General features: G+C 60.8%; 57 protein-coding genes, 1 tRNA gene and 1 other RNA gene (1 of these 59 only partly in view). 19 read left to right on the forward strand and 40 right to left on the reverse strand.

What is annotated here, in order from left to right:
• The 4 genes from QB905_RS00005 to QB905_RS00020 all read left to right on the forward strand — a co-directional run.
• On the forward strand, nt 1–1,199 hold a 1,199-nt coding region (locus tag QB905_RS00005; protein ID WP_282972523.1), incomplete at its 5' end, for a transglutaminase family protein.
• A gap of 319 nt (nt 1,200–1,518) precedes the next feature.
• Complete coding sequence (locus tag QB905_RS00010; RefSeq protein WP_282972524.1) at nt 1,519–2,700, forward strand: patatin-like phospholipase family protein; 1,182 nt, start codon at nt 1,519–1,521, stop codon at nt 2,698–2,700.
• A 146-nt stretch (nt 2,701–2,846) separates the two neighbouring features.
• Nucleotides 2,847–3,779 carry a tetratricopeptide repeat protein gene (locus tag QB905_RS00015; protein ID WP_282972525.1) on the forward strand — a complete coding sequence of 311 codons (933 nt, stop codon included), beginning with the start codon at nt 2,847–2,849 and terminating at the stop codon, nt 3,777–3,779.
• A gap of 154 nt (nt 3,780–3,933) precedes the next feature.
• A tRNA-Val gene (locus QB905_RS00020) sits at nt 3,934–4,008 on the forward strand.
• A 130-nt stretch (nt 4,009–4,138) separates the two neighbouring features.
• Here the strand turns inward: QB905_RS00020 and QB905_RS00025 are convergent.
• Nucleotides 4,139–4,495: a response regulator gene (locus tag QB905_RS00025; RefSeq protein WP_282975533.1), complete on the reverse strand. Its 357-nt coding sequence runs from the start codon at nt 4,493–4,495 to the stop codon at nt 4,139–4,141.
• 147 nt (nt 4,496–4,642) lie between these two features.
• Between QB905_RS00025 and QB905_RS00030 the strand changes: the two genes are divergently transcribed.
• Nucleotides 4,643–5,512, forward strand: coding sequence for an N-formylglutamate amidohydrolase (locus QB905_RS00030; protein ID WP_282972526.1), 870 nt, complete (start codon nt 4,643–4,645; stop codon nt 5,510–5,512).
• A 225-nt stretch (nt 5,513–5,737) separates the two neighbouring features.
• Here QB905_RS00030 and QB905_RS00035 read toward each other — a convergent pair whose 3' ends face one another.
• Nucleotides 5,738–6,550, reverse strand: a complete 813-nt coding sequence (locus QB905_RS00035) for a DUF599 domain-containing protein (RefSeq protein ID WP_282972527.1) — start codon at nt 6,548–6,550, stop codon at nt 5,738–5,740.
• Nucleotides 6,551–6,721: 171 nt separating this feature from the next.
• On the opposite strand from QB905_RS00035, the gene ppa reads away from it, so the two are divergent.
• The gene (ppa, locus tag QB905_RS00040) at nt 6,722–7,258 is read left to right on the forward strand and encodes an inorganic diphosphatase (RefSeq protein WP_282972528.1); all 537 of its coding nucleotides are present in this window, start codon (nt 6,722–6,724) and stop codon (nt 7,256–7,258) included.
• Nucleotides 7,259–7,336: 78 nt separating this feature from the next.
• Here ppa and QB905_RS00045 read toward each other — a convergent pair whose 3' ends face one another.
• The 3 genes from QB905_RS00045 to QB905_RS00055 form a co-directional block, all read right to left on the reverse strand.
• Nucleotides 7,337–8,242 carry a response regulator gene (locus QB905_RS00045; protein WP_282972529.1) on the reverse strand — a complete coding sequence of 302 codons (906 nt, stop codon included), beginning with the start codon at nt 8,240–8,242 and terminating at the stop codon, nt 7,337–7,339.
• A 273-nt stretch (nt 8,243–8,515) separates the two neighbouring features.
• Complete coding sequence (locus QB905_RS00050) at nt 8,516–9,805, reverse strand: adenylosuccinate synthase (RefSeq protein ID WP_282972530.1); 1,290 nt, start codon at nt 9,803–9,805, stop codon at nt 8,516–8,518.
• Between the two features lie 282 nt (nt 9,806–10,087).
• Nucleotides 10,088–11,284 carry a phosphoserine transaminase gene (locus QB905_RS00055; RefSeq protein ID WP_282972531.1) on the reverse strand — a complete coding sequence of 399 codons (1,197 nt, stop codon included), beginning with the start codon at nt 11,282–11,284 and terminating at the stop codon, nt 10,088–10,090.
• A 356-nt stretch (nt 11,285–11,640) separates the two neighbouring features.
• On the opposite strand from QB905_RS00055, the gene QB905_RS00060 reads away from it, so the two are divergent.
• Nucleotides 11,641–12,036, forward strand: coding sequence for a hypothetical protein (locus QB905_RS00060; RefSeq protein WP_282972532.1), 396 nt, complete (start codon nt 11,641–11,643; stop codon nt 12,034–12,036).
• Between the two features lie 199 nt (nt 12,037–12,235).
• Here QB905_RS00060 and thiD read toward each other — a convergent pair whose 3' ends face one another.
• On the reverse strand, nt 12,236–13,015 hold the full coding sequence (gene thiD, locus QB905_RS00065; protein WP_282972533.1) for a bifunctional hydroxymethylpyrimidine kinase/phosphomethylpyrimidine kinase: 780 nt from the start codon (nt 13,013–13,015) through the stop codon (nt 12,236–12,238).
• 66 nt (nt 13,016–13,081) lie between these two features.
• Between thiD and QB905_RS00070 the strand changes: the two genes are divergently transcribed.
• Both QB905_RS00070 and QB905_RS00075 read left to right on the forward strand, forming a co-directional pair.
• Nucleotides 13,082–13,342, forward strand: a complete 261-nt coding sequence (locus QB905_RS00070) for a DUF1653 domain-containing protein (protein WP_282972534.1) — start codon at nt 13,082–13,084, stop codon at nt 13,340–13,342.
• A complete protein-coding gene (locus QB905_RS00075; protein WP_282972535.1) occupies nt 13,339–13,689 on the forward strand; it encodes a hypothetical protein in 351 nt (116 codons plus the stop codon). The genes QB905_RS00070 and QB905_RS00075 overlap by 4 nt, the downstream gene beginning before the upstream one ends.
• A gap of 112 nt (nt 13,690–13,801) precedes the next feature.
• Here the strand turns inward: QB905_RS00075 and folP are convergent, their stop codons facing one another.
• The 16 genes from folP to QB905_RS00155 form a co-directional block, all read right to left on the reverse strand.
• Nucleotides 13,802–14,638 (reverse strand): dihydropteroate synthase, encoded by an 837-nt coding sequence (gene folP / locus QB905_RS00080; protein WP_282972536.1) that lies wholly within the window; start codon nt 14,636–14,638, stop codon nt 13,802–13,804.
• A complete protein-coding gene (locus QB905_RS00085; RefSeq protein ID WP_282972537.1) occupies nt 14,635–15,498 on the reverse strand; it encodes an NAD(P)-dependent oxidoreductase in 864 nt (287 codons plus the stop codon). Before QB905_RS00085 ends, folP begins: the two co-directional genes overlap by 4 nt.
• Before the next feature lie 193 nt (nt 15,499–15,691).
• Nucleotides 15,692–16,606: a UDP-N-acetylmuramate dehydrogenase gene (murB, locus tag QB905_RS00090; RefSeq protein ID WP_282972538.1), complete on the reverse strand. Its 915-nt coding sequence runs from the start codon at nt 16,604–16,606 to the stop codon at nt 15,692–15,694.
• Nucleotides 16,603–18,042, reverse strand: a complete 1,440-nt coding sequence (gene murC / locus QB905_RS00095; protein WP_282972539.1) for a UDP-N-acetylmuramate--L-alanine ligase — start codon at nt 18,040–18,042, stop codon at nt 16,603–16,605. The genes murB and murC overlap by 4 nt, the downstream gene beginning before the upstream one ends.
• 45 nt (nt 18,043–18,087) lie before the next feature.
• Nucleotides 18,088–19,197, reverse strand: a complete 1,110-nt coding sequence (locus QB905_RS00100; RefSeq protein WP_282972540.1) for an AI-2E family transporter — start codon at nt 19,195–19,197, stop codon at nt 18,088–18,090.
• A 3-nt stretch (nt 19,198–19,200) separates the two neighbouring features.
• Entirely contained in the window at nt 19,201–20,340 is a 1,140-nt protein-coding gene (murG, locus tag QB905_RS00105; RefSeq protein ID WP_282972541.1) for an undecaprenyldiphospho-muramoylpentapeptide beta-N-acetylglucosaminyltransferase, read from the reverse strand.
• 83 nt (nt 20,341–20,423) lie between these two features.
• A complete protein-coding gene (locus QB905_RS00110; protein WP_282972542.1) occupies nt 20,424–21,584 on the reverse strand; it encodes an FtsW/RodA/SpoVE family cell cycle protein in 1,161 nt (386 codons plus the stop codon).
• A gap of 169 nt (nt 21,585–21,753) precedes the next feature.
• Complete coding sequence (gene murD / locus QB905_RS00115; protein ID WP_282972543.1) at nt 21,754–23,181, reverse strand: UDP-N-acetylmuramoyl-L-alanine--D-glutamate ligase; 1,428 nt, start codon at nt 23,179–23,181, stop codon at nt 21,754–21,756.
• Between the two features lie 12 nt (nt 23,182–23,193).
• Complete coding sequence (gene mraY / locus QB905_RS00120) at nt 23,194–24,306, reverse strand: phospho-N-acetylmuramoyl-pentapeptide-transferase (protein ID WP_282972544.1); 1,113 nt, start codon at nt 24,304–24,306, stop codon at nt 23,194–23,196.
• Nucleotides 24,307–24,317: 11 nt separating this feature from the next.
• Nucleotides 24,318–25,727 carry a UDP-N-acetylmuramoyl-tripeptide--D-alanyl-D-alanine ligase gene (locus QB905_RS00125; RefSeq protein ID WP_282972545.1) on the reverse strand — a complete coding sequence of 470 codons (1,410 nt, stop codon included), beginning with the start codon at nt 25,725–25,727 and terminating at the stop codon, nt 24,318–24,320.
• A gap of 65 nt (nt 25,728–25,792) precedes the next feature.
• Nucleotides 25,793–27,259: a UDP-N-acetylmuramoyl-L-alanyl-D-glutamate--2,6-diaminopimelate ligase gene (locus tag QB905_RS00130; RefSeq protein WP_282972546.1), complete on the reverse strand. Its 1,467-nt coding sequence runs from the start codon at nt 27,257–27,259 to the stop codon at nt 25,793–25,795.
• Nucleotides 27,259–29,016: a peptidoglycan D,D-transpeptidase FtsI family protein gene (locus tag QB905_RS00135; protein ID WP_282972547.1), complete on the reverse strand. Its 1,758-nt coding sequence runs from the start codon at nt 29,014–29,016 to the stop codon at nt 27,259–27,261. Before QB905_RS00135 ends, QB905_RS00130 begins: the two co-directional genes overlap by 1 nt.
• Nucleotides 29,013–29,492, reverse strand: coding sequence for a cell division protein FtsL (gene ftsL / locus QB905_RS00140; protein ID WP_282972548.1), 480 nt, complete (start codon nt 29,490–29,492; stop codon nt 29,013–29,015). The genes QB905_RS00135 and ftsL overlap by 4 nt, the downstream gene beginning before the upstream one ends.
• Nucleotides 29,493–29,500: 8 nt before the next feature.
• Nucleotides 29,501–30,490, reverse strand: a complete 990-nt coding sequence (rsmH, locus tag QB905_RS00145; protein WP_282972549.1) for a 16S rRNA (cytosine(1402)-N(4))-methyltransferase RsmH — start codon at nt 30,488–30,490, stop codon at nt 29,501–29,503.
• Complete coding sequence (locus tag QB905_RS00150; RefSeq protein WP_282972550.1) at nt 30,490–30,948, reverse strand: division/cell wall cluster transcriptional repressor MraZ; 459 nt, start codon at nt 30,946–30,948, stop codon at nt 30,490–30,492. The genes rsmH and QB905_RS00150 overlap by 1 nt, the downstream gene beginning before the upstream one ends.
• A gap of 263 nt (nt 30,949–31,211) precedes the next feature.
• On the reverse strand, nt 31,212–31,646 hold the full coding sequence (locus QB905_RS00155) for a hypothetical protein (RefSeq protein ID WP_282972551.1): 435 nt from the start codon (nt 31,644–31,646) through the stop codon (nt 31,212–31,214).
• Nucleotides 31,647–31,898: 252 nt separating this feature from the next.
• On the opposite strand from QB905_RS00155, the gene QB905_RS00160 reads away from it, so the two are divergent.
• On the forward strand, nt 31,899–32,474 hold the full coding sequence (locus QB905_RS00160) for a S24 family peptidase (RefSeq protein WP_282972552.1): 576 nt from the start codon (nt 31,899–31,901) through the stop codon (nt 32,472–32,474).
• Between the two features lie 7 nt (nt 32,475–32,481).
• Here the strand turns inward: QB905_RS00160 and rnpB are convergent.
• The 5 genes from rnpB to QB905_RS00185 form a co-directional block, all read right to left on the reverse strand.
• Nucleotides 32,482–32,877: RNase P RNA component class A (gene rnpB / locus QB905_RS00165), an RNA gene on the reverse strand.
• A 34-nt stretch (nt 32,878–32,911) separates the two neighbouring features.
• Entirely contained in the window at nt 32,912–33,298 is a 387-nt protein-coding gene (locus QB905_RS00170) for a DUF423 domain-containing protein (protein WP_282972553.1), read from the reverse strand.
• Nucleotide 33,299: 1 nt separating this feature from the next.
• Nucleotides 33,300–34,079 carry an N-acetylmuramoyl-L-alanine amidase gene (locus tag QB905_RS00175; protein WP_282972554.1) on the reverse strand — a complete coding sequence of 260 codons (780 nt, stop codon included), beginning with the start codon at nt 34,077–34,079 and terminating at the stop codon, nt 33,300–33,302.
• Nucleotides 34,080–34,121: 42 nt separating this feature from the next.
• A complete protein-coding gene (locus QB905_RS00180; RefSeq protein WP_282972555.1) occupies nt 34,122–34,463 on the reverse strand; it encodes a hypothetical protein in 342 nt (113 codons plus the stop codon).
• Between the two features lie 211 nt (nt 34,464–34,674).
• Complete coding sequence (locus QB905_RS00185; protein ID WP_282972556.1) at nt 34,675–35,358, reverse strand: TerB family tellurite resistance protein; 684 nt, start codon at nt 35,356–35,358, stop codon at nt 34,675–34,677.
• Nucleotides 35,359–35,531: 173 nt separating this feature from the next.
• Between QB905_RS00185 and QB905_RS00190 the strand changes: the two genes are divergently transcribed.
• Nucleotides 35,532–36,434, forward strand: coding sequence for a hypothetical protein (locus QB905_RS00190; RefSeq protein WP_282972557.1), 903 nt, complete (start codon nt 35,532–35,534; stop codon nt 36,432–36,434).
• A 12-nt stretch (nt 36,435–36,446) separates the two neighbouring features.
• On the opposite strand, the gene QB905_RS00195 is transcribed toward QB905_RS00190, so the two are convergent.
• The 7 genes from QB905_RS00195 to QB905_RS00225 form a co-directional block, all read right to left on the reverse strand.
• Nucleotides 36,447–36,728 (reverse strand): type II toxin-antitoxin system RelE/ParE family toxin, encoded by a 282-nt coding sequence (locus tag QB905_RS00195; protein ID WP_282972558.1) that lies wholly within the window; start codon nt 36,726–36,728, stop codon nt 36,447–36,449.
• On the reverse strand, nt 36,728–36,961 hold the full coding sequence (locus QB905_RS00200) for a CopG family ribbon-helix-helix protein (protein WP_282972560.1): 234 nt from the start codon (nt 36,959–36,961) through the stop codon (nt 36,728–36,730). The genes QB905_RS00195 and QB905_RS00200 overlap by 1 nt, the downstream gene beginning before the upstream one ends.
• Before the next feature lie 78 nt (nt 36,962–37,039).
• Nucleotides 37,040–39,703, reverse strand: a complete 2,664-nt coding sequence (metH, locus tag QB905_RS00205; protein WP_282972561.1) for a methionine synthase — start codon at nt 39,701–39,703, stop codon at nt 37,040–37,042.
• Nucleotides 39,700–40,689 (reverse strand): D-alanine--D-alanine ligase family protein, encoded by a 990-nt coding sequence (locus tag QB905_RS00210; RefSeq protein WP_282972563.1) that lies wholly within the window; start codon nt 40,687–40,689, stop codon nt 39,700–39,702. Before QB905_RS00210 ends, metH begins: the two co-directional genes overlap by 4 nt.
• A 6-nt stretch (nt 40,690–40,695) precedes the next feature.
• Nucleotides 40,696–41,775: a homocysteine S-methyltransferase family protein gene (locus QB905_RS00215; RefSeq protein ID WP_282972564.1), complete on the reverse strand. Its 1,080-nt coding sequence runs from the start codon at nt 41,773–41,775 to the stop codon at nt 40,696–40,698.
• 184 nt (nt 41,776–41,959) lie between these two features.
• Nucleotides 41,960–42,892: a methylenetetrahydrofolate reductase [NAD(P)H] gene (gene metF / locus QB905_RS00220; protein ID WP_282972565.1), complete on the reverse strand. Its 933-nt coding sequence runs from the start codon at nt 42,890–42,892 to the stop codon at nt 41,960–41,962.
• Between the two features lie 29 nt (nt 42,893–42,921).
• Nucleotides 42,922–43,881, reverse strand: a complete 960-nt coding sequence (locus tag QB905_RS00225; protein ID WP_282972566.1) for an ArsR/SmtB family transcription factor — start codon at nt 43,879–43,881, stop codon at nt 42,922–42,924.
• A 159-nt stretch (nt 43,882–44,040) separates the two neighbouring features.
• Here QB905_RS00225 and QB905_RS00230 point away from each other — a divergent pair, with 159 nt between their 5' ends.
• A complete protein-coding gene (locus QB905_RS00230) occupies nt 44,041–44,406 on the forward strand; it encodes a DUF983 domain-containing protein (RefSeq protein WP_282972567.1) in 366 nt (121 codons plus the stop codon).
• Between the two features lie 66 nt (nt 44,407–44,472).
• Nucleotides 44,473–44,658, forward strand: coding sequence for a YegP family protein (locus QB905_RS00235; protein ID WP_282972568.1), 186 nt, complete (start codon nt 44,473–44,475; stop codon nt 44,656–44,658).
• Between the two features lie 8 nt (nt 44,659–44,666).
• Here the strand turns inward: QB905_RS00235 and QB905_RS00240 are convergent, their stop codons facing one another.
• The 5 genes from QB905_RS00240 to folE all read right to left on the reverse strand — a co-directional run bounded on the left by QB905_RS00240 (nt 44,667) and on the right by folE (nt 49,516).
• Nucleotides 44,667–44,876 (reverse strand): hypothetical protein, encoded by a 210-nt coding sequence (locus QB905_RS00240; RefSeq protein ID WP_282972569.1) that lies wholly within the window; start codon nt 44,874–44,876, stop codon nt 44,667–44,669.
• Between the two features lie 861 nt (nt 44,877–45,737).
• A complete protein-coding gene (gene rpoH / locus QB905_RS00245; RefSeq protein WP_282975535.1) occupies nt 45,738–46,670 on the reverse strand; it encodes an RNA polymerase sigma factor RpoH in 933 nt (310 codons plus the stop codon).
• Nucleotides 46,671–47,065: 395 nt separating this feature from the next.
• A complete protein-coding gene (locus tag QB905_RS00250) occupies nt 47,066–48,082 on the reverse strand; it encodes an RluA family pseudouridine synthase (protein WP_282972570.1) in 1,017 nt (338 codons plus the stop codon).
• Between the two features lie 94 nt (nt 48,083–48,176).
• Nucleotides 48,177–48,626, reverse strand: coding sequence for a biopolymer transporter ExbD (locus QB905_RS00255; RefSeq protein ID WP_282972571.1), 450 nt, complete (start codon nt 48,624–48,626; stop codon nt 48,177–48,179).
• A gap of 242 nt (nt 48,627–48,868) precedes the next feature.
• On the reverse strand, nt 48,869–49,516 hold the full coding sequence (gene folE / locus QB905_RS00260) for a GTP cyclohydrolase I FolE (RefSeq protein ID WP_461781755.1): 648 nt from the start codon (nt 49,514–49,516) through the stop codon (nt 48,869–48,871).
• A 281-nt stretch (nt 49,517–49,797) separates the two neighbouring features.
• On the opposite strand from folE, the gene cysS reads away from it, so the two are divergent.
• The 6 genes from cysS (at nt 49,798) to QB905_RS00290 (ending at nt 55,702) form a co-directional block, all read left to right on the forward strand.
• On the forward strand, nt 49,798–51,231 hold the full coding sequence (gene cysS / locus QB905_RS00265) for a cysteine--tRNA ligase (RefSeq protein WP_282972573.1): 1,434 nt from the start codon (nt 49,798–49,800) through the stop codon (nt 51,229–51,231).
• On the forward strand, nt 51,228–51,788 hold the full coding sequence (locus QB905_RS00270; RefSeq protein WP_282972574.1) for an SRPBCC domain-containing protein: 561 nt from the start codon (nt 51,228–51,230) through the stop codon (nt 51,786–51,788). The genes cysS and QB905_RS00270 overlap by 4 nt, the downstream gene beginning before the upstream one ends.
• A 9-nt stretch (nt 51,789–51,797) precedes the next feature.
• Nucleotides 51,798–52,226: an iron-sulfur cluster assembly scaffold protein gene (locus QB905_RS00275; protein WP_282972575.1), complete on the forward strand. Its 429-nt coding sequence runs from the start codon at nt 51,798–51,800 to the stop codon at nt 52,224–52,226.
• Nucleotides 52,227–52,369: 143 nt separating this feature from the next.
• Nucleotides 52,370–52,603: a membrane protein insertion efficiency factor YidD gene (gene yidD / locus QB905_RS00280; protein WP_282972576.1), complete on the forward strand. Its 234-nt coding sequence runs from the start codon at nt 52,370–52,372 to the stop codon at nt 52,601–52,603.
• Nucleotides 52,604–52,757: 154 nt separating this feature from the next.
• The gene (gene thrS / locus QB905_RS00285) at nt 52,758–54,695 is read left to right on the forward strand and encodes a threonine--tRNA ligase (protein ID WP_282972577.1); all 1,938 of its coding nucleotides are present in this window, start codon (nt 52,758–52,760) and stop codon (nt 54,693–54,695) included.
• Nucleotides 54,692–55,702 carry a glycosyltransferase family 2 protein gene (locus tag QB905_RS00290; protein WP_282972578.1) on the forward strand — a complete coding sequence of 337 codons (1,011 nt, stop codon included), beginning with the start codon at nt 54,692–54,694 and terminating at the stop codon, nt 55,700–55,702. The genes thrS and QB905_RS00290 overlap by 4 nt, the downstream gene beginning before the upstream one ends.
• A 28-nt stretch (nt 55,703–55,730) precedes the next feature.
• On the opposite strand, the gene QB905_RS00295 is transcribed toward QB905_RS00290, so the two are convergent.
• Nucleotides 55,731–56,583: the end of an ArnT family glycosyltransferase gene (locus tag QB905_RS00295; RefSeq protein ID WP_349252551.1), read on the reverse strand. Its footprint extends 866 nt past the window's final position; the window shows 853 of its 1,719 coding nt (coding positions 867–1,719); the start codon falls outside the window, past its right edge; the stop codon is at nt 55,731–55,733.

Here is a 56,583-nt window from a genome sequence, read left to right on the forward strand (position 1 = left end):
AATTCATGCTGGATGGCACGCGCGTCGGCACGGGCGGCGGCAATCACATCGTCATGGGGGCGGCGCAACCGTCCGACTCGCCCTTCCTGCGCAGGCCGGATGTGCTGGGCTCGATGCTGCGCTTCTGGCAGAACCATCCAAGCCTCTCCTATCTCTTTTCCGGCCTCTATATCGGCGCGACATCTCAGGCCCCACGCATCGACGAGGCGCGCCACGAAGCGCTGTATGAGCTGGAAATCGCGCTGAACAATCTGCCCGGTGGTGAGGCGGAATCGGCCCCCTGGCTGGTGGACCGGTTATTGCGCAACCTGCTGGTCGATTTGAGCGGCAATACCCACCGCGCCGAATTCTGCATCGACAAGCTGTATAGCCCCGACAGTGACCGCGGACGGCTGGGGCTTTTGGAAATGCGCGGCTATGAGATGAGCCCGCACCCGCAGATGAACCTGATTCAGGGCCTGCTGATCCGCGCCCTGGTCGCGGTCTTCTGGAAGACGCCCTATAAGGCGCCGCTGGTGCGCTGGGGCACGCAATTGCACGACCGTTTCATGCTGGGCCATTTCGTCCACGAAGATCTGGGCGAGGTGCTGGATCATCTGAAAACAAACGGGTTTGTCTTCGAGGCCGACTGGTTCATTCCCTTCTTCGATTTCCGCTTCCCTTCGGTGGGCAAGGTGCAGATCGGCGGGCTGACGCTCGAACTGAAAAGCGCGCTCGAACCGTGGCCGGTGATGGGCGAGGAGCCTTCGGGTGGCGGCACGTCGCGCGGCGTCGATTCGTCGGTTGAACGGCTGGAGGTGGTGCTGACGGGGGCGGTGCCCGATCAGCATGTCGTGACCTGCAATGGCCGCCGCCTGCCGCTGCAAGCCACGCGCGACGGCAGCACCCAGGTGGCGGGCGTGCGCTATAAGGCGTGGGCGCCGTATTCCAGCCTGCATCCCAATCTGCCGGTCAATTCGCCGCTGATTTTCGATGTGATCGACACGCGGCTGGAGCGCAGCCTTGGCGGTTGTCGCTATCACGTCATGCACCCCGGCGGGCGTAATTACGAAACCCTGCCGCTCAATGAGAACGAGGCCGAGGGCCGCCGCCTGTCGCGTTTCGAAGCCCCCACCCATACGGTGGGCCGGGTCAGGGTGCCGCCGATTGAGCACAATCCCGACTATCCGCGGACGCTCGATCTGCGCTGGAAGCCCTAAGGGCGGCTGACGTGAGCGTTTACAGCCTAAAGCAAGAACCCCCACCACCGCTTCGCTGCGCTCGCGGTCCCCCTCCCCGAATTTGAAGACAAATTCAGGGAGGTATAAGAGGTTGACGATCTATACCTCCCTGAAAACGGCTCCTATAGATGGGTCATTCCCGTCCTAGTCGCCCGCGAAAACGCATGGTAGCCTGATGTTCAACGAACAGAGGGGAGTAGCCTGAAGCCTCTGTACGGGCTGGACTGAGCAGGCATGGCTTGAAATGGCCATATTGCGGTGCAATATATGGCTGGTAATTGCATAGCGAGGGCTGCCCATGTCGTTCGACAATACCAAACCGTCGCCTAAAACCCTTCACCGCCGCCACCAGTTAAAACTGCCCTATGACCAGACCGTGCTGGTCATGCAGGGCGGCGGGGCGCTGGGCGCCTATCAGGCCGGGGCCTATGAGGTGTTGCACGAAAGCGGGGTCGAGCCCGACTGGATCGCCGGGATTTCGATCGGGGCGATCAATGCCGCCATCATCGCCGGCAATGCGCCCGAAGACCGGGTCAGGCATTTGCGCGCCTTCTGGGAAGAGATTTCCACCTCGGTGCCGGGGGAATCGCTGGCGCGCGGCCACGGCAGCGCCGAATTCGGCTTTCGTCAGTTGAGTGGCCTGCAAAGCCTGATGTCCGGCGTCAAAGGCTTTTTCCGCCCGTGGTTCTTCCTGCCGTGGTTCAACCGCGAGGGTACGCCCGAAGCGACCAGCTTTTACGATACGGCCCCTCTGCGCGAAACGCTTTTGCGCCATGTCGATTTCGACCGCATCAATAAGGGGCCGATGCGCCTCAGCCTGGGGACGGTGCATGTCAAGACCGGCAATTTCGTCTATTTCGACAGTCATGAACCGGAGCGCGTGATCGGGCCGGAACACGTCATGGCCTCGGCTGCCCTGCCGCCCGGTTTTCCGGCTGTCTATGTCGATGGCGAAGCCTATTGGGATGGCGGCCTCGTTTCCAATACGCCGCTGTCCTATGTGCTGGACGCCGGTGTGGCCAAGGATACGCTGATCTTTCAGATCGACCTGTTCAGCGCCGTGGGCCCCGTGCCGCAGAACATGGACGAGGTGCAGGAACGCATCAAGGACATCACCTATTCGAGCCGGACGCGCCTCAATACCGACGCCTTTCTCGAAAAATACCGGCTGCGTCACGCCATTCGCGCCCTGGCGCAGTATGTGCCCGAGGCCGATCTGGCACGGCTGTGCGACCAGCGCCTGCCCGCCGATGTCTTTGATGGCCGGGTCAGTCTGGTGCACATCATCAATCGCAGCAACCGCCGCGAGATTCAGGCGAAGGATTTCGAATTCTGGCGTGTGTCGATCGAAGGCCACTGGCGCGACGGGATGCGCGACGCCCGCACCGCTATGGCCGCCGAAACCTGGCGCGAATTCAGCGATCCCGATACCGGCCTTGCCGTTTACGACTACATGCGCCCCGACAGCGATGCACGATAAGCGTTGTGAACAGGCCGCAGGCTTGTGACAAATATGCTGCCATTTGAGAAAGATGACAAAATCATGGCGGGGCTACTGGCATAAATGGACGCGAACCTCATATAATCAGACTGAACAGTACGGTTTGATATGTGAGGGCTGTCGCCATGCGACGGATCATGATGTTTCTGGCGACGCTGGCGGCCCTGTCCGCCGCACCCGCCTTCGCCACTCAGGACGCCCTGGCCCTGCGCGATCAGCAGCGCCAGCCGGAGACGGCCGATATAGCGGCCTTGCAAAAGAAGGCGAGCGCTGGCGATGTGGCCTCAGAGCGCAGGCTGGCCGATGATTATTTCAGCGGTAACGGCGTGGCGCAGGATTTCGCGCAGGCCATCATCTGGTACACCAAGGCCGCCGAAACAGGCGATGCTGAGTCGCAGACCGAGCTGGGCCTGATGTATGCCAAGGGGCAGGGCGTGGCCAAAGACTATGCTCAGGCGCTGAACTGGACGCGCAAGGCCGCCGCTCAGGGCTATGCCGGGGCGCAGTATAATCTCGGCATCGCCTATGATAACGGCATCGGCGTGGCCCATGACGCGGCGCAGGCTTTCGGCTGGTACAAAGCCGCTGCCGCGCAGGGCTATGACATCGCGCAGTTCAATATCGGCAATATGTATGAGCTGGGCGACGGAGTGGCGCAGGACTATGCGCAGGCGCGGCTGTGGTATCAAAAGGCCGCCGATCAGGGTTATGCACCGGCGCAATATAATCTCGGCAATATGAATCTGAGCGGCGAGGGCGCGCTCGCCGATCCGGCAGCCGCCCTGTCGCTGATCGAAGCGTCGGCGCATCAGGGCTTTCCGCTGGCCCAGAGCCGTCTGGCGGCCCTCTATTATCAGGGCGTCGGTGTGACGGCTGACAAGGTGACGGCCTATGCCTGGGCCCTGCTGGCGGCAGAAGGCGGCGATGGCGATGCGCGCGACATGCTGACGGCGATGGATAGTGGTCACGAACTGACCAATGATGAGCTGGCGCGGGCGGCGCAGGTGGCCGATAAGCTGGCCGATCAACTGGCGAAAAGCGCGGCTGACGGGGCCTGATTGAATTTTCCGCAGAAAAACGCCATAAAACACATGGCGGCGCTTGCCACGCGACGAGGGCTTGGTTATACACCCGCTCCTCGGTCGGCCCAAGGCTTTGCCGGGAAAGCGCGCAACCTTCCCAGGAAGCGAAGCGTGAGAGCAAGATGAAGATGGGCGCTTAGCTCAGCGGGAGAGCACTTCGTTGACATCGAAGGGGTCACTGGTTCAATCCCAGTAGTGCCCACCATCTTCAAAAAAAGCGTCCGGTCGTTCCGGGCGCTTTTTTGCTGTTTGGGGTATCCTGACAAAGAAATCCCCCCTCCGCCGCCGACAAGCGGCGGCACCTCCCCCGTAAACGGGGGAGGATGAAAGATTTATCAGGCAGCGATCAAACGTTCGACCTCGGTGACGATTTCGCGCAAATGCACGGGCTTTTCGAGCACCTTGGCATTCGGCGAGGCCTTTTTAGCATTGAGTGCCACGGCGGCGAAGCCGGTGATGAACATGATCTTGAGATCAGGCTGGCGTTCGGCGGCGCGCTTGGCCACCTCGATGCCATCGGCGCCCGGCATGACGATGTCGGTCAGCAGCAGGTCATAGGGGCCATTGTCGAGCGCCAGTATGGCCGTGTCGCCATCGGCGCAGCTCACCACCTCATAACCGGCGCGTTGCAGGGCGCGCGTCAGGAAGCTGCGCACGGAATCCTCATCTTCGGCGAGCAGGATTTTTTTCATCTGGTCTGTCATGACGGCCCCGGAAACTCTGTATCTTAATCGCCTGGCGGCGCTTGTCATCAAGTTTGCCGCCGGATCGTAAATTAGGCATGAAGACGTGGCAGGAATGTCCTATTAAAATCCTAACATGCCGATTATGATCTGCCGATGAACGCGCCTTCTCCCCAGCTCTGGCAGGTTGTGCACAGGCCCGACGACGCTGTGGCCATTGCGCGACCGGAACAGCCGTGTCGCATCGTGTACAGCCTGCCGCACAGCGGACGTTATTATCCTGACAGCTTTATCGCCTCGGCGCAGGCTTCGGGGCCGGCTTTGCGCGCCAGCGAGGACGCTTTCGTCGATGCGATGGTGTCGCCGCAGGCCCTGGGCGTGCATGGCGTGACCGGTCTTTATGCCCGCGCCTTTTGCGACGTCAACCGCCATCCGCTCGAACTCGATGCACGCCTGATCCGTGGCAGGCTGCCCAGGGCCGCCCTGAGCCTGAGTGCGCGCGTCAAGGCCGGTTATGGCGTGATTGCCCGCCGCCTGAGCGCCGATCAGGAAATCTATCGCCAGCCGCTCGATATGGACGAGGTCAATCTCAGGCTCGATCTGATCCACCGGCCCTATCACGAGGCCCTGCTTGGCCGTTTGCTGGCCGCCCGCCAATCTGCCCGGGCCGTCCTTCTTATCGACTGGCATTCGATGCCGAGTGCGGCGCTCAGCTATCTGGCGGCGCATGAGGCACGGCCCGACATCGTGCTGGGCAATCGCTATGGGGAAAGCTGCGGCGAGGGGCTGGTGCGTCAGGTGCGGGGGTTTCTGGAGGGACGGGGCTTGCGCGTCGGCCTCAACAAACCGTTCGCCGGCGGCTATATTGTCGAGCATTACGGCAGGCCGTCTGCCGGGGTCGAGGCCTTGCAGATCGAGATCAACCGCGCCATCTATATGGACGAAGCCGCCTTGCAGCCTCATGCGGGCGCTGAGCGCCTCAAGGCGATTTTCGCGGAGATGACCGCCATGCTCCTGTCGTCCTGACCCGGCTGGTTGACCCGGCCCGATGGCGGCCAAAAAAAAGGCCGCGCTCAACGGCGCGGCCAAGTCTACAGGGAGGAAACGCCCAGGAAGGGCATCGACGTCGAAACGTCGAACAAGTTGAATGTAGTTTGCGGTGCAAAATAAAGCAACCCAAATCATGTGTAACAGTGATCACGTATGGTTACAAAACGCCGCTTTCCAAAGGTTTCTTTGTGATCCGGCGTTTCAGAAGTCGCCGCGCTCCGTTTGCGCCGCACCATTTTGGCTGTTGCTGTCAGCATGTGCGGGCTGGATGGGCCGGGTCGGCGTCGGATAGGGATGGGCGTCGAGCAGTTCGCGCAGGCGGCGCATCCCGTGCGATGCGCGTGAAAAAGACTGGCGCCACACCAGCAGGGCCACGGCGCCGCCGGTGGCCACGATCAGCGCCTCGGGGCCGAAAAGCCAGGCACCGGCGGCCAGCGAAAAATAATAGCCGCGCACGCCTTGCGAAAAATTGGACATGGCTGGCTCCAGAATATCGAACATGGCGTCGCCGAACTGGCTCGCCGTTTCGGCGTCCATATTGTCGGGCAGGGAGCCGATTCCGGCGGCGCAGTAATTGATCTGGCGGATCGACCAGATGAAATTGAGCAGGCCGCGCGTCAGACAGGCCAGAACGAGGGCCAGCTTGAACTGAAGCAGGTGCGGCGAGGAAATATCGATGCCGAGCGCCTGCGCCGACTGGATCGGCACCTGGCCGCCGAACAGAACCCCGGCAACGGCGGCGATCAGGATCAGATTGGCCGAGGAAAAATTGGTGGCCGAATTGACGCCGTGGGCGATCAGGTTGGAATCGAACAGCTTGAAGCTGCGGATCACCATTTCGCGCATCCAGGCATGGCGCACCACGCTGAGATCCCTGGCGATCACCCCGGCTTTTCTGGATGCGGCCCGTAAAAATGGCTCGTAGCCGAACCAGCACAGGATGAAAAAGGTCAGGGCCAGCAGATCGAGCGGGCTGTGCAGCAGGTGCAGTATGGAGGGCAGGAGGACGGACATGAAGGGCCTCAGGCGAAGGAATGGAGAATCGCGGGCCATCCTACCGCGATGAGGCCTGCGGCGCTAAGCCAATTCCATTAAAGATGCCCGATCCGCTGTTTCTCGCTTGTGCGAGAGTGGGCAAACCCCTATGACAGCCGCAAAGTTTTTGTTCAAAAGTCGAAAAAGATCATGAATATCGATAAAATCTCCGTCGGGGTCAATGCGCCCTGGGACATCAATGCCATCATCGAAATCCCGCAGGGCGGCCTGCCGGTGAAATACGAAATGGACAAGGATTCGGGCGCTCTGTTCGTGGACCGCTTCCTCTACACCTCCATGTTCTATCCCGGCAATTATGGCTTTATCCCCCATACCCTGGCCGATGATGGCGATCCGTGCGACGTGATGGTGGTAGGGCCGACGCCGGTTTATCCGGGCGTGGTGATCCGTTGCCGCCCGATCGGCGCGCTGGTGATGGAAGACGAGGCGGGCCGCGACGAGAAAATCCTCGCCGTGCCGGTCGATAAGCTGCACCCCTTCTATACGGACGTGGCCAGCTATCGCCAGATGCCGCAAATCTTCATCGACCAGATCACGCACTTTTTTGCCCACTACAAGGATCTGGAAAAGAACAAGACGACCAATGTCATCGGCTGGGTCGAACCCGAAGCCGCCGCCCAGTTGATCCGCGAAGGCCAGGAGCGCCTGGCGCAAAAGATCGGCTGATCCGATCGGCCTGAGGCTGTGAAAAGGCCGGTCATGCGTACCGGCCTTTTTATTTATGTGAGCGATTGAGTTTACGGCTTAAATCGCAATCGATTGCCGGGGATCGTGAACATCTTCGGCGATGGAGCGGGTGGATTTTCCTTCGTCCGCGCCCGCTTCTGCCGTATCCTCGCCGAACAGCTTGTTGGCGAAACGGTTGGCGGCGGCGGCCTTGTCCATGCCCAGACCTTCCATCATGGCCATGACCTGAGGCTCCAGCGTGGTGCGGGACAGGGCTTTGGCGCGCAGATCCTGCACCACGGCGGCCACTGCATGGGTGAATTTCGGATTGCGGATCATCTTGCAGGCCGGCACGATAATCTGCATCTGCTGCATGATCGATGTGGTGGCGGCGTTTACGTCTTCATCGAAAATATCGAGTGAGGCGCGCAGCAAACGCACCGCCTCCTCCACCGCTATCTTCAGCCCGCCATTATCGCCCCGGCGCTTCTTCTGACCCTTGTAATTGCCGGTATTGAAGCTGCGGCGGCACGGCCCGACATAGGCGCTGACCTCGATCCATTCACGCGGCTTGAACAGCACGTTTTGCAGGCGGGTCAGCAGGTCCTGCCAGGCGAAGGGCTTGGCCAGCACTTCGTGAATACCGGCATTGCGTGCCTCGTTGAGCTGCTCAGCCGTCACCTCCGACTTCATCATCAGCACGGGCACGGCCTTAGCGCGCACCTGGCTGCGGCGCAGATCGCGCGTAAAGGCGATGCCGTCGATTGTGGCGGTCTTGTATTCGGTCATGATCAGTTGCGGATCGAAGTCCGGCAACATGGCCATGCCTTTACGGTCATCGCTCTCTATAACGATATTATCGCAGCCCAGCACACGCAGCATGTCGGCCAGCATCCGCGCATAGGCCGGATTGCCTTCCAGTATCAGCACGCGGCTCATATGCTGGCGCAAACGGGACTGCAATTTGGGATCGAGAGCGAACATTCAGCTAAACCCGGCGAGGATCATTTCGTCGAGCTTAGCGCAGCAGCGTAAAAATTCGTTTAGGCGGTAAGGTTAATGGCGCGGAAACTTTGCCGACTAATACCAACTTGCGCGGACCTGAACCTATTTGGGTGCAAGTTGGTATTCGTTTTTTTGCAGCTCAAGCGCCGCCAATCTTCTTTGATTAAGAATGGGCTCGCCGCATACGCGGCGACGCGCAGTCGCGCTTGCCAAGCTGCGATGAGTCAAAGTCATCGCAGCTTGGTATAACCCTTAATCCTGAAACGGATCGCGCATCAGGATCGTATCCTCACGTTCAGGACTGGTGGACAGAAGCGCCACCGGCGCGCCGATCAGTTCTTCGATGCGGCGGACATATTTGACCGCATTGCCCGGTAGGTCTTTCCACGACCGCGCGCCCTGCGTGCTGTCGCTCCAGCCTTCCATCTCCTCATAGACCGGCTCGATACCGGCCTGGGCGTTAAAACCGGCAGGCAGGTAATCAAGCATCTGGCCATTGACCTTATAGCCGACGCACACCTTGATGACATCCAAGCCGTCGAGAATATCGAGCTTGGTCAGGGCAATGCCGTCAATGCCGTTGATGGCGATCGACTGGCGCGCCAGCACGGCGTCGAGCCAGCCGACGCGGCGGGCGCGGCCTGTGACGGTGCCGAACTCATGGCCGCGTGCGGCGATACCCTTGCCGACCTCATCAAACAGCTCGGTGGGGAAGGGGCCGGAACCAACGCGGGTGGTATAGGCTTTCAGGATGCCCAGCACATAGCCGACGCTTTTCGGCCCCATGCCCGAACCCGCGGCGGCCTGACCGGCCACGGTGTTGGACGAGGTGACGAACGGATAGGTGCCGTGGTCAATGTCGAGCAAAGCGCCTTGCGCGCCCTCAAACAGGATGCGCTTGCCTTCGTGTTTCGCCTTGTCGAGCACATACCAGGCGGGCTTGACGTGGCTGAGCAGGCGCGGCGCAATGTCTTTCAATTTGGCCACCAGGGCGGCGACATCGACATCGGGCAGGCCCAGCCCGCTGCGCAGAGCATTATGGTGGGCCAGCAGGCGTTCGATCTTGGCGTCGAGCCCATCGAGGTCTTCGAGATCGGCCACGCGAATGGCGCGGCGGCCCACCTTGTCTTCATAGGCCGGGCCGATGCCGCGGCCCGTCGTGCCGATCTTGCCGGCCCCGGCAGCGGCTTCGCGGGCAATATCGAGTTCGGAATGGATCGGCAAGATCAGGCAGGCATTGTCGGCGATGACCAGCAGGTCAGGCGTAATGCTCAGGCCTTGCGCCTCGACGCGGGCGATTTCATCAAACAGGGCCCACGGATCGATGACCACGCCATTGCCGATGATCGACAGCTTGCCCTGCACCACGCCCGAAGGGAGCAGGCTCAGCTTATACACCTTGCCATCCACCACCAGCGTATGACCGGCATTATGCCCGCCCTGAAAGCGCACGACGACATCGGCGCGATTGGACAGCCAGTCCACCAGCTTGCCCTTGCCTTCATCGCCCCACTGGGCACCGATTACGGTTACGTTTGCCAAGATGATTACTCCGGTCACAGAATATTGCAGCGCAGTCCTTAAGCCCTGCGCCTGTTAGCCGGTGGCACCCTATAGAGCAGGAATCGGGGATTGTAACTCTCTTTTTTTGCTCAGACGCCGCAGCCCCCGCATCTATCGCAACATAGAAGCGCTTCATATTTTTTCCTTCCCCGTTTACGGGGAAGGATAATAGAGCTGCACCCGATTTCCCCTTTACGCGGCCCGATTCCCCTTTACGCGGGACGAACCTATTGAGGCCTCAAGCCTGAATGTCGACCCGTCCTAAACCGTTTCCAGCGCCGCCAGCGCCTCGGCATAGGCCCATTCCAGCCACGGTTTGAGCGCGTCGATATCGTCGGCTTCGACCGTGCAGCCGCACCAGATGCGCAGGCCCGGCGGGGCGGCGCGATAGGCGGTGACATCAAACGCCACGCCTTCGATTTCGAGCAGCGAGCCGATCTTCCCCGCCAGCTTCGCCTGCACCTCGGCGGATTGACTGGTGATGGCCGGATCGGTGAATTTCAGGCACACCGACGTGGTGGAGCGCTGTTCGGGAACTTCGGCCACGAAATCGATCCACGGCGTCTTTTCCACCCATTCGGCCAGGGCGCGAAAATTATTGTTGCAGCGGAAGATCAGCCCTTCCAGCCCGCCCTGATAGGTCGCCCATTTCAGCGCGTCGAGAAAGTCTTCGATGATCAGGAAGGAAAAGGTGTTGATCGCGTCGCCGCCTAAAATTTTGTCGTCAGCCAAAGCGCCCTTCTTCAGGCGCATCACCTTGGGGATCGGACGGCCCGAATCGAAGCTGTTGAGCCGCTCGACCGCCTTGGGCGACAGGATCAGCACGCCGATGCCCGCCTCGCCGCCCAGCGCCTTCTGAAACGAGAAGGTGGCGACATCAATGCTGTCCCACGGCAGTTCCATGCAGAAGGCCGCCGAGGTGGCGTCGCACAAAACCAGACCGCCATTTTTATGCGTTTTGTGAGCTTTCAGGAAGTCACCATCCGGCACGCGCACGCCCGATGTGGTGCCGTTCCACGGGAAGACGAGATCGGCTTCGGGGTCGATCTTCGTCAGGTCGGGCAGGCGGCCATAGGGGGCGCTCAGAACTTCGGCGTCCAGTTTCAGGTGGTTGACCGCATCATCGCCCCAGAGCTGGCCGAAGCTTTCATAGGCCAGAAGCTGCACCTTGCGCGGGCCAAGCAGGTTCCACATGGCGGCTTCGAAGGCGCCCGTATCCGAACCGGGCATCATGAAGACCTGATAATCGGCGGGAATTTCCAGAATCGAGCGCGTCAGATCCAGCGCCTGACGGATGCGCGCCACCGTCACCTTCGAGCGGTTAGACCGGCCCACCGGCGCATTTTCGAGCGCCTTGACGCTCCAGCCCGGACGCTTCGCGGTCGGGCCGGAGGAGAACCACGGCCTCTCCGGCGCGCGGGGTGGCTTTTGGGTGGGGGTGGCGGGTGTGGAGGACATGCGAAAACCCTTTAACTGGCACCGAACGGACGCTGGATTTACCGCTGGCTATGCGCTTTCAGCGCTTTCAGGGCAAGCTTTTTGCCGCCGGCCTTCCGCAAAAAAATGCGCATGAGGCAAAAAAATATAACGCGCCCTTTTGGCTGCATTTCAAAAATGTCAAAGCTGACATGCTTCACGACGCGGCCACGGCTTATAGTTCAGGCGCTGATCGCAAGCCCCCCGCGTCTTTGCGGCCAGATTGCGTCCGCCAGATGAACCGAGACTGAAACGCGCGGTTCAGATTAGGCTCACCCGGCCCATGTAATCTGACCTCATCGCTGATCAACAGCGACATAACCAGAGGAATTAAGATCATGAAGACCCAAAAGACCACCAAGTCGCTGATCGCCACCGCCGCCCTGATCGCCGCCGTGGCCACCAGCCTGACCGTTGTGTCCATCCCGGCCACCGCTTCCGCCGCCCCGATGCACATGCACCCCGTCGCCGTCAAGATGGATATGCGCGCCTCCGCCCAGATCGATGGCCGCATCCACAATCTGCGCAACGACATCCGCGAGGGTCAGCGCACCCGCCACTTAAGCCAGCGCGAAGCCAACCGCCTGACCAGCCAGCTCAACAGCGTGGCCAGCCTGAAGCGTTCCTATGATCGCCACGGCCTGACCCGTTCGGAAATCGCCACGCTCAATGGCAAGCTCGACGTGCTGAACGGCCGTATCCACGTTCAGGCCAATGATCGCAACCGTCGTTAAACCGGGATGAGTTTGCATCGCCTGACCTTCCCTTCTCCCCTTGGCTTAAAAGGGGAGAAGGTGGCCTGAACGCAGTGAAGGCCGGATGAGGGGCTTGGTGGCGACACAAAGATTGCCCCTCACCCGGTCGCCTTCGCCTAAAGGCTTGGCTCCCGTCCTCTCCCCTTAAAAAGGGGAGAGGGGAAGGCTGCGATTACATTCAAAGCAGCCAGTTATGGCGCAGGGGCCCATGCCCTTGGCCCAGACCGGGGGCCATCAGGATCGCCCCGCCGATATAGTCCTTGGCAAGGCCGACCGCTTCATCGAGCGGTCGGCCTTCGCGCATTAGGGCGGCACACGCCGAGGCCAGGGTGCAGCCCGTGCCGTGGGTATGGCGGGTATCGATGCGCGGGCCTGCGAAGCGAAAGGTCTGTTTCGGCGTGACCAGCCAATCGACCACCTCATCACCCGGCATATGGCCGCCCTTCATCAGCACGTTTTTTGCCCCCATCTGCAACAATGCCTCACCGGCGGCGCGCATATCGTCTTCGCTGTCGATGGCAAGCCCAGTCAGGGCATGGGCTTCGGGCACATTGGGGGTTAACAGATCGGCCAGCGGCACCAGCAGGGCCTTCATGGCATCGACCGCCTGATCGGCCAGCAGGGCATGGCCGCCCTTGGCCACCATGACCGGATCGACCACGGTGAACAGGCGCGCGCCTTCGATCACCTCCGACACGACCTCCAGCGTCGCCACATCTCCGAGCATCCCCGTCTTGATCGCATCAGCGCCGATGTCATCGAGGCAGGCGCGCGCCTGCGCCCGGATGAAATCGGGCGGCACGGCCATCACGTCGGATACCCCCAGCGTATTCTGCACGGTCAGGGCGGTGATGGCGGTCATGGCATAGCCGCCGAGGCAGGTGACGGTCTTGATGTCGGCCTGAATGCCCGCCCCACCCGACGAATCCGAACCGGCAATGATAAGAACGCGGTGCATAACGGGATAATCCTGACGACTCGAAGACACATGGTATAGTAGCGAGAATCCATCTAGGAAATCGTTATGCCCCTGACAACCTCGTTTTACAAAAGCGACATCAAGCGTGGCACCTATCGGCATTATAAAGGCAAGCTTTACAAGGTGTTCGGCACGGTCAGACATTCCGAAACAGAGGAAACTCTGGTGCTGTACGCCCCGCATGGACAAGAGGCGGGCGAGGCTGTGCTGTGGGTGCGGCCATTGGCCATGTTTGGCGAAACGGTCGAAACGGAGCAGGGGCCTCAGCCGCGCTTTGCCTTTGTCGAGGACATCATCCATCCATGAAGGACGCGCGCTGGAACGAGTTGCAGCCCGAAGCCTTCGCCGAGCGCGACCATCCGGTGCTGCGCGCGGCGCGCAACACGCTGATTCTGGTGCGTCTCAACCGTATCGGCCACGCTGATGATCTGCTCAGCTTTGAAATCCTGGCCGGGCGGCTGATCCGCGCCAATCGCACCGAAGGCTTCGTGCTGGAACTGACCGGCAAGAAATCGGGCGAGGAATTTTATCTGCCGCTGGTGCCCGCCGCCTTCAAACTGCAACCGCCGGGGCGTTACCGGCTTAGTTGCGGCACGGTGGTCAGCGACCCGATGTTCCTCGCCGCCTTCGATATTTACCAACCGCTTTCATAAGGCATTTTGCCATGCTCGACAAACTGCTGCACGACTCATTTCTGATCTGGCTGGTCGTCGCCTTCGTGCTGCTCGGCGGCTTTTACCTGCTGCAAAAACCGAAGAAATAGGCCTATCCCCGCAAGGCCCGCATCAACCGCAGAGCCTGCTTCATCTCGGCCACATCGTGCACGCGCACCATGTTCGCACCCTGCTGCACGGCATGGAGATGGACGGCAATATCGGCCCCCAGCCGCGCGTCCGGCCCCGAAGGCTCGGCCCCCTCGCGTTCTTCCAGCGCCGCGATAAAACGCTTGCGCGACGCCGCCATCACCAGCGGAAAGCCATGCGAGGCCAGGCGCTTCGTGGCGCGGATCAGGGCCAGATTATGATCGAGATTTTTACCAAAGCCGATGCCGGGATCCAGCCAGAGATGCTCGCGCCTGACGCCCGCCTTTATGGCCGCCTCGGCGCGTTCCAGCAGATAGGATTCGACCTCGGCCACCACGTCTTCGTACCACGGATTGGACTGCATGGTGCGCGGTTCGCCGCGCATGTGCATCAGGATGATGTCGGAGCCAAAGCGCGCCGCCACCTCCAGACTGTCAGGGCTGTGGGTGAGGGCGGTCACGTCGTTCCACACACTGGCCCCGGCATGGCGCGCCTCTTCGGCCACTTCGGGCTTCAGCGTATCGACGCTGATCGGCGTATCGGTGAGGCGTGACAGAGCCGAAATCAGCGGCACAACGCGGTTGATCTCCTCTTCCAGCGTCACCGGATGGGCACCGGGCCGGGTCGATTCGCCGCCGATGTCGATCAGGTCGGCCCCGGCTTCGATCAGGCCCTGCGCATGGGACAGCGCCGCCTCCAGTCCGGTAAACCGCCCGCCGTCGGAAAAGCTGTCGGGCGTGACATTGACCACGCCCATGATCAGCGGCCCCCGCGCGGCATGGAGGTCGCGCAGGCTCATCCGGCGTCTCTTTGCGCCAGCAAGGACAGGGCGGTGAGATCGAGATGGCCTTCGCCACCGTCGATCAGCCGTTGCAGGCGTGCGCGCAGCAGATCGTTGAGCGGCATGACAACGCCCAGCGCACCCGCCGCTTCACCGGCCAGACGCATATCCTTGGCGGCCAGGGACGCGCCAAAACCGGCGGGCTCGAAGGTTTCTTTGACGATCATCGCGCCGTAATTCTTATAGATCGGCGCATTGAACAGGGTCGAGGTCAGGAAGTCGAGAAACTGGCCCTTATCGGCCCCGCCCTGCGTCACCAAAGCCATCGCTTCGCCAAGCGCTTCGGTCAGGGACACGATCAGGAAATTCCCGGCCAGCTTAATCAGATTGGCGGTGGAGGGCTTATCGGCGAAGACCTCGATCTTCTGGCCGATGATCTCAAGCAGCGGCATGGCCTTGGCCATATCGGCGGGCGATCCGGCGGCCGTGATGAACAGCTTGCCCTCGGCGGCGGCGGCGGGACGGCCAAACACCGGCGCGCTGACAAAGCCCTGATTCTTCGCCGTGTGCGCCTCGCTCAGCCGGTCGGCCAGCGCCACGCTGATGGTGGACAGCGAAATATGCAAGCCGCCTGCGGGCAGGTGATCGAGGATAGCGGCGCTTATGCCCTCCAGCGCTGCATCATCGGACAGCATGGTGAAAACCACCTCGCCCATCGCCGCTTCAGCGGGGATCGCCGCCAGCTTCGCGCCCGCCGCCACCAGCGCATCGGCGCGCGACGCCGTGCGGTTCCAGACGGTGAGTTCATGCCCGGCGCGCAGCAGGTTGGGCGCAATCGCCGCCCCCATATTGCCAAGGCCGATAAAACCGATTTTCATCATGTAGCTCCTTATCTTCATCCTCCCCTGTAGCGCAGCGTACGGGGGAGGTGTCAGCGTGAAGGCGCTGACGGAGGGGGGGATCTGTCATTTGAAGCGGTAACTTCAAACATGGCTCATTCTGATCGTGCTTGCCCCCTCCAGCGAGACTAGCTCGCCACCTCCCCCGTAAACAGGGGAGGATAAGGGGAGCTTACCTGTGCGTCCGGCCGATGCGCTTGATTTCCCATTGCAGCTCGATGCCGAGGCGATCTTTCACCTCGGCGCGCACCGTCTCGCCCAGACCTTCGAGGTCGGTGGCCGTGGCGTCGCCGGTATTGATCATGAAATTGGAATGCAGTTCGGAGAACTTGGCCCCGCCATACATGCGTCCGCGCCAACCCGCCTCATCGACGCATTGCCAGGCCGACTTGCTCTCAGGGTTTTTGAAGGTCGAGCCGCCGGTCTTTTCGCGGATTGGCTGGGTCTGTTCGCGGCGCGCCGTGATCGCCTCCATCCGCTCGGTCACAGCCGCCGGATCGTCCGGCGTGCCCTGATACAGAGCGCCGATATAGACCAGATTGTCCGGCTTGGAATGACGGTACGCATAGCCCATATCGGCATTGGAAAGCGTCACCCGTTCGCCAGCCCGCGTGATCGCATAGGCCTCGACCAGCACATCCTTGGTTTCCGCGCCATAGCAGCCAGCATTCATGACGATGGCGCCGCCGATGGTGCCCGGTACGCCGCGATAAAATTCGAGGCCCGCAATGCCGTTTTGCGCCGCTATCCGGGCCACCTGCGCATCCAAGGCCGCCGCCCCGGCCCAAAGCTGAGCATCCCCGCGCGGTTCGACATCGGCGAAATTGCGTCCCAGCCGGATGACCACGCCTTCGACGCCACCATCGCGCACCAAAAGGTTCGAGCCAACGCCGATGGTCAGAACCGGAATGCCGGGATCGAGCCTTTTCAGGAAATCGCTTAAGTCCGCCACATCTTCGGGCAGGAAGACCACATCCGCCGGGCCACCGACGCGAAACCAGGTAAACGGCGCCAGATCGGCGCGGTACATCATCTTGCCGCGCACCGGCGGCAGTTCGCTGATCCAGTGTTTCGATTCGTGGCTCATAATTTGAGCGCCTCAAGCTGGCCCGGCAGGGCATAGGCCCACTGCGTAATATCGCCCGCCCCCAGCAGCACAACGAGATCGCCCGACTTGGCTTCACTGGCCACCAGAGAGGCCAGATGGGCGGGTGTGTCGAGCGCCATCACATTGCGGTGGCCGAAGCGATGCAGGGCTTCCACCAGAGCCGCCTTATCGACGCCTTCGATGGGCGCTTCGCCCGCCGTATAGACATCGGCGACGATCACCGTGTCGGCGTCGTTGAAACAGGTGGCGAACTCGGTCATCAGGTCGCGCAGCCGCGTATAGCGGTGCGGCTGGACGACGGCGATCACCCGGCCCCCATTCTTGCCCTGACCTGTGACCTGACGGGCGGCGCGTAACACGGCGGCGATTTCGACCGGATGGTGGCCATAATCATCAATGACGCGCACGCCATCGGAGGTGACGCCCGTGGTGGTGAAACGGCGCTTGACCCCGCCGAAACCGGCCAGACCTTTGCGGATCGCGTCTTCGCTGACGCCCAGTTCGCGCGCCACGGCGATGGCGGCGGTGGCGTTGGAGACATTGTGATTGCCAGTCATCGGCAGTTTCAGCTTTTCCCACGTAAAGGCATCCGCGCCCGCAGGCTGGAAAATCACGTCGAAACACGCGCCTTCCGGGCCAAAATCAATATTGACGCAGCGCACCTCAGCCTGCGGACTGGTGCCATAGGGGATCAGGCGGCGGTTATCAATGCGCGCCGCCAGGGCCTGCACTTCGGGATGGTCGATACAGACGGCGGCGAAGCCATAAAACGGGATGTTTTCGACGAAATCGCAGAAGCCTTTTTTGACCGCATCGAAATCGCCCCAGTGATCGAGGTGTTCGGCGTCGATATTGGTGACGATGGCCAGGGTCGATTTCAGGCGCAGAAAAGAACCGTCGGATTCGTCGGCCTCGACCACGATCCATTCACCATCGCCCACCTTGGCATTGGTGCCATAGGCATTGATGATGCCGCCGTTGACGACCGTGGGATCCATGCCGCCCGCATCGAGCAGACAGGCCACCATCGAGGTGGTGGTGGTCTTGCCGTGCGTGCCGCCCACCGCGATGGAGAATTGCAGCCGCATCAGTTCGGCCAGCATTTCAGCGCGGCGCACCAACGGAATGCGGCGGCGGCGCGCCTCCAGCATTTCGGGATTATCGGCTTTCACCGCCGTCGAATAGACAAGCGCACACACGCCTTCGGTGACGTGTTCGGGGGCGTGGCCGATGAAGATTTTCGCGCCCAGCTTTTCCAGCCGCTCGGTATTGGCCGAGACTTTTGCGTCAGAGCCCTGCACGGCATAGCCGATTTTCAGCATGATTTCGGCAATGCCGCTCATGCCGATGCCGCCAATGCCGACAAAATGGACGGGGCCGAGATCAAAGGGGGTGGGACGCTTGCTATGGGCCATGAGGTCGTTTCACAGAATAAAATACGGGAGGCGGATCAGCCCGCTTTAGCCCATCGGGCCGGGGCTGTCACTTGTCGTTTTCGGCCTGCGCCGGAAGCTTTCCTTTAAGCTGCCACCCGGTGCTTCGACGCCATCCCGGCCCGTATAGAGCTTGCGGATCAGGGTATAGAGGATCACGGTCAGCGGCATGGCGAAGATCACGCCCATCGCCCCCATCAGACCGGCAAAGCCGATCACGGCGAACAGGGTGACGATGATCGGGATAGAGGCGATGCGCCTTTGCACGATGGGCGTGATGAAATTGCTTTCCAGATGCGACACGCCGGCATAGACGACCAGCGCCCACAACACCGTCTGCCAGCCCGACATGGCGGCCAGCAAAAGCCCCGGCACGGCCGAAGCCACCGGCCCGACAATCGGTACGAACTGCGCCAGTCCGGCCATCAGGCCCAGGGTCAGGGCCGAGGGCAGGCCGACGATCCACAAACCGACGCCGGTCAGGGTGCCGACCAGCACCATTGAGATGAACTGGCCGATAAACCATAGGCGAAGCGCATGGCCCGCCGTGTTCATGGCCTCGCACGCCCGCGGTTTATGACGTTCGGCGAACAGGAACACCACGCCGTCGCGGTAACGGCCGGGATTGATGGCCAGGATAATCCCGGCCACCAGCGCCACGAAGATATTGGCCACCGACGACAGCACATTGCCCGCGATCAAAGACAGTTTGGACATGACCGTGCCGGTCTGGTGACCCAGGGCATCGACCTGATCCTTGATCTGCGATCCGATGACCGAGCTTTCCAGCTTGAGCTGAAGCGCCGCCCAGGCGGCAGGCAATTGAGTCAGCAGGGTCTGGGTCTGGTCGGTCAGTTCGCGGCCAAACAGATAAAAGGTAACGGCCAGCAGCGCCAGCACAGCCACCAGTACGGTCAGCACGGCGAAGGTGTCGTTGAGCGGCGTATATTTGATCAGCGGTTCGGCCAGGGCGCGCAGCACGGTGGCGATGACGATGGCGCCAAAGATCAGCAGCCATAGCCCCATCAGCTTGAAGACAAGAAACGCCCCGGCTATGGCCAGTATCACAAACAGAACGCGCTGGATAAAGCCGCGATTCAGGGCGTCGGCGGGCGGGGTGGCGGGCATACGGGCCATGCTCTAACCTTCCCTGACGCGGGCGACGGTGCGCTCGACCAGATCGGCCATCTGGCGCGCCGCATCGGGCCGGGCCACCGAACGCGCCGCCTGAGCACGCAGCGGCAACAAGTCAGCGCCCTCGATCAGGGTGCGGATTTCATCGGCCAGATGCTGCGCCGTCACATCCTGCTCGCGGATAACGATGGCGGCCTTGGCGGATTTCAGCACCTCGGCATTCCAGGTCTGGTGGTCGTCGGCGGCGATCTTCAGCGGGATCAGCACCGAAGGCCTGCCCGCCACCGCCAGTTCGGAACAGGTGGAAGCGCCAGAGCGGGCAATGACGATATGGGCGCGGCCCAGCCGCTCGGCCATATTGTTGAAAAACGGCGCGATCTCGGCCTCGATGCCCGCCGCCTGATAGACGGCCTCGGCCTCGGCCACCTGTTCGGCGCGCGTCTGTTGCTCGACATGCAGCTTGATGCGCAGCGAAACCGGCAACAGCGCCAGCGCCTGCGGCACGGTCTGCGACAGGATTTTCGCGCCCTGCGAGCCGCCGGTGATCAGGATGCGGATCGTCTTGTTAATTGCCGGATAGGGCTGGTCATACAGGGCGCGAATATCGGGCCGTACCGGATTGCCGACCACCTGCACCCGGCCTTCGAGTGTGGCAGGTGCCATGCGCAGCACCGGGAAGGCGCAGGCCATAGCGTCCACCTTGTCGGCCAGTTGCCGGTTGGAGCGGCCCAGCACCGAATTCTGCTCGTGGATCAGGGTAATGTCCTTGCGCGACAGGGCCGCCATCAGGGCCGGATAGGACGGATAGCCGCCAAAGCCGATCACCGCCCACGGCTTCAGGCGCTTGAAGGCCTTGCGCGCCTGCATGATGCCCAGCCCGATCTTGACCGATGCGCGCGCCATGCCGATGGGGTCGAACTTTTTGAACGTGGCGGCTTCCAGCGACAAACGCTCTTTCGCCGGGAAGTTTTCGGCAAAGGCGGCGCCGCGTGCATCGGAGGCCAGCACCACCTCCCAGCCGCGGCTGATCAGTTCGCTGGCCAGGGCCTCGGCGGGAAAGAGATGGCCGCCCGTGCCGCCCGCCGCCACCACGGCCAGCGGCTTGTCAGCGAAGGAAGACGGTTTGCGGCGTGGGTGGCTGGCCAAACTTAATATCCCCGGAAATGATGGTTCAGATCAGCATCACAATAGCGAGTCCGGTATAAAAAGCGAATACCAAGCGCAACCTCTTACCATTTCGACGGATCGTCGGGCGCGGTGATTTCCTCATTACGCTTGCGCGTCAGGGCCAGGATGAAACCGAAGCACAGACCCATAGCCAGCATGGACGAGCCGCCATAGGAAATAAACGGCAGAGTCATGCCCTTGGGCGGAATCAGGCCGAGATTGACCGAGATATTGATCAAAACCTGCACGCCCAGCATGATATAGAGGCCCGACGTGGCGATCTGGCGAAACGGATCCTGCATGGCCATCGCCTTGAGCAGGCCGCGCACCACGATAAAGGCGAAAATGCCGATGATGATCAGGGTCAGCCACAGGCCGTATTCTTCGCCCACCACGGAATAGATGAAGTCAGTATGCAGGTCGGGGATATATTTCTTCATCACCCCTTCATTGAGCCCCACGCCCCAGATGCCGCCATTGGCGATGGCAGCCTTGGCGGCATTGACCTGAAAGTGGGCGGCGGCGTCGGGCGTGATGAAACCCATGATGCGGGTGCGAAAGTGCGGCTGGATGAAGAACAGGCCGACCAGACCCGACACCGCCGCCGCCCCCATGCCGATGATCCAGCGGAACGGCACGCCGGAAATGAAGAAGCAGGCCCCGAACACGATGGTGATCAGGATGCTTTGCCCGACATCGGGCTGGATCAGCAACAGCAGAATCGCCATCGCATACAGCATCATGGCCACGGTGACGCCCGGCACGCCCTTGCCCTTCTGGCCTTCGCAGAACATCCAGGCGATCAGCACGATCAGGGCGGGCTTTAAGAATTCCGATGGCTGAAGCGCGACAGGCCCCAGAGCCAGCCAGCGCCGACCGCCCTTGGCGTCGTGGCCGATCAGCGGCAAAAGCGCCATAATGGTCAGGGCCACGCCATAGACCAGCACCGACACGCGCTTGACGCCTTTCAGCGACAGCCTGGACACGGCGATCATGCAGCCCATGGTCAGCAGCACGAATACGAACTGCCGCTTGGTGTAGTAGAAATCGTCAGGGCTGCCGATATGCAGCACCGCCACCGGCGAGGTGGAAAAGGAAAAGAAGAAGCCCAGCACCATCAGAATCAGCACCAGGGCCAAGGTGACGCGGTCGAGCGTCCACCACCAGATGGCGGTGGGCGAGCGATCCGTGCGCGTAAACGGATGGGCGGAAACCTGATTCATGAACGCAATCCTGGCGGAGGCCGACCCGATCCTGCCCGCCGTCGGCTCTGGCGGACGGACAGCGTGATTTCGGGATACTGAAACAGGATTCAGCAAGGCGTGGTTAATATGGCCTTAAGCGACCGTGGGATTCACACGAAAATCTGAAGCCTGTCGCGCAAAACGTCTCTCAGCCCGGCGCGTGTTCCGCGCCGGTCACCGCCGCCGAACGGGCGATCTCTTCCACCGCCGTCTTGAAAGCGTCGCCGCGCGCCTCGAAATCGCTGAACTGGTCGAATGAGGCGCAGGCCGGTGAAAACAGCACAATCTCCTCTTGGCCGCTTTTCTCGGCCTCGGCATAGCTTTGCGCCACGGCGGTGAACAGATGGCGCGACTGGAGGGTGGGCGCGCACCCGCCGATAGTTTTTTCAAACAGTTCCGCCGCCTCGCCGATCAGGAAGGCCTGTTTGACGCGCGGAAACAGGTCACGCAGATCTTCGATGCCGCCCGCCTTGGCGCGACCCCCGGCGATCCAGTAAAAACGCTCGAAACTCGACATGGCCTGACGCGCCGCATCGGCATTGGTCGCCTTGGAATCGTTGATGAAGCGCACCTTGCCGATACGGCCAATCTCCTGCATCCGGTGATCGAGGCCGGGAAAGCTGAACATGCCGGCAATAATGGCGTCGGCATCAAGCCCCAAAGCCTTGCAGGCGGCATAGGCGGCGGCGGCGTTTTGCCAGTTGTGACGGCCGGTCAGCGTGCGTACGCGCTTTAAATCGATGATCTGGCGGGCGCGCACTCCCGTGCCGTCGTACAGCACGCCGTTCAGCGCATAGACGCCGTGGCCCAGCGTACGGCGCGACGAGATTGGCACCAGTTTGACCGGATGGTTCAGGCGCATCTCGCTGATCAGGGCGGCAGTATAGTCGTCATCGGCACCGATCACCGCCACCTGCTCCGCCGTCTGGTTCATGAAGATGCGGCGCTTGGCCTCGATATAGCCCGCCATGCCGCCATGACGATCCAGGTGGTCAGGCGAAAAATTCATCAGCACGGCCACATCAGGCCGGAAGGTCTGGGTCAGATCGAGCTGATACGAAGAGGTTTCGATCACATAGACCGAACCGGCGTGCATATCGGGCAGGTCGAGCACGCCGATACCGATATTGCCGCCGACATGCACATCCTTGCCCGCCGCTTTCAGGATGTGGCCGATCAGGGCCGTGGTCGTCGATTTGCCATTGGTGCCGGTGATCGCCACCACCTTCGGACGCTTATGCTCCGGCAGGGCATTCAGTGTGCGCGCGAAAAGCTCGATGTCGCCCAGCACCGGCACGCCCGCGCCCTGCGCCAGCCTGACCGTCCAGTGCGGTTCGGGATGGGTCAGCGGCACACCCGGCGACAGCATCAGGGCGTCGATCTCCGACCAGTCGCTGTTTTGCAGGTTCTCGACGGTAAAGCGCTCTTTCGTCGCCGCCATCACCGAGGCCGGCTTGTCGTCCCACAAAACAGGCTCGGCCCCGCCTGCCTTCAGGGCGCGCGCCGCCGACAGCCCCGAACGGCCCAGTCCGAAAATGGCGACTCGCTTGCCTTCAAAGCCTTTGACGGGGATCACAGTACAAACTCTCTATCTGATTTTCAGCGTGGCCAGCCCGACCATAGCCAACATGGCAGCGACGATCCAGAAGCGGATCACCACGGTCGATTCGGCCCAGCCCAGCTTTTCATAATGGTGATGAATCGGCGCCATCAGGAAGACGCGCTTGCGGGTCAGCTTGAAATAGCCCACCTGAATCATCACGGACAGGGCCTCGACGACAAAAAGCCCGCCGATAATGGCCAGCACGATCTCATGCTTGACCGTCATGGCCACAGCGCCCAGACCACCGCCCAAAGCCAGCGAGCCGGTATCGCCCATGAAGATTTTGGCGGGCGGGGCATTGTACCACAAAAAGCCCATGCCGCCGCCGATAATGGCGGCGCAGATCACCGCCACCTCGCCCGCGCCCGGCACATAGTGGATGATCAGATATTCGGCGAACTTGGCATTGCCGACCAGATAGGCAATCAGCACAAAAGCGCCTGCCGCGATCATCACCGGCACAATGGCCAGCCCGTCCAGCCCGTCGGTCAGATTGACAGCATTGGATGCGCCGACAATCACCACCACGCCCATAACGATGTAAAACAGGCCCAGATCCCAGATGAAATTCTTGAAGACCGGAATGACCAGCGAGGTGGCCAGATGCGGGGCATCGGGCGGAGCCGGTGAATAATACATGATGACGAGGGTGGCGATGACCGCGATCACACTCTGGGCCAGCAACTTCTGGATCGAGGTCAGGCCCGCCGAGGTCTGTTTGGTCACCTTGGCGTAATCATCGATAAAACCGAGCAGGCCGAACGACATGGTGACGCCGAAAACCACCCAGGCGCTGGCCGAATGCGGATCGACCCACAGGATGGTGGCTACGGCGATCCCGGCCAGAATCATCAGCCCGCCCATAGTCGGCGTGCCCTTCTTGGTCAGCAGGTGCGAGGCGGGGCCGTCTTCGCGGATCGGCTGGCCCTTGCCCTGCTTGGCGCGCATCCAGCGGATAAAGCGCGACCCCATGCCCACCGACACGATCATGGCGGTGATCATGGCCAGAAAGATACGCACGGTCTGATAGCGCATCAGATTGATCAGCGGCCAGTGCTGGTGCAGATTGGATACGTGTTCATACAAAAGATAGAACATGAAGCGCCTTATTATGTTTGGTGTGTGCCGATGCCCATAAGCGCTTTTGCGACCAGACCGGCCTTTGAGCCGTTCGATCCCTTTATCATGATCATATCGCCCGCTTGCAAGCCTTCAATCACGCAAGGCGCCAGATCGGCGGCGGCGGGCATCCAGGCCCCGCGCACAGCCTGCGGCAGGGCGTCCCACAGATGTTTCATCAGCGGCCCCGCCAGATAGACCTGATCGATGTCGAGATTTGCGATCACCGGCGCGAGCCCAGCGTGCAGTTCCGCCGCATCGGGGCCCAGTTCGAGCATATCGCTCAACACGACAATTTTGCGTGATCCGGGCGCGCGGGCGCGATCACCGAGGCTGTGCAGGGTGGCAGCCATCGACACGGGATTGGCGTTGTAGCTTTCGTCGATCAGCGTGATCTGACCGCCCCTGAACGGGACACTTACCACCTTGCCACGGCCTTCCAGCGTCTCGAACCCTTCGAGCGCGGCCAGGCCGGTATCGAGATCGACATCGAGCGCTTCCAGCATCAAAAGCGCCGCCAGCGCATTGACGGCCTGATGGCGGCCGGTATGCGACAGCGAAAAAGCGATGTCGCGGCCATGAAACCGCGCGCGGATTTCGGCGCGGTCGCCTGCCATCTGATGCGCCATGAGCTGGGCATCGACGCCGCCGCCTTCGCCAAAGGCCGCCACCAGAGCGCCTGCACCACGCGCCGCCGTGGCCAGATAGTCAAACCATTCGTTATCGGCATTGAGAATGGCCAGACCGCCGGGCTTGAGGCCATCGAAAATCTCGGCCTTGGCGCGCGCCACGCCCGCTTCGCCATCGGGGAAGTTTTCCGTATGCACCGCGCCCACCGTGGTGATGGCGACGGCGTGGGGCGCTACATATTGCGACAGGGGCGTGATTTCGGCGGCGTGATTCATGCCGATTTCAAAAACGGCGCGCTCCGTATCGGCCGGCATCCGCGCCAGGGTAAGCGGCACGCCGATATGGTTGTTGAAGCTCTTGACCGCCGAATGGGCACGTCCGGCCCGCTTCAGCCCCTGCATCACCATCTGGGTGACGCTGGTCTTGCCGACGCTGCCGGTCACCGCGCCGCGATGGCACTGTGGCGCGCGTTCGCGGGCAAACACCGCCATCGCCTCAAGGGCTGCCTGCACATCGGGCACCAGCAGGCATGGGCCGCCTTCAACCGGGCGCTTGACCACGGCGATGGCGGCCCCCGATGCGAAGGCCTGGGCCACGAAATCATGGCCATCGCGCGCGCCTTTCAGCGCCAGAAACACATCGCCGGGCAACAGCGCGCGGCTGTCGAAATTAACACCACGGGTCGCCGCCGCCCCGCCGCCTGGCCCCATCAGGGTGCCGCCTGTGGCCTGCACCAATTCCGCAAATGTCCATAAGGGCCTGTCAGCCATTGTGCATCCTGTCCGGCATGTGAGGCTTTATTGAACCTGACTCCGGTTTTTAGGCAAGCGCCGTTTTACATCGCGGCCAGCGCCGCCCGCACCACGCCGACATCATCGAATGGCAGGGTTTTGGTGCCGATCATCTGGCCCTGTTCGTGGCCCTTGCCCGCCACCACCAGCACATCACCGGTTTTCAGGCCGCTGATTGCCTCGAAAATCGCCGCCTTGCGGTCACCGATTTCGATGGCATTCTTATCCATGCCGGCCAGCACCTCGGCGCGGATGGAGCCCGGCTCTTCGCTGCGCGGATTATCGTCGGTCACGATGGCGCGGTCGGCCAGTTTCGCCGCAATGGCGCCCATCAAGGGTCGCTTGCCGCGATCACGGTCACCACCGCAACCGAACACACATACCAGTTGGCCGCGCGTATGCGGGCGCAGCGCCTTCAGTACGGTTTCGAGCCCATCGGGCGTATGGGCGTAATCGACATAGATTTCCGCGCCGTTCGACCGCGTTCCGGCGCGCTCCAGCCGTCCGCGCGCCCCCTTCAGCGTGGCCAGAGCCGCGATCACCGCTGTCGGGTCTTCGCCCGCCGCAATGGCTAATCCCGCCGCCACCAGCGCGTTCGATGCCTGAAACAGACCGGCCAGGGGCAGCTTGACCTCATGCTTGCGGCCCTGATGTTCGAGATAGAGGATCTGGCCATCCACCGTCAGGTCGCGCCCGGTCAGCATCAGGCCGCGCCCGCGCTCGCCGACGCTCATGATGCTCAGGCCTGACAGAACCGACATGGCGGAAAAGGCGTTATAACTGTCGGAATCGGCATTGAGAACGGCGGTTTTGCCGCGTGGCAACAGATGTTCAAACAGGCGCAGCTTTACGGCGCGATAGGCGTCCATCGTCGCGTGATAATCGAGATGATCCTGCGTCAGGTTGGTAAAACCGGCCGCAGCAAGCGAAACACCATCGAGCCTGCGCTGATCAATGCCGTGCGATGAGGCCTCCAGCGCCACATGGGTGACGCCGTCCCGCGCCAGTTCGGCCAGATGGCGCGCTACATCGGCCGCGTCCGGCGTGGTCAGGCCCGGCGCGGTGATGGCGATTTCCGCACCATCGGCATTTTGCCGCACCAGCCCAAGCGTGCCCATGCTGGCGCTGGCATGGCCAAGCTTTGCGAAAATCTGGCGGCAGAAGGTGGCCACGCTTGTCTTGCCATTGGTGCCGGTCACCGCCACGCACACTTTCGGCTGCACGCCGTAAAAGGCTCTGGCCGCCAGGGCATAGGCGCGGCGCACATCCGATACCTGCACCACCACCGATTCACCGCTTTCCAGACCCGCCGGGCCATCGGGCGCCAGGATCGCCGCTGCCCCCTGCCGGATCGCCTGCGGAATGAAATCGCGGCCATCGCGCTGACTGCCCGGCAGCGCGCAGAACAGCGTGCCTTGCGCCACCTTGCGGCTGTCTGCCGTCACGCCCGTCACCACCGGATCACGATCCAGGTCACGGCGCAGGATTTCGGAGAGGCGTTGGGCGCTCATCACTCGTTGGCTCCGGTCGTATCCTCGACCCGAACAGGGGCCTTGTCCCAAAGCGGATCGCTGAACTTGTCCTCGACGCGGTTCACACCCAGAAACGGGGCGATCCGTTCAATCACATGTCCGGCCACGGGTGCTGCCACATAGGCGGCCAGCCTCGATCCGTTCGAATTGGGCGAACCTTGCGGTGAGTCGTACAGGATCAGCACCATATATCGGTCGCTGTCCACAGGCCCGTCGGTCGGGAAGACGGCGGCGAAGGACGAAATATCATCCGATGTATAGCGGCCATTGACCGGCTTTTGCGCCGTACCCGTCTTGCCGCCGACGCGAAGCCCCGGCACATTGGCGCGCGTGCCGCTGCCCTTGACCACATTGTCGCGCATCAGATCGAGCATGGTGCGCGTGGTCGTGGGCGAAAAGACGCGCGTACCGCCCAGCGGCGAGGTGCCGTCATATTTATGGATGGTGAGCGGGCGCAGATAACCGCCATTGAGCACAGCGTCGGCGGCCTCGACATAAGACAGCGGCGTCACCGCCATCGCCTGACCAAAGGCGCTCGACGCCAGATCATTATCCGTCCAGCGGCGCGGCAGGATCGGCGGCGCGGGCTCGACGAACTCACTGTCGGCGGCATGGAAAAGGCCGAGGGCCTTGTAATATTGCGTCATCCGCGCGGCACCCACCGCCAGGGCGATCTTCGATGTGCCGATATTCGACGAATGGATGAACACGTCTTCCAGCGTCATCAGTGTGGTGGACATGTGGTCGTCGTGAATCTTGCGCGTGCCGATCACAAGCGGCTGGCGTGCATCATAGACCGAGTTCATCGTGGCCACGCCCGTATCGAGGCCGACGCCGATCGAGATCACCTTGAAGATCGAACCGACCTCGAAACGATCAACCGAGGCATGGTTGCGGCGCTGCTGGTCGCTGAAGGCGGCCGGGCGGTTGAGATCGAAATCGGGCCAGCTCGCCAGGGCCAGAATTTCACCGGTGCGTACATTGGTGACGATACCGACGCCGGACAGGGCGCGCTGATCGACGCCACCGGCGCGCAGTTCGTTTTCCAGAGCGCCCTGCACGCGCAGATCCATAGCCAGGGTCACGGGCTGGTCACGCACAGCCTGGGCGCTGATCTGGCTGTTCAGCGCTTTTTCCGCGCCCGACATGCCGCCGCCGCCGCGCATGGTCATGCCGATATAGGCCGAACCGGTTGAGCCGAGCGGATAATTGCGCACGCGATGCGCTTCGAAGCTGACACCCGGCAGGCCATAGCTCAATATGCGCTGGCGATCATCTTCCTGAATATTGCTGGTCAGCAGCATCCGGCTGCGACCGCGAAAAATACGGGCGATCTGATCATGGTTCACATCGGGGAACAGCCGGGTCAGCGCCGCCTCGACCAGACCGCGATCCTGCGCGGTCATGTTGCCCGGATTGACGAACAGATTATAATCATCGACATCGGTGGCCAGAAGCCGTCCGTTGCGGTCAACAAGCTGGGCGCGGGCATTGGGTTCGACGGTCAGGGAAGGGCCTCGGCTCTTATCGCCGGACAGCGCGCCGCGTGTGGCGAAACCGGCCAGACAGACAAAGCCGACCACCAGCCCGACCAGCAGAATAAAGATGCGCATCCGGGCGCTGCGCGCCTTGGCGCCGGTGGCATTGGCGCGTTCGAACGCATGTTCCACCTTCCAGACGCGGTCGGCGACCCATTGAAAACCGGACTGAGTGGATTCAAACAGCGACAGGCTCATGGTCTGGCCCCATCTTTGGCCCCGTCTTTGGCCCCGTCTTGGCTCCCGTCTTGGCTCCCGTCATCGCTGATCGGCAGGGCGCGATTGCCGTCCAGGGTCATATCGGCGGCGGGCGCTGTGGCCGGTGGGGCGGGCGGCGTGGCATAGACAGGGGCGGGCCTGGATGTGGTCTGCGAAATCTGACTGATCGCGTTGAGATCGGTTTCATGACTGGGTGCCACCGGCTTCATGCCCAGATAGGTGACCGCCAGATCTTCAAGCCGTTGCGGGCGTTCGAGCTGCGCCACATTGATTCTCAGCGCATTGACCGCCGCCTGCTGGGCGCTGATCTGATCATCCAGATCATTGAGGCGGCGAATATCGTCGCCTTCGCGCACCTTCGACATGAAGACCCAGAAGAACATAACCAGAAGCAGGGCCACCCCGACCAGTTCGATCAGGCGAAACCCGCGGATCCGCTGTTCAAAAATGCGCATGAGCCCGTTCATGTGCGAGCCTTTCTGCGTGACGCGCTGGCAGGAGGTGATGAGGGTTCGGATGGCGCGGCGGTACGCCTTGCCGCGCGCAGCTTGGCCGAACGGGCGCGCGGATTGGCCGCCGCCTCCGCCGCCGAGGCCTGCACGGCCTTCGGTGTGATCAGTTCATACAGGGGGACGACCGTGCGTACCGTCTGCGGCGTGTGACGCGAGCCCTGCGGCAGGCGACCGCCTTGCGCATTGAAGAAGGTTTTGACGATACGGTCTTCGAGCGAATGAAAGGTAACAACCGTAAGAACACCCTGCGGATTCAATAAATTAGCCGCCGAGTTTAACGCCTGTTCCAACTCACCCAACTCATCATTGACCGCAATGCGCAGGCCCTGAAACGTGCGCGTGGCCGGGTGAACGGGCGCGCCGCGACGGCCGCCCAGCGCCTTTTCCACGACCTCGGCCAGGTCGAGCGTCTGTTCGAACGGACGTTCTTCGCGGCGGCGCACAATGGCGGCGGCAATGCCGCGTGACTTGCGCTCCTCACCATACAGCCAGATCATGCGCGCGATCTCATCCTTGTCTTCGAGATTGACAATATCGGCGGCGCTGCGCCCATCCATGCTCATGCGCATATCGAGCGGCCCGTCGCGCATGAAGGAAAAGCCACGCTCCGCCTCATCAAGCTGCATACTCGACACGCCAATATCGAGCACGATGGCGTCGCAATGAGAAATGCCCAGTTCGGCCAGCCCCTCGCTCATTTCCGAGAAGCGGCGATTGATCCAGCGAAAGCGATCGGGAAAATCGCGCCGCAGGGCTTCGACATAGGGCTGCACACGCGCATCACGGTCAAAAGCCACCACCTCGGCGCCGGCTTCCAGAAAGGCGCGCGAATAGCCACCGGCTCCGAAAGTGCCGTCCACCACCAGCCTGCCTTCAAGCGGGCCAAGCGAGGCCAGAACTTCGGGCAACATGACGGACAGGTGGGCAGGGGGCTGATTCATCAGAACAGATCCTCCCGTCTGGCGAAGGCCGCTCCGACCAGGGCCGCCTGTTCGGCCTCGAAGGTTTTGTAAGCGTCCGGATTCCATATCTGGAAGGACTCACCCAACCCCGCAATCAGCACATTGCCGCTCAGACCGAAGCGTTCACACAGCGCTTCCGGCAGGGTGATGCGCCCCGCCGTATCGAAGCTGAGGCGCTGCATGGCGGCATAGAAGCGATGCTCCAGGGCTTTGCGGGTCGGCGAAAATTTCGGATATTCGTTAATGACATCGCGGTAACCGGCGAAAAACGCCGCGCCACCGCATTCGATACAGGCGGCATCAATCGCCGCGAAACAATAGAGCCCCTCGAAAGGCTCCACGCCGTCATGCGCAGTCAGGGCGGCCGCGCGGAAATCCTGCGGCACCAGAAGTCGCCGCTTCGCATCCAATGGCTTCTCGTGACTGGAGAGAAACACCGCCCAATGTCGCGCCTTTCAGGCCCGCTCCCTGTCTTAACACCCATCCGAACGCGCAACCGGCCCCTCCGGCCAGATTACTCGGACCGGTTACGGTTAACATGGGATTAAGTGGGATGCAATGACTCTAAATGACTCTGAGGCGAGAATTGGGCCGGGTTTTAAAAGGTGTTTCCTGAAAGACGCAGAACGCAGGCAGAACAAATCCCAGTCTAACCCACTGTGGATAAGTAAAGGCGAAGGCTCATGACTTGCGCCCCCCTTCAGGCCTGCCGCTCGGCCCGCGCTTCGCGGCGCGCCAGGATCATCAGCCGCCCGGTGACCGAATTAACGCTGCGCCGAAGCGCCTGAGCAATGCGGCTTTGCGACTGCCCGGCGCAGGCCAGGGCCAGCAGGCGCTCATCTTCCGTCCGCGTATAGAGCCGCACCAACCGCCCGGCGCGAACATAGGCGCTCGGCTGTTCGGGCACGCGGCGCAGGGCATAAAGCCTGTCGGGCGGCTCAGCCCCCAGGCGCAGGCAATGCCATTCGATCAGGCTTTTCTTGACGCCAAAGCGCGCGGCGATGGCCGTCATCGTCCAGCCCGCCTCACGTAAAGCTACGACCTCATCGATCTGAGCATCGCTCAGCCTGCGGCCGCCGCGATGCGATATTGCACTTTGACCGTGCGAATCCATAATAATGGAGGTATCCTGCATGGATGCACCACCTTTCTGTTCCACAATTTCGAAATGCGACCGCGCGGCATCTGGCCGCACTGCCGCATCACCGGCGCGGGAAGGCCATGCCGGTCAAGGGTTTGTACGCATTATACTATGAGGAAAGCCATAATTACGAATGGATCATTCGTAATTATGGATAATGATCACAAAAGCGATTCCGGTCAAGAAAATTTCTCCTTAAAGGAGCAATTTTCAATTCGATTCAATCTATTGTTGCGCTCAAAAGGCTTGTCGCAGGCCGAACTGAGCCGCCTCACCGGTGAGGGCGCGTCCAAGATCAATGAGTATTCGAAAGGTCGAATCCTGCCCTCGGCGATCACCGCCATTGCTCTGGCCGAGGCGCTCGACGTGTCGGTGCCCTATCTGATGCTGGGGCGCGCCGGCGTGCCTGATGCGGCCCGCAGCGTGCCAATTCTCGACGCCAGCCACGCTCTGCCCGGCGAACGCAACGACCTGAAACTGTACAGCGCCCAGATGACGCTCGACGATCACCTGATGCGTCAGATCAGCCGCGATACGACCGACGGCCTGATCATGGTGCGCGCCGAAGGCGACAGCATGGCGCCACTGATCACCGACGGCGCGCATGTGCTGATCGACCGTCAGGATCGCCGCCTGCGCGAAGGCGTGTTTGCCTTGCGCATCGGCGATGACCTGCGCATCAAGCGGCTGCGCCCGGTCGGCATCGGCGGAATCGAGATGATTTCGGACAATCCGGTCTATCCGCCCGAACGCTTTGAAGGCGCGCTTCTCAGCCATGTGGCGATCATCGGCCGTGCCCTGTGGACGGGCACGCGGCTGTAAAGAATGGTGGATCAGACGACCTGTAAGCCGGGTTCTGTTCGGCGGGCGTGCCCGAAAGCCCGCCCGCTCTGGTGATCATTCCTCTTGGCCGTCCATTGCTGGAAAGCTCACGCAACCTACCCGAACGGTCTGGGGCGGTAATGCCCTGCCTCCATGACTGGAGGCGCGCCGTTCCTATTTGGTCTTGCTCCTGACGGGGCTTGCCATGCCGTTTGCCGTTGCCGGAAACGCGGTGCGCTCTTACCGCACCGTTTCACCCTTGCCGCGCCGGAACGCGGCGGTCTGTTCTCTGTGGCGCTATCCCTGGGGTCGCCCCCGGCGGGTGTTACCCGCCGCCATATTACCGTGGAGCCCGGACTTTCCTCAGGCTGCCAAGGCAGCCCGCGATCACCCGGTCGTCTGATCCGCCGTCCTTTTGCGCGCAATCGCCGCTGAAATCAAGCGTCGCCGTCGCGCAGCAACGGCGTGATCGCCAGGGCCAGCCAGCCCAGGACGGTGATGCCGCCGCCAATCGGCGCCAGCAGCGCCAGTGGTGACACGCCAAGCATAGCGTGCAGCCCGATCTCAAACGCGAACAGGCCCGATCCGAGCAGCATCAGCGCAATCGGCAGCGAACGCCGCCAGCCAGCTACGAGAGGTGAGCCGATCAGCCCGATCACCACAGCAGCGTGAAACAGCAGGAACATGCCACCCGTGGCCAGTATGCCGGTGCGCGGCGGATGCGAGCCCGCCGCCAGCATGATCACGCCCGCCAGCCCCCACAGGCCGGCCAGTGATAAAATGATCCTCTGCCCCCGCCTATCCCTTGGTTCATGAGTATCCATATCAAACCTCCAAAAGCGTAATGTGGCGCAGCAGCGCCATCAGGGTGACGCGCAGGCGCGCATCGGCGCGGCCTTCCAGCGCCGTACCGATCTGATCGGGCAGCCAGTGGCGCTGAAAAGCGGTGACGATGGTGGCGGTCGCCTCGTCATAAGGCCCGCCGGGCAGGAGATTGTAACCGAGCTTGCCTAAAGCCGCCTGAAGCGAAAAAACCCCCAACCCGCCTTCGCCCAGACCCAGAGGCGGCCCCATCACCCCTTCGGGTGGCATATCGGGTGTAACCCACAGGCCATGCCCATGCCGCGCCAGCACCTCCCACGGGAAGCGTTCGCCGGGATCGGTCTTGCGGTCGGGTGCCACATCGGAATGGGCCAGAATGCGATGATCGGCAATATCCCAGCGGGCGCGGATTCCATCGAGCAGGCCGATCACCGCGTCGATCTGGACGGCAGGAAAATCACGATAACCGAATTCATGGCCGGGATTGACGATCTCAATGCCGATTGCGGCGTCATTGATGTCGGTTTCGCCTTTCCAGTAAGACAGGCCAGCGTGCCAGGCGCGGCGTTCCTCGGCCACCAGCCGGAAGATGCGGCCATCTTCCTCAACAACATAATGGGCTGAAACCTGGGCCTGCGCATCGCACAGACGCGCCATAGCCTCGGCGCCCGTGGCCATGCCGGTATAGTGCAGCACCACCATCGAAGGCGGGCCCTTGCGCATGTTGAAATTGGGCGAGCTATAGTCGCCGGAAATCGGGGGGGAGTTGGGGGGCAGGCTCATGGCCTCAGATGTAAGACCTCAGGCGCGTTTTTGCCAGAGGTTTCAGTACACCTGCCAGGTGGAACCGGTCTTGCGCGCCACATAGACGCCCTTGCCATTATCCGTCTTGTGACGACCGCGCACCGTCACGCGAACCGGCTTGCGCGACACAAAGGCCATCAGCCCCATCAGGCCGAGGCCCACAGCACCGGCCACAGCCACCGAGGCGGCGAAGATCACCAGCAGCACCGATGCCGCCAGGGCCGCGAGGCCAAGCGCCGTCATGGCCATGCCATATAGCACGCGCGACACCAGATTCCGCTGGCGCATATTGCCCCACGGACGGTATTGGCCGGAAAAAGTCGCCCTGGTGAAGGTGACGAAGGGAGTGTCACTTTTGGTCATACGCATAAACCTCGGTCGTTCGGCATTCTAACCGTGAAAACCTTCACAAGATGCCAACGCTAAAGACGAAAACACATCATCTGCATTACAGATTGGCACGAATATGACCGGCGTCAACCTCGCACCCGCAGCAATAGGCATAAATTAAGACATTTTTAACCCAAAAAACAGGGCGCGTGCATAAAAAGCGAACCTTACCAGAGACTTGCCCCTATGAGGCCAGAAGTTGTCTTTCCTTCACAATCTGGTCATAAGCCTGATTGATGCGTGATGTGCGCTGCGTATAGAGCGGTTCGAAATCGGCGGGCAGGCCACGGGCGCGGATGCGGTCGGGGTGAAACTCGGTCAGGCGGGCGCGGCGGGCAAGGCGGATCTCGTCGTCACTGGCCGCGGCGGTCAGGCCCAGCACGTCATAGGGATCGTCCTCGGCGGGCGGCGCATAGCCAGCGCGGATGCGGCGATAGGTGGCGCGTGTAAAGCCGAACAGATCGGCCACGGTTTCGAGATAGGTTTCCTCGGCATCGCTGAGATGACCGTCCGAAACGGCGATATGAAACAGGCCTTCCAGCACGTCTTCGAGGATTTGCGGGCAGGTCGCGTATTTTTTCGCCAGACGGCGGGCATAGGATTCAAAGCCGTGCGTCGTCTGGCGCGCCAGATCATACAGGCGCATGACATCGCGCTGCGCCGTCTCATCAGGCTGAAAAACGTGCAGAAAAGCGGTTTGCTCGACCTCATGCGCCAGACCGTCGGCCATAGCCAGCTTGGCACCGAGCGCGGTGACGGCGGTGGCGAAGGCCGGGTCGGCCCCCGGCGGCCCCTTCGGGCATTCGGTGCACTCGGCCGGGTCGAATTGACGCGCCGCCAGCCGGGCCAGATTTTTCCAAAACAACATGCGGACGATCCTTGAAGCACACCCTATAACCTGTTTTACGCTGGAATGTGCGCCTAAGTTTCGCAAGCTGTACGAAAAAGGCAGCAAAAAAGCGGCGAACCGGGCGATTTTATGCCTTAGTTGCTGTATAGACCGTGAATCTATTCCCACATGGCACGATCTGGAGTTCCTCCTTGCGCTTACTGAAACCGGTTCACAGCAAAATTCTGGCCAGCCTTGCTGTGTCCAGTTTGGCCGTCTCCATACTCGCCCTGTCCGCCGCGTCGGCGGGTGCGAAAATCACCCATGCCAAACCGGTCGCGCCCAAACAGGCCTCCAGGGCGCAGGGCCAGGTTCAGAAGGCCCCCGAAGCCGCCGCCAACCAGGGTACGGGCAATGGCCGCAATGCCGATGGCAGCCTGCATATGCCGACCCTGGCCGACGCGCCCAAGGGCGATTTCGCGCTGGTGGCCTGGTGTCATGGTGTTTTGTCGGGCGATATGGAACTGGCCGATCTCATCAATCCAGTACTGCCCACCGACGACCAGTTGCAACTGATCGGCGAATCGTACCTGCGCGCCTATGAGGCCGCGCTCACCCTGTCGGGCAAGGGAAAATCGACCGCCGAACACAAGGTGGCCGAGGATGCGCGCCAGTTCGGCTATAATCAGTGGGCCGCCGCGCGCAAGGCCCCGCTGAAGGAGGCCGCCGGCCTCTATATCAACTGGCAGCTTCCCGGCGAATGCGAAAAGGCCGCCGTGCGCCTGTCGGGTCACCCCAATCTGTTCGCCGAAATGGCCACGGACGAGGAAGCCGACGCCATCGAAAAAGTGATGAATTCGGGCGGGCCGCATGATCTCGACGAAAAGCCGAAGCCTGTTCTGACTGCCTCAGCCGCGCCCGCCGATCCCAATGCGCCACTGTCCGCCAATACACTGGGCCGCCAGGTCGATCTGGCCGACGCCTTGCCGAAAATGACGCCCGCGCCCGCCGCTTCCAGCAGCTCAAGTTCCAGCGCCGCCCCGCGCGACGACAAACGCAAATGGTCGGAAGGCCTGGCCTATCGCCTCGGCTGGACGGACAAGCCGGGTAAGTAAGGCCACTTAAGCCTAACGATCCTCCCGCATATGCCAGATGCGCAGAATAATCAGTTCATCCGCGGCGATTTCATAACGCACCTCATAATCGCCAATGACAAGTGAGCGCACCTCACGCGGCGCATAGTCATCAAGCCTGAGGCCTTTTTGCGGATATTCGGGCAAGGTCTTGATGGCGGCATCCAGCATCTTCACGATACGTTTGGCGGCATCAGGATTGACCGCTTTCAGGAAGGCATGGAGACGCAGGAGATCACGCTGCGAAACCGACAGCCAGCGCAGACGCACCGCCATTAGTCGAGCCCGTCAATCCAGGCATCAATCACACCCTGTTCGACAAACTGGCCCTCATCGACCTCTTTCAAGGCCTCCAACGTCATCTGATGATGCCTGTCTTCGAGGCTGATCCAGGATTGCAGGGCCTGTTTGATAATCCAGCCGCGCGGTCGCTCCAGCCGTTCGGCAGCGGCATCGACAGCTTCGGCCAGCTCAATTGGTATATGGGCGGTAACGGTACGGGTCTGCATAACGGATCTCGAACGGAAACTTACATCAGTGTCCGCTCTTAATCAGGTTTCGTCAATCCGATTAAAAGTGATTTTTCGTCAGTCCGGCACGTAGTTGAGGATCGGTGACAGCCAGCGCTCGGCTTCATCAACCTGCCAGCCCTTGCGGCGGGCATAGTCGGCTACCTGATCCTTTTCGATCTTGCCGACGCCGAAATAATGGGCCTTCGGATGGGCGAAATAGAGGCCCGAAACCGAGGCCGCAGGCGTCATGGCCAGCGATTCCGTCAGTTCCATACCGGTGCGGGCCGGCGCATCGAGCAGATCGAACAGGGTCCATTTTTCCGTATGGTCGGGCTGGGCCGGATAGCCGGGCGCGGGCCGGATGCCGCGATATTTTTCACCGATCAGATCTTCGACGGCTAAGGTTTCGTCGGGCGCATAGCCCCACAGTTCGCGCCGCACCCTTACATGCAGGGCCTCGGCGAAGGCTTCGGCCAGCCGGTCAGCCAGGGCCGTGGCGAGGATGGCGTTATAATCATCGCCCGCCGCCTTGAATTTTTGCGCCATCTCCATCTGGCCGTGGCCCGCCGTGACGGCGAAACCGCCGATCCAGTCGGGCGTGCCATATGGTGCGATGAAATCGGACAGAGCCGCATTGCTCTGATCGGCGCGCGGCTTCTTCATCTGCTGACGCAGGCTGTGCAACACGGCGATCGGTTCGCCGCGTTCCTCGTCGCCATAGACCTCAATATCGTCGTCATCCGTGGCATTGGCGGGCCAGAAACCGACCACGCCGGACGCCGTGTACCATTTTTCGTCGATGATCTGCTTCAGCATATCTTGCGCGTCTTTGAAAAGCTCGCGCGCCGCCTCGCCGACGATCTCATCATCCAGAATGGCCGGATATTTGCCCGCCAGTTCCCAGGTCGAGAAGAACGGCGTCCAGTCGATATAGTCGGCCAGATCGTGCAGATCATAGGGCGAGAAGGTCTTCAGGCCCAGAAACGACGGCTTGACCGGCGGCTCGGCCTGCCAGTCGATCCTGAAGCGATTGGCGCGCGCCTCGATAAGCGATGAGCGCGGCTGGGAGTTGCCCTTGCCATAGGCTTCGCGCACCCGCACATAATCGGCCTTGGTCTGGGCCTTGAAATCCGCGCTTTCCGTGTCGCTGAGCAGGTTCGACACCACGCCGACGGCGCGCGAAGCATCGAGCACATAGACCACCTGATTATTGTGGTAGCCCGGCTCGATCTTGACCGCCGTATGGGTTTTCGAGGTGGTGGCCCCGCCGATCAGCAGCGGAATATCGAAGCCCTGACGCTGCATCTCACGCGCCACGAACACCATCTCGTCGAGCGACGGCGTGATCAGGCCGGACAGCCCGATCATATCGACCTTGTGCGCCTTCGCCTCAGCCAGAATCCGGTCGGCAGGCACCATGACGCCGAGGTCGATCACTTCGTAATTGTTACATTGCAGCACGACGCCGACGATATTCTTGCCGATGTCGTGGACATCGCCCTTCACCGTCGCCATCAGGATCTTGCCCGCCGCCTGATAGGTGCCGCCACCAGCCACATGCAGGGCCTTTTCGGCCTCCATGAACGGCATCAGCCAGGCCACGGACTGCTTCATCACGCGGGCCGATTTGACCACCTGCGGCAGGAACATCTTGCCCGAACCGAACAGGTCACCAACCACATTCATCCCGGCCATCAACGGCCCTTCAATGACGTGCAAAGGCCGCTCAGCAGCCAACCGCGCCTCCTCGGTATCGGCGTCGATAAATTCCGTAATGCCATGCACCAGGGCGTGCGACAGGCGCTCTTCCACCGTGCCTTCGCGCCAGGCCAGATTGACCACCGGCGCCACACCCTTTTCGCCTTTGTATTTCGGGGCGATCTCCACCAGATATTCGGTATTGGTAATATTATGGCGCTGCTGGCGATTGAGGATCACATCCTCGACCGCCTGACGCAGTTCGGGGTTGATGTCGTCATAGACCGGCAGGTCACCGGCATTGACGATGCCCATATCCATGCCCGCCTGGATGGCATAGTAGAGAAAAACGCTGTGGATGGCGCGGCGCACCGGTTCATTGCCACGGAACGAGAAGGACACGTTCGACACGCCGCCCGAAATGCGCGCATAGGGCAAATTGGCCTTGATGACCTTGACGGCCTCGATGAAATCGACAGCGTAATTATTATGCTCGTCGATGCCGGTGGCGACCGCAAAGATATTGGGATCGAAGATAATATCTTCCGGCGGAAAACCGACCTCATCGACCAGCACGCGATAGGCCTTGGTGCAGATTTCGATCTTGCGCGCCGCCGTATCGGCCTGACCGATCTCGTCAAAGGCCATCACCACCACGGCTGCGCCATAGCGCATACAGGCGCGGGCCTGTTCCTTAAACTTATCAAGCCCTTCCTTCATCGAGATCGAATTGACGATGGCCTTGCCCTGCACGCATTTCAGACCGGCTTCGATCACCTCCCATTTCGAGGAGTCAATCATCACCGGCACGCGGGCAATATCAGGTTCGGCGGCCATCAGATTGAGGAAGGTGCGCATGGCCACGGCCGAATCGAGCAGGCCTTCGTCCATATTGACGTCGATCACCTGCGCCCCGGCCTCGACCTGCTGGCGCGCCACGGCCAGAGCCGCCGTGTAATCGCCCTCGACGATCAGTTTCTTGAACTTGGCCGAGCCGGTGACATTGGTGCGTTCGCCGATATTGATAAAAACAGGAGTCAAAGCACCGTCCTCTTAATAGCCAGTTCGATCTGCCCATGCAGGAAATCGACAAAATCAATGCCCTGCGCCTTGAGCGACTTCGGATAGAGCGAGGCGCGGGTCAGCCCCGGCAGGGTGTTGGTTTCCAGATAGACCGGCCCGTTCTGGCCGATGATGAAATCGGAGCGCGAATAGCCACGGCACGACAGGGCCTTGTGCGCGAGGATGGCCAGACGCTGCAAATCAACATTGATTTCAGGCGCAAACCGCGCCGGGCAGATTTCCTGCGTGCTGCCCGCCAGATATTTGCTCTCATAATCAAAGCTGCCCGACGCGGTGATGATCTCGACCGGCGGCAGGGCGATCAGCGCGCCATCGGCCTGTTCCAGCACGCCGCACGTCGATTCATGCCCGCTGATAAACGGCTCGATCACATAGGCTTCGCGCAGGGCCGCCCGACGCACCGCCACCAGATCCTGCGCCGATTGCACAAACATCAGACCGTAGCTCGAACCTTCCTGAGTCGGCTTGGCCACCAGCTTGCCATAATGGGTCAGCGCCTCATCGGCTTCATCGAGCGTCAGCGTGGCGGGCGATCCCACCCCGGCCAGACCGGCAAAGCGCTTGGCGGCGGTCTTGTCAAAAGCGAGGTGCGAGGCCGCCGAGCCGGAGCCGGTAAACGGGATGCCCCGCTGCTCACACAAGACCTGAAACTCGCCGTTTTCGGGCGCGCCGCCATGCAGGCCCAGCACCAGAACGCGATCCTCCGCCGCCGCCCGGTCAAGCGCCTGAGGCAGGGGGCCGAGCAACGCCCCATCAGCCCGGAAAGCCACCTCAAACGGCCGCTCATGGCCCAGCACCGCCTCGCGCGACGCTGCATAGACGCGGTCATCGGCGTCCCAGAACCACAGCTCGGCGTCCGGCAGGGCTTCGGTCAGGGCCTGGGTGGTGGCCACGGCCACCAGACGCTCGCGGCCATTGCCGCCGAAAAGGATCGTCGTCTTCATCACGGCTCAGATCAGTTCAAAAGGTTCCAGCCCGGACAGGCGCAGGGCCTTGGGGCGTTCGGGAATGGCGCGCGGCGTAATGCCACGCACCTCGTCGGCCACATGCTTTATGTGATCGGGCGTGGTGCCGCAACAGCCGCCGAGGATATTGACGATGCCGTCCTTCGCCCATTCGTGCAGTTCGTGGGCGGTTTCGTGTGGTTGTTCGTCATACTGGCCCATCGCATTGGGCAGTCCGGCATTGGGATAGGCGGCCACCAGACAATCGGCGACACGCGCCAGATCGGCAATATGCGGACGCATCAGATCGGCCCCCAGCGCGCAGTTAAAGCCAATAGCGAAAGGCTTGGCGTGGCGCACACTGTTCCAGAAGGCCTCGGCGGTCTGGCCCGACAAAGTGCGTCCCGAACGGTCGGTGATCGTGCCCGAAATCCAGATCGGCAGCTTATCTTGCGGAGTCTTTTCCAGTGTGGCGTCTTCGAGATCGAGAATCGCCTTGATCGCCGCCTTGCAATTCAGCGTGTCGGTGATGGTTTCGATCAGATAGAGATCGACCCCGCCCTCATACAGCGCCGCCACCTGTTCGCGGTAGGCCTGATAGACCTGATCAAACGTGACCAGCCGCGCGCCGGGATCATTAACGTCCGACGACATGGACAGCATCTTGTTGAGCGGCCCGATCGAGCCGGCCACAAAGCGCGGCTTATGCGGCTCTTTCTGCGTCCATTCATCGGCCACCTGACGGGCGATTTTTGCACCCTCGCGGTTGATGTCGATCACCGCTTGCAGGTCGAGATGATAGTCGTCCTGGGCGATGGTCGTGGCCGAAAAGGTGTTGGTTTCGGAAATATCGGCGCCGGCGGCGTAATATTGATCATGCAGGTCGGCGATGATGTCGGGTCGCGTCAGGCACAATATATCGTTATTGCCCTTGAGCTGGCTCTGGTGATCCTTAAAGCGCTCGCCACGAAAATCGGCCTCCTCCAGCTCGCGGCGCTGGATCATCACGCCCCAGGAGCCATCCAGGATCAGCACGCGCTCTTTGGCGGCGGCTTTCAGGGCTGCGATGCGGTCTGTGCGGTTCATGATTGTATTCCTGCATAAAGAAAGCCAGCCCCCCCACCACCACATCTCACCGCTTCGCGGTTCGTACGATCCCCTTCTCCGGCATAGCCGGGGAGATTCAAGAAAAATCTACCTCCCCAACTTGTTGGGGAGGGGGACCACGAGCCAAGGGCGAAGTGGTGGTGGGGGGGCTTACTTGAGATAATCACGCTGAGGCCACCTTCAGCCCTAGTATCCGGCAAATGGCAAAGACCAGATCGGCGCGGTTCAACGTATAGAAATGGAAATCCTCGACGCCCTCGCGCTCAAGGCCAAGACATAGCTCAACCGCCACCGCCGAGGCCAGCAGTTTGCGCGTTTCGGCGTCATCGTCCAGCCCGTCGAACAGGTTTTCCAGCCAGTCGGGGATGTGGGCGGCGCAGGCGGCGGCCATACGGCGCAGACCTTTGAAATTGCTGACCGGCATGATGCCCGGCGTCAGGTCGATCTTGATTCCGGCGTCAGCCACGGCGTCACGGTAACGCAAAAAGGTGGCGGGTTCGAAAAACAACTGGCTGATGCCGCGCGTCGCTCCGGCATCGACCTTCTGACGCAGCACGTCGAGATCGAAGGCCTTGGACGGCGATTGCGGGTGCTTTTCAGGATAGACCCCGACACTGACCTCGAAATCGGCGATGCGCCGAATCGCGGCGGTCAGTTCGGTGGCGTTCTGGTAAGCATCATGGCGCGGCGTATAGTCGCCGAAACCCGAAGGCGGATCACCGCGCAGGGCCACAATATGGCGCACGCCTGCGTCCCAGTAGCCGCGGATCACCTCATCGACCTCTTCGCGCGACGCCTCCACGCAGGTCAGGTGGGCGGCGGGCTTAAGATCGGTTTCATCAAGGATGCGCTTGACCGTGCGGTGGGTGCGTTCGCGCGTCGAACCGCCCGCCCCATAGGTCACCGACACGAAATCGGGCTTCAGCGGCGCTAAGCGACGGATCGATTCCCACAGGATCGTTTCCATCTCTTCCGTCTTCGGCGGAAAAAACTCGAACGATACTTTCAGGTTTTGCGCGCCCTCGGCCAGCGAACGGGCAATGGGGGCCAGTTCGGATATGGCCTTGGTCAGCTTGGGATTGAGGCTTGGGCTCATCATCAGTCTCGAAAAAAATACGGTGAGTGTCAGGCGGGCTTGTGCGCCAGCCAGATTTTGACGGTCAGGCCGCCCTGTGTTCTGGGCGGCAGACCCACGGAAACACCGGGCGTCAGTCCGGCCTGTTTCAGCCAGGCCTGCATGTCTTCGTCGAGCATACCTAGGCGGCGGTGCTGATACTGTTCGCGCATGATTTCGAGCGTATGGTGCGCGAAATCGGCGATCAGCAGCCGCCCGCCGGGCCGCAGCAGCCGTCCGGCCTCCAGAATGGCGCGGCCCGGATCGGCCAGGAAGTGCAGCACCTGATGGACGATGACCAGATCGGCCGATTGCCCCGGCAGGCGCGTGTCGTAAATATCGCCGTGACGCAGATCGATATGGCTTAAGCCCGCCTCGAAGGTTTTGGCGCGGGCGATATTGAGCATGTGCTGCGACAGATCGACCCCGGTGGCGGTTTTCGCCCGCCCGCCCAGCAGGGTCAGCATACGGCCCGAACCCGTGCCCAGATCGATCAGCGCCTGACAAGGCGCATCGCCCAATGTATGCAGGATCGCCTTTTCGACATCATCCTCGGAAATATAATGGCTGCGGATCTCGTCCCACTTGGGGGCGATCGTCTCGAAATAGCCTTCGGCTGAGTTGCGCCGCGTGCGCCGCACGGTTTCGAGATGGTCGAGATCCTCAGCCATCGACTTATCCAGCCGGTCAAGGATAGCGTCAACCAGAGGGCGGATTGCCGGGGAGGCCGAAAGACGGTAAAACACCCAGGCCCCGTCGGGAAAGCGCTCGATCAGACCGGCTTCATTCATCAGCTTGAGGTGGCGCGATATGCGCGGCTGGCTTTGTCCGAGGATCAAAACCAGTTCCATGACCGACAATTCCTCATGCGCCAGCAGGCGCAGCAAACGCAGGCGCGTGGCCTCACCCGCCGCCTTGAGGGCTTCGAGCAGGGTTGGAAAGCTGGTCTTGGGCAGGGATGCGTTCGCCATATAATCATATAAAGATATGTTTATATGATTTTGCAAGTTATTTTTACGCCTTGCAGAATTTACGAACCTTTCTCATCTTAACTGCGTCAGGACGCCGCATGGCAAATCGGTGACGGACACGTCATCTTCAACGTACAGAAAAGACATACAGGAAGCTTCATGGCCAGAAAAGGCATCACGCTTGGTAAGGTGCTGGGGCGCGGCATCCGGCGCAAATGCCCGTGTTGCGGCGAAGCTTCGGCCTTCAAAGGCTATCTGACCGTTGTCGATACCTGCCCGGTGTGCCAGACTCCCTTGAGCCTTTACCCCACGGATGACGGCCCGGCCTATGTCACCATGATTCTGGTGGGCCATCTGGTCATCGCCCCCACCTTTCTGTTTCCGTTCGTCTGGCACTATCCCCTGCAATTCGTGGTGCCGGTTCTGGTCGTGGCTCTGGGCCTGCTGACCCTGGTGGCCCTGCCCTTCGTCAAGGGGGCTTTTCTAAGCCTGATATGGTATCTTGGCCTGAAGCAGGCGCGCTGATCAGGCGGCTTGACAACTTAAGGTGCAGGCCACAGACTACCACCTCACCTTGCAGGAGCGTGACAGATGGCCCACAAGTTCGAAATCAGAAAGAACAAGGCTGGCGAATTCGTCGCCTATTTTGTCTATAATGGCGAAACCATCTTCTGGACCGAGGGCTATAGCTCCCGGGCCTCGGCGAAAAACGCCATCGAGTCGGTCAAGAAAAACGGCCCCGCCGCCGAAACGGTCGATACCACGCAAGAGGGCTGAAGACAGGCTTAGGCCAGTGATAAGGCGTCCTTGATCAGGGCGATCGAGCCTTGCGCCTCTTCGGTGCAATCCATCGACAGGCGGTCAATCTCTTCCTGCGCAAAGCTGCGCATGAGTTGAGCGGCCTGCGGCGACAGGGCCATCAGGGTGCGGGTGGAGGCGCGCGCCAATGCCAGGGCGGCATCGGCATCAACGAGATTGGCAGTATCACGGGCCACGGCCAAAGCATAAAGGCGGGAGGCCGCGTTCGGATATGAATTCGCTATCATTTTCTTTTTGGACATGCAGTTGAAACCAACTCTTTACAGAGCCTGACTATCGGCGCTGAACTACACACACGACGGGTTCAGGCCGTACGCTACGCTTAACTGGAAGATGAAATAGAAATATAGTGGCGATGACCACGAAAACCAGACGGGAGCCCATTACCGGCTTTCAGGCTTACAAGCGTCATCTAATTGTAATGTCACGACTTTACGGCGAGTAGGCGCTATAAAATTTCAACAGACGGCAATAATAGCGAAAAACTCTTATGGTAGCGCTACCGTACGCAATAATATTTCACAGAAAAAGAAAATATTTCGTTTTTTGACCATCGCCTCCAGCGGCATACAACCTCCAGAGCAACGAGCGTTTCATTTGACTTACAAATTGAAGGCGAGATGCGGAAAAACGTAAAATGTAGAGTGGGTTGCATGCCTTTGACCGATTCAATCAGAATGCAAACCGCTCCAGAGCAACGAGCGTTTCATTTGACTTACAAATTGAAGGCGAGATGCGGGAAAACGTAAAATATAGAGTGGGTTGCATGCCTTTGACCGATTCAATCAGAATGCAAACCGCTCCAGAGCAACGAGCGTTTCATTTGACTTACAAATTGAAGGCGAGATGCGGGAAAACGTAAAATGGAGAGCGGTTTGCATGCCTTTGACCAATTCAATCAGAATGCAAACCGCTCTGGTGCGAAAACGAAAAAAACTGCGCTTTTTTAGAGCGCAGCCCAAGTTCCAAATCTTGGTTATGATCATTGATCTATGCGTCCTGTGCCCAAAAGTGGATCCACTTTTTGGGGAAACGCCCTAAGCCGGGGTCGCCTCGCGGTTGGCGGCGATCATCGCCTTTTGCAGCTTTTCAAAGGCGCGCACCTCGATCTGGCGCACGCGTTCACGCGACACGCCGAAGCGTTCGGCCAGGTCTTCCAGCGTGGTCGGGTTGTCCTGAAGGCGGCGCTGGGTCAGGATTTCCTTCTCGCGCTCATTCAGTTCGCCCATCGCCGCTTGCAACAGATCCATGCGCTGGTCGTATTCCTGACTGTCGGCCAGGACGGTTTCCTGGCTTTGCTGCTTGTCATCGACCAGCCAGTCCTGCCATTCCGAATCGCCTTCGGCGGCGCGCAAAGGCGCGTTCAACGACGAATCGGCGGACGACATGCGGCGGTTCATATTGATGACGTCGGTTTCCGAAACGCCCAGCTTGGTGGCGATCTGCTCGACCTGATCATGGCGCAGATCACCTTCTTCGAGGGCCGAGATTTCCGACTTCACCTTGCGCAGGTTGAAGAACAGCTTCTTCTGGGCGGCGGTGGTGCCCATTTTCACCAGCGACCACGAGCGCAGCACATATTCCTGGATCGAGGCCTTGATCCACCACATGGCGTAGGTGGCCAGGCGGAAGCCCCGGTCGGGATCGAACTTCTTGACCGCCTGCATCAAACCGACATTGCCTTCGGAAATGACCTCGCCGACCGGCAGGCCATAGCCGCGATAGCCCATAGCGATCTTGGCCACGAGACGCAGGTGCGACGTGACCAGACGGTGCGCGGCTTTCGGATCCTGATGCTCGGCCCAGCGCTTGGCCAACATGAATTCCTCATCCTTGGCCAGCATCGGGAATTTGCGGATTTCCGACAGATAGCGGTTGAGGCCGCCATCGGGGGTCATGACCGGTACCGTGCCTGCATTACCGGTCGTCGCGGTGCCAAAGTTCGAGGAGAGGGCGACGGAGGTGCTCATCGGCAATTCACTTTCGGGGCGGGAATCTTCAGACGCGGCATCGGTCGAATCGACGGCAGGGTCGGAAGACTCATGAGAGAAGGTGTCGGACATGCAACCGGTTCCTTGTCTGTGAGGGGGAGCACAGAGGTTTCACAGGCTGTCATGCCCGACAACTGCGCTTTGATTTAGGTACGCGCCTGACGAAAAAAAGACCCCCGGTATGAAATTCGTCGAATTTCAGCGCTAAAATACCATGAAGGTGGTCACAGACGCATCACATTGGGGTGAGTGCGCTGCACAATTCGTATATTTTAGTAGCTCAAACACCGCAGAGGTGGCGACGGCCATTCTTTTTTAACAAGCATGTCTGTCCTTGCCATATTGTTTTATCACAATATAGAACACATGATGCTTCAGACCTCATAAAGATCAGCAAGACCCTCGACCAGTGCCGCCATATCATCGGGCAGGGGGGCTTTGAAACGCAACTTCTGGCCGGTAACCGGATGCACGAAGCCGAGTAGGGCGGCGTGCAGGGCCTGACGCGAAAAATCGAGTTCGCTCAGCAGGGCCTGCACATCGCGGTGCGGCGCGCCGGAGCCATAGACCGGATCGCCGAGGCAGGGGCAGCCGAGGTGCGCCATATGGACGCGAATCTGGTGGGTGCGCCCCGTCTCCAGGCGGCAGGTCAGCAGGGCGGCCAGCGGGCGCGTATCGCCAAACACCTCATCGACCTGAAAATGCGTGGTCGCCTCACGGCCACCGCCGCGCAAGACCGCCATCTTCTTGCGGTCATGGTGCGAACGGCCGATCCGGGTGGTGACGGTGCCCGACACATGACGCGGTGCGCCACGCACGATGGCGCGATATTCACGGTCGATGTCGTGGCGGGCAAACAACTCGCTTAAGGCGCGGTGGGCGATGTCGGTCTTGGCCGCCACCAGAATACCGGATGTGTCTTTATCGAGACGGTGAACGATACCGGGGCGCACCACGCCGCCGATGCCGGACAGCGAATCGCCACAATGAAACAGCAGGGCATTGACCAGTGTGCCGTCGGGCGTGCCGGGGGCCGGGTGGGCGGCCATGCCGGCGGGTTTATTGACCACGATCAGGTGTTCGTCCTCGAACAAAACCTCGATCGGCAAATCCTGCGCTTGCGGCGTGGCGCTGACCGGCGCGGGGATGGTCAGTGTATAGAGGCCGGGGCGGGCCTTATGCTTGCCATCGCTGAGGATTTCGCCGTCTAGGCTCAGGCGGCCTTCGGCGATCAGGGCCTGCAAACGGGCGCGTGACAGATCGGCGAAATGCGTCGCTAAGGCGCGATCAAGCCGTTCGCCTGAGTCATCGGTCGTCAGTTCCGCCGTCAGATATTCGCTGTCTTCGGCCAGGCCGTCGTCGACATCATCAGAAAGAGGCGAATCGGACATGTATTCTCAAAAAAAAGATATGAAGTTCTCAAAAAGGAAAACACCGGACGCCAGCGGCATCCGGTGTTTGATCGATCAGTTTATAGCCGTTTAATCAGTCCACGTCTTCGGTAATCAGGCCCACCTTGACGTAGCCGTTTTGCTGAAGCTTGTTGAGCACCTTCACGAAGTCTTCGTATTCGATGTCCTTGTCGCCACGGATCAGGACACGTTGCTCCGACAGGGGCGTATTGGGGTCGGTGACGCGCAGAGCGGCGGCCACATCACCGATCAGATTGTTCATAGTGGTCTTTTGCGAGCCAATATAGATGTCTTGCGGGCCCATGATCGAGATAAAGACCGGATCGTGCTTCTTTTCGTTCGAAGGGGGAGATTGCGCCGGCGGCAGGTCGAGCTTGATCGACACCGTGGCAGCCGGGATGGTCACCATGAAGATAATCAGCAGAACCAGCATGACGTCAACGAAAGGCGTGACGTTGATGTCCGAATTCTGTTTGACGGTGTATTTACTGTCACCGCCGCCGCCACCGAGCTTTGCGCCCATAAAGACTACTCCCTTGATGCATCGTGGGGCGTTTGAGCGCCACGTGCGAATATGTCACATCAGCCCGTATTGCAGGCGTATCTACGCCTTTTAACGGCCTTTGCGGCGATTTAGACCGACACGCCGACAAATGTAAAGCCCTTGTGTTGTGAAAAGGCGACGCAAGAGGCCCGGAGAGGAAAATTCCTGCCTCAGCCTCGGTTAGCGTCGCTTTCACATGCCGTTTTCGGGCATTTCAGCCCCTATTTTTGCGTCAGGCGCAAGAAGCGTTCCTGCAAAACCGTATCGGTTTTGAAGACGCCGGTGAATCGCGTCGTGACGGTCGTGACATTCTTATGGTGGACGCCGCGCGTTGACATGCACTGGTGTTCGGCGTCGATCAGCACGGCCACGCCCAGCGGCGCCAGCGATTCGTCGAGCGCATCGGCGATCTGCTTGGTCATGGTTTCCTGGGTTTGCAGGCGCTTGGCGAAGATTTCGACGACGCGGGCGATCTTGGAAATACCGACCACCTTGCTGGTCGGCATATAGGCGACCCAGGCCTTGCCGAGAAACGGCGCCATATGGTGTTCGCAATGGCTTTCCACGTCGATTTCGCGCAGCATGACCATGTCGTCATAGCCCTGCACGTCCTCAAAGGTGCGCGACAGCTCTTTTTTCGGATCAGCCGTATAGCCCTGGAACCATTCGCCATAGGCATCGACGACGCGCTTGGGCGTATCGATCAGGCCTTCGCGCATCGGATCGTCGCCGGCCCAGGCCAGCAGCGTGCGCACGGCGGCCATAGCCTCTTCGCGCGACGGGCGGTTGGTGAAGGTGGTGACACTTTTGGGCTTCGATGTGCCGAGCAGACCGTTTTCATTCAGGGACGTGGCTGGGCGGGAGTCCATACTATCCATAATACTGTTTCATCTCCTGAGGGCCGAGTAGCGCCGGAACGAGGGTTCCGGAATGACGCGTGGCATCCCTCAAATCGTCGGGCCGCAGCAAAAAACCTTTTTGTGTCGCTGTCGTACAGTGAGGACAGCAAAGCCCGGCTAACACGGCCCTTATACTACGTATTCCTGGCGGATTGGATCAGGAAAAACGTGAATTTACGTGGTGCAAAGGCTATGCCGTGTCTATATGGGAGGATGGCCTCCGATTACAACCGAATTTGCTTATCCACATTATGAAACTGCTGATCCACGATACATTGCGCGGCGAAAAGGTCGCCTTCGAGCCCCGCGATCCCTCGCGCGTCACCCTCTATGTCTGCGGGCCGACCGTTTATAACTACGCCCATATCGGCAATGCGCGTCCGGTGGTGGTGTTCGACGTTTTGTTCCGCCTGCTGCGGGAAATCTATGGCGAAGACCATGTGATCTATGCGCGCAACATCACCGATGTGGACGATAAGATCAACAAAAAGGCGATGGATGAGGGGGTCGATATTTCGGTGATCACCAACCGTTTCGCCGACATCTATAATGCCGATATGGCCGCGCTGAACGCTCTGCCGCCCACCTATCAGCCGCGCGCCACGGCCCATATGGCCGATATGGTGGCGATGATCGAAGAGCTGATCGCGCGCGGGGCCGCCTATGTGACGGATGACGGCGAGGTTTTGTTCCGCGTGGCGTCTTACGATGGCGGATCGGGCCGTTATGGCAAGCTGGCCAAACGTTCGCTCGATGATATGATCGCCGGGGCGCGCGTCGAGGTGGCCGAAAATAAAGACGCCCCCGCCGATTTCGTGCTGTGGAAGCCGTCAAAACCGGGCGAGCCGGTGTGGGATGGCCCTAAAAGCTTACCGGGTCGTCCGGGCTGGCATATCGAATGCTCGGCCATGAGCGAGGCGGTGCTGGGCCTGCCGATCGATATTCATGGCGGCGGGCAGGATCTGATCTTCCCGCACCATACCAATGAGATCGCCCAGTCGTGCGCCGCGCATGGTCACGGCGAACCGGAATCTTACGCGCGCTACTGGATGCACAATGGCTTTCTCGACTTCTCCGGCGAGAAGATGTCAAAGAGCCTCGGCAATGTCGTGCTGGTGCATGATCTGATCAAGGACTATCCGGGCGAGGTAATCCGCTGGGCCTTGCTGAGTGGACATTATCGTTCGCCGCTCAACTGGACGCCGGAACTGCTGGAGCAGAGTCGAGCCACATTGGATAGAATTTATAAAGCATGGCAAGCTTGGGATGACATCGCCGTGGAGCCTGACGTCGGGCCATCTTCTAGTATAATTGATGTTCTTTCTGACGATCTCAATACTCCCGCAGCATTGGCACAATTCGGTGATTTGGTGCGGTCAATTCACTATAATTTACGAGATGATGAAGCCAATTTTCGCATTGTCGCACCCAAATGGAAAGCCACCATAATAGCAACAGCCAGCGTCCTCGGCATCCTCCAGCAAGACCCCGAAACCTGGTTCAAGGGTGGGGCCTCCGATGACCTGGCCACCCAGGTCGATGAGCTGATCGCGCAGCGTATCAAGGCGCGCGCCGCCAAGGACTGGGCCGAGGCCGACCGCATCCGCGCCGCCCTGACCGCGCTCAATGTCGAGGTGATGGATGGGCCGGAAGGCGCCACCTGGCGATTGAAGGTGACATCATGAGCCTCAAGGTAGAACAGCGCGTCGGCATCGCCGCGCCGGTCGATGAGGTCTATGCCATTCTGGCCGACATCGAATCCTGGCCGCAGTGGAGCCCGATCCACAAGGCGGCATCGGGTCAGATCGCCTTTGGTGCAGCCGTCCGGCTGGAGGAGAATTATGCGGGCCTCGGCACCTGGGAGCAGCAGGGCGTGGTGGCGGATTACCAGCCTTTGTCGCATATTCATGTCAGCGTGCCCAAGCGCTTCTATGCCGGTACGCTGATCCGCTATTTCGAAATGGACATCTTGTCGGAAACCGGCACCTCCTTTTCGGTGGGGGCGCTGTTTGGCGGCTTTTTGTCGCAGCGCGAAGGCAAGCGTTATCGCAGTTATCTGCGCGAAGGTTTTGCGGCCTTTGCCGAGGCGTTGAAAACCAAGGCCGAGGCCGAAACCGCCGCCCATCCTGAACGGGTTAATCCGCATATTCTGGTGCCTGAACTGCCGCCTCTCCCCAAGCACGAACCGGCCTGGCGGCGCGGCACGAAATTCTGGGGCGGGGTCTGGGGCCATAAAAGGTAAGGTGGGCTGGTGATCGACGAACTCTATTCGCGTGAAATCCTGCGCCGCACGACGCAGCTTATGCATGTCGGCCACCTTGATCAGCCGCAGGCTCAGGCCGACCGTGTGGCGAAGCTGTGCGGCTCCACCATCCATGTCGAACTCAATATGCAGGGCGATGTGGTGACGGATTTCGCCCAACAGGTGCAGGCCTGCGCGCTAGGTCAGGCCAGTGCCGCCATTCTCAGTCAGCAGGTGGTGGGCGCCAGCGTGGCCGAAATTCAGGCCGGCCGCGATGCCCTGCGCGCCCTGCTGGATGGGCAGCCCGCCGATCTGCCCCAGCGATTTGCCGATCTGCACATCCTCGAATCGGTGAAGGATTATCCCGCTCGCCACGCCTCCACCCTGCTCGCCTGGGAGGCCACGCTTGCGGCGATTGCGTCACACACGCCCACATAAAAGTGTCTTTTCGGTTGTTTTTGGCGTGTCAGCCTTGCCATGCCCGATAAAGTGGTATTTCTATAGCGCAGTTTCGGGGGGAACGATCACACAGCGCAAAGGGGGGTTGACGCTTTTTAGCTTTTTCTTCAATGAAATGCCGCATGACGTCGCTTTATGAACGCTCAGTGCGGGCAGGCTTGCGGGCTTACAAGCTCACCCTGTCGCCCTATATCGGACAGAGCTGCCGCTTTCGGCCTACCTGCTCGGAATATACGGCCCAGGCGCTGATTGATCATGGCCCTTTGCGGGGTTCATGGCTGGGTGTGAAGCGAATCTGCCGTTGCCGTCCCGGTGGCGGCTTTGGTTTCGATCCCGTGCCGCCAAAGCGGGATTGAAGTGCGTTTGAGCTGAAAAAACTGAGTAAAAACAAACACGCTCCGGTTGTTATGCGCGCATTTCCAGCATGACCACATGGAATCTTTATAAAAAATATTGCGCGATGAAGCCCGCCGTAAGGGCTACAGGTCGCCAGACTGAGAGTTAAGTGACATGACGATAGACCTCACCTTCCCCGATGGCGCCGTACGCAGCTTTGATCAGGGAACAACCGGCAGGGCCGTCGCCGAAAGTCTGTCCAAATCGCTGGCCAAGAAGGCCGTCATCATCAGGCTGGACGGTGAGATGCTCGATCTTGACCGGCCTTTGCTAAAGGGGGGCAAGCTGGAAATCCTGACGCGCGATGCCCCCGAAGTGCTGGAGGTGATCCGTCACGATACGGCCCACATCCTCGCCGAGGCGGTGCAGGAACTGTTTCCGGGCACGCAGGTGACGATTGGCCCGGCCATCGAGGATGGTTTCTATTACGATTTCGCCCGCGAAGAACCTTTCTCGACCGACGATTTCGCCAAAATCGAAGCGAAGATGCGCGACATCGTTGATCGTGACGAAAAGATCGTGCGGGAGGTCTGGGATCGTGACGAGGCAATCCAGCACTTTGAATCGATTGGCGAAAAGTACAAGGCCGAGATCATCCGCGACCTGCCGGGCACGGACACCATCACCGTTTATCGTCATGGTGATGCGTGGAAGGATCTGTGCCGCGGCCCGCACCTGCCGTCGTCGAAATTCATCGGCAAGGCGTTCAAACTGACCAAGCTGGCCGGTGCCTATTGGCGTGGCGATCACAATAACGCTCAGTTGCAGCGCATTTACGGCACGGCCTGGACGACTGAAGGCGAGCTGGAAGCCTATATTACGCGCATCGAAGAGGCCGAAAAGCGCGATCACCGCAAGCTGGGCCGCCAGATGAACCTCTTCCACATGCAGGAAGAGGGCCGGGGCATGGTGTTCTGGCATCCGCACGGCTGGACGCTGTATCGCACGCTCGAAGCCTATATGCGTCGCCGTCTCGATGCGGCGGGCTATGTCGAGGTCAAGACGCCGCAGGTGCTCGATCGTTCTTTCTGGGAAAAATCAGGGCACTGGGACAAGTATCGCCCCAATATGTTCGTCTGCGAAACGGTGGAAGGCGAGGTTCTGTCGCTGAAGCCGATGAACTGCCCCGGCCACGTCCAGATCTTCAAGGTGGGCCTGCGCTCCTATAAAGAGCTGCCGATGCGCATGGCGGAATTCGGCGCCTGCCATCGCTATGAGCCTTCGGGCGCGCTGCATGGGCTGATGCGCGTGCGCGGCTTTACGCAGGACGACGCCCATATCTTCTGCCGCGAAGACCAGATTGTCGAGGAAACCGAAAGGTTCATCCGTCTGACACGGATGATCCATAAGGATCTCGGCATGGAAACGCACCTGATCAATCTGGCAACGCGCCCGGACAACCGCGCCGGTTCCGATGCCTTCTGGGACAAGGCCGAGGGTATGCTGGCCGAGGCAGCGCGTCTGGCGGGCGTTGAGCCGGTCATTGCCGAGGGTGACGGGGCGTTTTATGCACCCAAGCTCGACTTCATCGTCAAGGACGCCATCGGCCGCGAATGGACGTGCGGCACGCTGCAACTCGACTATGTGCTGCCCGAACGGCTGGAGGCCGAATATGTGGCCGAGGACGGTTCGCGCCAGCGACCTGTCATGCTGCACCGGGCGATCCTGGGCTCATTCGAGCGCTTTATCGGTATTATGATCGAGAATTTCAGCGGCCGCTTCCCGATGTGGCTGGCACCTGTACAGATCGTAGTGGCGCCCATCACGTCGGACGCGAACCCCTATGCCGAAAAAGTGGTGGCGGCCCTGAAAGCGGCGGGCCTGCGCGTCGAGGCCGATCTGCGCAACGAAAAGATCAATTACAAGATCCGCGAACATTCGCTGGCCAAGGTGCCGGTGATCGCCGTGGTCGGCCGCAAAGAGGCTGAAACCGGCGAGGTGGCCCTGCGTTTCCTGGGGTCTGAAGGGCAAACCATCCTGTCCGTGGCCGATGCCGTTTCGCGCCTGAGCGACGAAGCAACGCCGCCCGATCTGAAGCCGGAGATCACATGAGCCATCTGCCGTCCAATATCATAGAGCTGTTGAAAGCGCGCAAGCTGGCCACCAGCGAGGCGCACTATTTCATGTCGCATTTCGACATGACGCCCTATGATGATGAGGCGGTGGATGGGGTGACCGTGGTGATGGTCGTTTTCCATACCGGCGGTATTTTGTTCGATGCCATTGCCCGTGTTTTGACCGATCCTAAGGTCAATCAGTTCATAATCATCGATAATGGCTCTTCGGAAAAGGTCGAGCAGAAGCTGCGCGAGTTGGAAACCCTCTACGACCATGTGCTGGTGGTGCAGGGGCAGGGCAATATCGGTTTCGCGCGCGCCGCCAATCTCGGCGCGCACCTGGCCAGTGAGCGCTGGGTGGTGTTCCTCAATCCCGACGCCATGCTGCGTCCCGACTGCATCGAGAAACTGGTGGATGCGGCGCGCGGTCAGCCCTCACCGTGCCTTGTCGGTGCGCGTGTTCTTAATCCCGACTATAGCGAGCAGCGCGGCGCGCGGCGCGGCGAGGTGACGCCGATCACCACGCTTTTATCCCTCACACAATTCAGCCGCTATATCCCCTTCCTGAAGAAGTTTGAAATTCACCGCGAAGCCGACAGCCTGCCCGATATACCGCAGGCTGTGCCGACGATTTCCGGTGCCTGTTTCGCTGTCGCCAAGCGTGATTTCGCCCTGCTGAGGGGTTTTGATACGCAGTATTTCCTGCATGTCGAGGATGTCGATCTGTGCTGGCGGGCGCGTGAAATGGGAGGGGTCGTCCTGTTTCATCCCGGCGCTGAGGTGGTGCACGAAGGCCATACGTCGCGCGTCGAACCCGTCTTCGTCGAGTGGAACAAGGGTAAGGGCCTGATCCATTATTTTCACAAACGGGCGCAGGGCAAGGGGCTGTGGCGTAAGGTCTATGTCTGGCTGCTGAGCCCGCTGATCATCGGGGTTTCGGTTATGCGCGCCCTGACCCGCACGCGCCTGAAAAGCGATGAGGACGATTTTCCCGGCCAGTAACCCCCATCATCCTGCGGGAGGGCCAGACTTATGGACTAACCCGGGGTGGATTGTCGTACAGCGTGATCACGACATCATGGCCGTTATAATTATGGCCCTTTACCTGGCTCACAGCATGGGGCTTGACGCCCAAGGCACGGGCCTGTGCCTCAAAGGCTGAATCGAATTTCGAATCGACAAAGACGGGCCGTCCGTCGGCCAGGGCCGCTGCCGCCGCCTGCGCATCGCCATTGTCGAGTTCGGTGCGCGTGCCCATAGCGAAGACAAAGCTCGGTTCGGCATAGCCCAGCACCGCCACCGGCCCCGGCGCAATGCCCTGGCGCGGATCGAGATGGGCGCTGACCAGCGCCTGTTCCATCATTTTCGATACCCATAAGGGCTTGAGCTGGACGAGCAGGCTGACCACGGACAGATGGGTGATGATGCCCGCTGCCAGCAGGAAACCGAAGCCCAGCCGTTCCTGGCGGCGCAGCATCAGCCAGCCGCCGACCCCAGCGATAACCAGCGCGCCCAGCGCCACGGCCGCCACGAACACCAGATCGGGCGGCGTGCCGTAAAGCGCGTAGCCGACAATGGCCAGGGCGGTCAGCACCAGTCCGCCGATCAGGCCTGCCGCGCCATTGATGATCTTCGCCCAGGTTTTGCGTGGCGCATCCAGCGACAGGGCGCACAGCCAGATCAGGGCGCCGAAGGTGGGCAGGGGATAGTGCGGCAGCTTGGTGGGCGATAGCTCAAAAATAATGAAGGCGGGCAAGAACCAGGCGATGGCGAAGCGCACGCCCGCTTCATGGCGGCGGCTGATCGCGGTTTGCAACGCGCCGCCCAGCAGCCACGAGGCCGGAAACAGGGTGATCGGCAACAGGCCGAGATGATAGCCGGGC

The sequence above is a fragment of the Asticcacaulis sp. EMRT-3 genome, assembly GCF_030027245.1.
Classification (GTDB): domain Bacteria; phylum Pseudomonadota; class Alphaproteobacteria; order Caulobacterales; family Caulobacteraceae; genus Asticcacaulis.

Coding starts and splice junctions, on each gene's coding strand:
- QB905_RS00135 (WP_282972547.1), bottom strand. CDS start 29,016: ATGAGCCTGTCGCTGTTTGAATCCACTCAGTCCGGTTTTCAATGGGTC.
- QB905_RS00185 (WP_282972556.1), bottom strand. CDS start 35,358: ATGTTGTTTTGGAAAAATCTGGCCCGGCTGGCGGCGCGTCAATTCGAC.
- QB905_RS00025 (WP_282975533.1), bottom strand. CDS start 4,495: ATGAAAAAAATCCTGCTCGCCGAAGATGAGGATTCCGTGCGCAGCTTC.
- QB905_RS00010 (WP_282972524.1), top strand. CDS start 1,519: ATGTCGTTCGACAATACCAAACCGTCGCCTAAAACCCTTCACCGCCGC.
- QB905_RS00235 (WP_282972568.1), top strand. CDS start 44,473: ATGGCCCACAAGTTCGAAATCAGAAAGAACAAGGCTGGCGAATTCGTC.
- QB905_RS00015 (WP_282972525.1), top strand. CDS start 2,847: ATGCGACGGATCATGATGTTTCTGGCGACGCTGGCGGCCCTGTCCGCC.
- QB905_RS00055 (WP_282972531.1), bottom strand. CDS start 11,284: ATGTCCTCCACACCCGCCACCCCCACCCAAAAGCCACCCCGCGCGCCG.
- QB905_RS00060 (WP_282972532.1), top strand. CDS start 11,641: ATGAAGACCCAAAAGACCACCAAGTCGCTGATCGCCACCGCCGCCCTG.
- QB905_RS00085 (WP_282972537.1), bottom strand. CDS start 15,498: ATGAAAATCGGTTTTATCGGCCTTGGCAATATGGGGGCGGCGATTGCG.
- QB905_RS00175 (WP_282972554.1), bottom strand. CDS start 34,079: ATGAGCCTGCCCCCCAACTCCCCCCCGATTTCCGGCGACTATAGCTCG.
- ppa (WP_282972528.1), top strand. CDS start 6,722: ATGAATATCGATAAAATCTCCGTCGGGGTCAATGCGCCCTGGGACATC.
- QB905_RS00170 (WP_282972553.1), bottom strand. CDS start 33,298: ATGGATACTCATGAACCAAGGGATAGGCGGGGGCAGAGGATCATTTTA.
- QB905_RS00290 (WP_282972578.1), top strand. CDS start 54,692: ATGAGCCATCTGCCGTCCAATATCATAGAGCTGTTGAAAGCGCGCAAG.
- ftsL (WP_282972548.1), bottom strand. CDS start 29,492: ATGCGCATTTTTGAACAGCGGATCCGCGGGTTTCGCCTGATCGAACTG.
- QB905_RS00070 (WP_282972534.1), top strand. CDS start 13,082: ATGCCCCTGACAACCTCGTTTTACAAAAGCGACATCAAGCGTGGCACC.
- folP (WP_282972536.1), bottom strand. CDS start 14,638: ATGAGCCTGCGCGACCTCCATGCCGCGCGGGGGCCGCTGATCATGGGC.
- QB905_RS00030 (WP_282972526.1), top strand. CDS start 4,643: ATGAACGCGCCTTCTCCCCAGCTCTGGCAGGTTGTGCACAGGCCCGAC.
- yidD (WP_282972576.1), top strand. CDS start 52,370: ATGACGTCGCTTTATGAACGCTCAGTGCGGGCAGGCTTGCGGGCTTAC.
- QB905_RS00210 (WP_282972563.1), bottom strand. CDS start 40,689: ATGAAGACGACGATCCTTTTCGGCGGCAATGGCCGCGAGCGTCTGGTG.
- murC (WP_282972539.1), bottom strand. CDS start 18,042: ATGGCCCATAGCAAGCGTCCCACCCCCTTTGATCTCGGCCCCGTCCAT.
- QB905_RS00195 (WP_282972558.1), bottom strand. CDS start 36,728: ATGGCGGTGCGTCTGCGCTGGCTGTCGGTTTCGCAGCGTGATCTCCTG.
- QB905_RS00075 (WP_282972535.1), top strand. CDS start 13,339: ATGAAGGACGCGCGCTGGAACGAGTTGCAGCCCGAAGCCTTCGCCGAG.
- folE (WP_461781755.1), bottom strand. CDS start 49,516: ATGGACTCCCGCCCAGCCACGTCCCTGAATGAAAACGGTCTGCTCGGC.
- cysS (WP_282972573.1), top strand. CDS start 49,798: ATGAAACTGCTGATCCACGATACATTGCGCGGCGAAAAGGTCGCCTTC.
- QB905_RS00255 (WP_282972571.1), bottom strand. CDS start 48,626: ATGGGCGCAAAGCTCGGTGGCGGCGGCGGTGACAGTAAATACACCGTC.
- QB905_RS00100 (WP_282972540.1), bottom strand. CDS start 19,197: ATGGCCCGTATGCCCGCCACCCCGCCCGCCGACGCCCTGAATCGCGGC.
- QB905_RS00225 (WP_282972566.1), bottom strand. CDS start 43,881: ATGGCGAACGCATCCCTGCCCAAGACCAGCTTTCCAACCCTGCTCGAA.
- rsmH (WP_282972549.1), bottom strand. CDS start 30,490: ATGAATCAGCCCCCTGCCCACCTGTCCGTCATGTTGCCCGAAGTTCTG.
- QB905_RS00200 (WP_282972560.1), bottom strand. CDS start 36,961: ATGCAGACCCGTACCGTTACCGCCCATATACCAATTGAGCTGGCCGAA.
- thiD (WP_282972533.1), bottom strand. CDS start 13,015: ATGCACCGCGTTCTTATCATTGCCGGTTCGGATTCGTCGGGTGGGGCG.
- QB905_RS00230 (WP_282972567.1), top strand. CDS start 44,041: ATGGCCAGAAAAGGCATCACGCTTGGTAAGGTGCTGGGGCGCGGCATC.
- QB905_RS00110 (WP_282972542.1), bottom strand. CDS start 21,584: ATGAATCAGGTTTCCGCCCATCCGTTTACGCGCACGGATCGCTCGCCC.
- thrS (WP_282972577.1), top strand. CDS start 52,758: ATGACGATAGACCTCACCTTCCCCGATGGCGCCGTACGCAGCTTTGAT.
- QB905_RS00180 (WP_282972555.1), bottom strand. CDS start 34,463: ATGACCAAAAGTGACACTCCCTTCGTCACCTTCACCAGGGCGACTTTT.
- QB905_RS00250 (WP_282972570.1), bottom strand. CDS start 48,082: ATGTCCGATTCGCCTCTTTCTGATGATGTCGACGACGGCCTGGCCGAA.
- QB905_RS00045 (WP_282972529.1), bottom strand. CDS start 8,242: ATGTTCGCTCTCGATCCCAAATTGCAGTCCCGTTTGCGCCAGCATATG.
- QB905_RS00035 (WP_282972527.1), bottom strand. CDS start 6,550: ATGTCCGTCCTCCTGCCCTCCATACTGCACCTGCTGCACAGCCCGCTC.
- QB905_RS00130 (WP_282972546.1), bottom strand. CDS start 27,259: ATGAGCGCCCAACGCCTCTCCGAAATCCTGCGCCGTGACCTGGATCGT.
- QB905_RS00155 (WP_282972551.1), bottom strand. CDS start 31,646: ATGCAGGATACCTCCATTATTATGGATTCGCACGGTCAAAGTGCAATA.
- QB905_RS00270 (WP_282972574.1), top strand. CDS start 51,228: ATGAGCCTCAAGGTAGAACAGCGCGTCGGCATCGCCGCGCCGGTCGAT.
- QB905_RS00215 (WP_282972564.1), bottom strand. CDS start 41,775: ATGAACCGCACAGACCGCATCGCAGCCCTGAAAGCCGCCGCCAAAGAG.
- metF (WP_282972565.1), bottom strand. CDS start 42,892: ATGAGCCCAAGCCTCAATCCCAAGCTGACCAAGGCCATATCCGAACTG.
- murB (WP_282972538.1), bottom strand. CDS start 16,606: ATGAGCCACGAATCGAAACACTGGATCAGCGAACTGCCGCCGGTGCGC.
- QB905_RS00125 (WP_282972545.1), bottom strand. CDS start 25,727: ATGGCTGACAGGCCCTTATGGACATTTGCGGAATTGGTGCAGGCCACA.
- rpoH (WP_282975535.1), bottom strand. CDS start 46,670: ATGAGCACCTCCGTCGCCCTCTCCTCGAACTTTGGCACCGCGACGACC.
- mraY (WP_282972544.1), bottom strand. CDS start 24,306: ATGTTCTATCTTTTGTATGAACACGTATCCAATCTGCACCAGCACTGG.